This is a genomic window from Burkholderia sp. Ac-20365, from assembly GCF_017104715.1.
Taxonomy (GTDB): Bacteria; Pseudomonadota; Gammaproteobacteria; order Burkholderiales; family Burkholderiaceae; genus Paraburkholderia.
Genome location: NZ_JAAGPI010000051.1, coordinates 1 through 57591 on the forward strand (window position 1 = coordinate 1; position 57591 = coordinate 57591).

Sequence of the window (57591 nt, forward strand, 5' to 3'; positions counted from 1 at the left end):
TGTCGTGCGCGTCGGCCGTGGCGCGCGCGTTGTCGGCGTCGACCTGCATGAAGACGGTCGCGCCCTGGCCGGCGGGATCGGCGATGCGTTCGAGCGCGGCTTCGACGAGCGCGCGGCTGGTCGTGCGGCCGGCGGCCAGATCGGCGGCAAGCTGGGCGAGGGGCGGGAAGGGCGTGGCTTCGGGCGGCGTGGCAGTAGTCATGGCGAGAGAGATGGGCTGGTCGGCTGTCGAGAATCGTATTGTGACGCGTCGGACGGAATTGGCGCGATTGCCTGATGACTGCTTGAAACGGCGCAAGTTTCTTCGCGAGCGCCGCCGCCGCCGCGCATCCTCGAAAAAATTTGTGTGATTTCGGCGGGCTACGCTAAATCGTTTTTAACCGATCGTGCGTTACCATCGCGTTCTGGATTACTTTTTGTAAGGAACGACACTATGCATCATGGCATCGGCTTCATTCAGGATCTGGCAGTCGTGATGGCGCTCGCGGGCGTCGTCACCGTGCTGTTCCATCGCCTGAAACAGCCGGTGGTGCTCGGCTATATCGCGGCGGGCGTGATCATCGGGCCGTACACGCCGCCGTTCCAGCTGATCCACGACGAGCAGACCATTCAGACGCTCGGCGAACTCGGCGTCGTGTTCCTGATGTTTTCGCTCGGCCTGGAGTTTAGTCTGCGCAAGCTCTTCAAGGTCGGCGCGACCGCCATCGTCGCCGCGCTGTCGGAAATCGTGCTGATGCTGTGGATCGGCTACGAGATCGGCAGCGCATTCGGCTGGAGTTCGATGGATTCTCTGTTCCTCGGCGCCATTCTCGCCATCTCATCGACGACCATCATCGTCAAGGCGCTGTCCGAACTCGGTCTCAAGCGCGAGAGCTTCGCGCAACTGGTGTTCGGCATTTTGATTGTCGAGGACATCCTGGCCATTGCGATGCTCGTGCTGCTGTCGGGCATCGCGCAGACGGGCGAGCTGTCGGCGGGCGTGGCGTTCGTCACGCTCGGCAAGCTGCTGCTGTTCATGACGGTGTCGCTGGTGGTCGGCATTCTCGTGGTGCCGCGCGCGCTCAACTACGTGGCGAAGTCGCAGAGCGACGAAATGCTGCTGGTTTCCGTGCTCGGCTTCTGCTTCGCGTTCTGTCTGCTCGTCGTCAAGCTCGACTACAGCATCGCGCTCGGCGCGTTCCTGATCGGCGCGATCATGGCCGAGTCGCGCCATCTGCACCGCATCGAGCATCTGATTGCGCCGCTGCGCGACGCGTTTTCGGCGATCTTCTTCGTGACGATTGGCCTGATGCTGAACCCGACCGTGCTGATCGATTATGCGTGGCCGATCGCCGTCATCACGGTTGCCGTGATTCTCGGCAAGATCGTCTCGTGCGGACTCGGCACTTTCCTCGCGGGCAAGGACGGGCGCACGGCGATGCGCGTCGGCATGACGGTGTCGCAGATCGGCGAGTTCTCGTTCATCATCGCGTCGCTCGGTCTCACGCTGAAGGTGACGAGCGCGTTTCTCTATCCGATCGCCGTGGCCGTCTCCGCGCTGACGACGCTCTTCACGCCTTACCTGATCCGTGCCGCCGATCCGCTCACGCGGCGTCTGAGCCACGCGATGCCGCGCACGGTCGCCAATGTGTTCGGTATGTATGGGCAATGGCTAGGCAGTTTGCGGCCGGCGTCGGGCGAGCCGACGGTGTTCGGGCTCACACGTCGGATCATTCTGCAGATCGCCGTCAATCTCGCAATCGTCGCGGCGATCTTTCTTGGTGCGTCTTATGGCGCGCCGTACGGCAGCGCATTTATTGAGAAATGGCTGCCGTCCGAGCCGATGCAGCGCGTCGTGCTGTGGAGCGCGGCGCTGCTCGTGTCGATGCCGTTTCTCGTCGCCGTCTACCGGAAGACCAAGTCGCTCGCGCTGCTGCTGGCCGAAATCAGCGTCCAGCCGGCCAAGGCCGGGCGCTTCACGAGCGCGATCCGCTATGCGATTTCCGACCTCGTGCCTGTCGTTTCGATGCTAGGCGTGTTCCTGCTGGTCGCCGCGCTGTCCAGCACAATCCTGCCGCCGACGGGTCTGCTGGTCGCCGTGCTGCTGGTCGCCGCGCTGCTGCTGGCGGTGCTGTGGCGCTGGTGCGTGCGGATTCACGCGACCATGCAGATCGCACTGCGCGAGACCTTCGACGAGCAACCGGATCCATGATCCGATGCGCGCGCGTCGCATGAGACGCGTTCGCGCCAGATTGCATGTTGTGTCGTGATGTGACGAATTGTGTGCTGGTTTGCCCCGCCGCGGCGTGAGGCGGATAATGAGATATGTCTAATCGTTCACGCGCGAAGACGCGTCTGTCAAACAGTCATGAGCGAGAACAACTCCGATAACGCCGGTACACCCGGCAACCCATCTCCTTCCACGGGCCAGGCCGGAGCGCCGCCGGCTCCGGGACCGGGGCCCGCAACGGGACCGGCGCCGACGCCGACCCCCGCGAGAGAAGCCAGGGCAGCGGCTTCGACAGATTCCCCCGAAAGCGCATCTAACGTCACGCCCGAGAACGCCGCAGCAGCCCAGCGACGCGAAGCGGAGCAGGCGCGCGCGAGCGCCGCGCAATCCAGCGCGCAGCAGGAAGCGGCGGCGCGCGTGCAGTCGGTGGTGTCGAATGCGGAGCGCGCGGCGGCTGCCGCCGGTTCCGCGGCGAATTCAGCCGCGTCGGGCGCAACTTCCGGTGCCGCCGATGTTCATGTTCCTCACGCAGCGCCGACGGGCGGTGAGCCCGATGGCACGCTGGGAGCGTCGGCGAAACGCGACGGCTCACCGCCGCCTGGCTTCGGCTCGGCGCCGGATTTCGGCGCATCGAATCCGCCGCCCGCGAGCGCGTATCCGCCGGCGCCGCCCGCCTATCTGAAGCACAACGATTCGGCGTGGTCCGTGTTCGGACGGATCATCGCGGCGCGCGCGCGGCAGATCTTCGACCGCGCGGGCCGCAGGATCACACAGCGCACATTGCGAATTGGTGTGTCGGCGCGGATTTTCCACCCGGAACCGGGTGCGAAGGGGCTGCGGGGCAAGACACTGCAGTATCTGGAAGAGTCGATCGCGCACTGGGTGATGTCGCGCGATGTGCTCGTGTTCATGATCCCGACGGTCGGCCATCAGGGCATGCTGCACCCGAGCAACATCCGTCTGCGCGACTATGCGAAACATCTAGACGGCCTGCTGCTGCAAGGCGGCGCCGACGTCTCGCCGCAATCGTACGAACAGATCGCGACGCGCCCCGAATGGCCCGGCGACCGCGTGCGCGACATGTACGAACTCGAGCTGCTGCACGAGTTCATCGAGTCGGGCAAGCCGGTGCTCGGTGTGTGCCGTGGTTGCCAGCTGATCAACGTCGCGTTCGGCGGCACGCTGTATCAGGACATCGCGACGGATGTGCCGACCGCGGGCATCCACGTCAACGAACATTACGACCAGCACCGTCACTCGATTCACTTCCCCGAAGGCTCGACGCTCGTCAATATGTTCCCCGGGCGGCGCGAAGCGATCGTCAACTCGATCCACCACCAGGCCGTCAATCAACTGGGACGAGATCTGAACATCGAGGCGGTGTCGGCGGCGGACGGGATCATCGAAGCCGTGCGTTACCGGCGCGCGCCGTTCGTGATGGGCGTGCAGTGGCACCCGGAGTTCCATCGCGCGGGCGGAGCCGAAATGCTCGATTGCACGCCGCTGCTCGATACGTTCCTGAGAGTCGCGCGCGAAACCCGCTTCTGATCACGACGTCTTGCCTATCGACGCGAGCAGGCCTCTGATGGCTTGCTCGCGTTTTCATTTCTATCCGATGCGTGTCTGCGTCGCGTCGCTGGCGTAGCACATTCGATTGAGAAAACAACGCGTGTTTTTACGATCTTTTGCGTTTGTGCATCGGATTGCTTAGTTGTCCGTTCATCTCGATTTAAAGTCCTGTCACAGCGCGTCAGAAAGGCAGAAATCCGCGCGATAATCCGAGCCTGTTTCTGGATACGCATGGAGTATGGACGTATGAAGTACCCACTCTATCTGGGCCGCACAGTGTCGCTTGTGCTCGCTTGCGCGCTCATGCAAAGCGGCGTTGCGCTGGCGGCCGGCAAGACGGTGGCGCCGGGTGTCGTCAATGCGCCGGCCGTCGTATCGGACGCTCAAGGCGATGCTGACTTCGCAGACACGTCGGGCAGCGCATCCAGCATCGACGCCAGCGGCAGCGCACAGGGCGAGGTCGCCGATCTGATGCAACTGATCCATGACGGCGGGCTGGCGGAAATGCGCACGACCTATAACGGCGGTTATGGCGCGTCGCTGTTCTTCCACGCAAAGAGCATGACGTACTACGTCGCGCTGTTTCAGGACAAGCATTTCTGGCGCGTCATCCGGACGTCCGACCAGATGCGCGCCGAAACCGTCTACGCAGGCTTCGCGCGGCAAACGGCGCAACTCGCGGAAGTCGAAATCCGCAGGACGCAGTTGCAGGCGCAGAAGGCGTCGATCGAGCGGGTGATCGGCGAGTCGCAGGCGCGCGCGCAGCGCTTGCAGGCGGACATCGAGGTCGCGCGTGCGCAGGAAGCCAAGGTTGCCGACTATCAACGCCAGACGCAGGACGAGACGCTTGCATTGCGCGACGAGAAGGACAAGGCGCAGGCCCAGTTGCGGCAGTTGCAGCAGCAGGTGCTGCAGTTGCAGCGTCAGGCGGAAGTGGGGTTGCCGGTTAGCCGTTGACAGGACTTTTTGCGAGGCGCGCAGCCGGTTGCGCTGCGTAACGAGAAGGGAAGGGAAACGAAAGGGCTGAGTCCAGGAACGTATTGGACTCAGCCCTTTTTGTCTGGCGCGGGTTGAAGAGGCTCGCCGCTTGCGTCCCGGTGGACAGCGGATTACTTCGAAAAGCGATCGGGGACTTCAGTGACGCGCCGCTGCGACATGTGGTTCATCCATTCGGTGCTATCAGTAATCACGCCGTTCGAACGGGGCGCGGGTGGCGCGATGTCGTGCGCCTGTGTGCGCGCCGATATCGTCACGGAATCGTACTCGCTGTCATATCTCGCCGATGGCGCCGGCGGCGAATAAGCGCCCGCGGCGGAAGGCAGATGGGGCACCCGGTGTTCCGGCCAAAGCTGCGCTTCGGCTGGTGCGCCCGTATTGACGTGCAGCGCGACGCCCTGTGCGCGGGCCGTCGAATGCGACGCGCGATGCGTGCCTGCGGTTTGTTCGCGCACGGTTGGGCTGGCGTTGCGCGTATCGCGCGCGACATGAACGATGGCTGATGGTTTCGCGTTCTTCGGTGTGCTGCTGGCGACCGCATCGACCTCGCGTAAAGCGGTCAAAGACTCATTGCTGGCGACGGGCGCCTGTGCAGCCGTCGCGCTCGACGGAACGACCTTCGTCGTATCGGCCGGTTTGGCCGCCATCAGATCGCCGCGCGCCGGATTCCACGCGAGCGGTGCATCAGCCGGATGTTCTACGTTGCTACCCTGATTAACCGCGGACTTGAGCGTGACGTCGGGCGCGGCGGCAAGCGGTGGCGACGCAGGTCCGCGAGGGTGCGACGCCATCAGCCATGCGATCACCGCCGCGCCGCCGATTGCGCAAGCACCGCCAGCCATCGTATTCCACTGACGCCCCCCATGCACCGGCGGTGGCACCGGCGCGCGCATGTCGAGCGCAATCGCATCAGGCTTGAGCGCGGAAGGCGCCGTGGAAGACCTCTGACGCAGGCTGCCGGGATCCCAGCTGCACATCGAACGGATCGCCGCGGCGCTCAGGCAGCACGTGCGCAGCATCGCCGCGTACAGGGCTTTAAGTTCGATGCGGAAACTCACGTTGGGCGGCAGCAGCGACCATTCGTGGCCGAGCGAACGCGACACCAGTTCAAGAGGGCGGAGGCGCGGCATTCTGATTTCGCCGGCTACAAGTGTGAATGGGGGTGTCGACACGGCTTCGCCTCGTTCTTGTTCGCGTTGTTTCGCCTCGAAGCGGCAGATGTAACCGTGAACGTGGCGCCTGGCCACGATGCCGTCGAGGCGTTCGTCGCGGAATGGTGGCAGGCGAACGTAGCTCAGGCGATCAGATAAATCTGAATTAGTTAGGTATCTTGATAATCTGGCGATTCTCGATCGAGTCGATAGACATATCGCAATGCGGTGATATCGACGCCGCCCATCTGATCGGGCTCAGCGCCCGAGAACTGCCAGCCTTGCCGCTCGTAGAACGCGATCGCGGGCGCATTGCCTTCGAGCACGTACAGATAGAGTTGCGCTTCGCCATGCTCGCGCGCCCAGTCCTGCGCGGCGCGCATCAGGAGCTTGCCGGCGCCGATGCCCTGGTGCGCGGGCAGCGCGTGCAGATTGTCGAGCAGCACGCCCCACGGCGAATCCGGCTGGCGCTCGACGCACACGAACCCGATCGGCTCGCCCGCACGCTCCGCGATCAGCACGATGCGCCGGTCGGCACCCGGCGCCGACATCCGCGCGCGCCAGTACGACGCGCGCTCCTGCACGACTTCGCCGTTTAAAAAACCATCGGGCAGGAGCCCGCGATACGTCGCCTGCCAGCTCGCGCTATGGATGGCGGCGATCAGATCGGCGTCGGCCTCAGTGGCGGGGCGCAGTGCGAGGGACGAAAGGGCGGGCAACGAAGCGGAATCGGGCATTGCGACGGTAGAAACGAACGGATTGGCCGGCTCAAGCAACAAGAGAGCAACGAAGGACGACGAGAGAGCGGCAAGAGACCCACGATACGGCGCATGTCGTCCGGCGTCACCTGGCGCAGCTTGCCGGTTGAAAACGGCATTGGAAGAATTTTCTTGTTAGCGCGCTATTGTAAGCAAATTGTATTAAATGCAAGCCACTCTGAGTAACGTTATTATCACCAGAGGCGCATCTTGTAAGCGAAATTACACGTTTACCCTTATATCTCCACGGCATTCGCAGCATGAGAATACCGCGCCCACGCACGTGTTGCGCCCCAAGAGGCGAGAATGCGGCCCGGCCGCGCCGGACCGGGCATCCGTGGCCTTGCCGCGGATCGTTTGAACTGCCTGTGCCGCCTGTCCATGGCAGGTAGCGGGCCCATTTCGAGAATGTCATGGCAACTGCATCCCATGCTCACGTAACGACGGACGAATCCAAGGTCCGTACCGTATTCCGCGTCGTCAGCGGCAACTTCCTGGAAATGTACGATTTCATGGTCTACGGCTACTACGCCGCAGCCATCGCAAAGACGTATTTCCCGAGCGGCAACGAGTTTGCGTCGCTGATGCTGTCGCTGTCGGTGTTTGGCGCCGGCTTCCTGATGCGGCCGCTCGGCGCGATCGTGCTCGGCGCGTACATCGACCATCACGGCCGCCGCAAGGGCCTGATCCTGACGCTCGCGCTGATGGCGCTCGGCACGCTCACCGTCGCGGCGATTCCCGGCTACGCGACCATCGGCGTGCTCGCCCCTGTGCTCGTGCTGTGCGGGCGGTTGCTGCAGGGCTTCTCGGCGGGTGTGGAACTGGGCGGCGTGTCCGTCTATTTGTCGGAGATCGCGACCAAAGGCAACAAGGGCTTCTATTGCTCGTGGCAGTCGGGCAGCCAGCAGGTGGCGGTCGTGTTCGCCGCGCTGATCGGCGTGGTCCTGAACCGCATGCTGCCCGCCGACCAGATGACGGCATGGGGCTGGCGTGTGCCGTTCCTGATCGGCTGCCTGATCGTGCCGTTCCTGTTCCTGATCCGCCGCTCGCTGAAGGAAACGGACGAATTCCTCGCGAAGAAGCATCGCCCGACGATCGGCGAAATTTTCTCGTCGATGCTGCAGAACTGGGGCGTCGTGCTCGGCGGCATGGGCATGGTCATCATGACGACGGTGTCGTTCTACATGATCACTGCCTACACGCCGACCTTCGGCAAGGAAGTGCTGAAGCTCGACGCAATCGATACGCTGATCGTCACCGTTTGCATCGGCGTGTCGAATCTGGTCTGGCTGCCGGTTTCGGGCGCGATCTCGGATCGCATCGGCCGCCGTCCCGTGCTGCTGACGTTCACGATTCTCACCATTCTCACGTCGTATCCCGCTGTGCAGTGGCTCGTCGCCGATCCGTCGTTCGGCCGTCTGCTGATGGTCGAGTTGTGGCTGTCGTTCCTGTACGGCTGCTACAACGGCGGCATGGTCGTCGCGCTGACGGAAGTGATGCCGGCTGATGTTCGTACCGCGGGCTTCTCGCTCGCGTACAGCCTCGCGACGACGATCGGCGGTTTCACGCCGGCGATCGCCACCTATCTGATTCATTCGACGGGCAACAAGGCGGCGCCTGGCCTGTGGATGAGCGTCGCCGCCGTCTGCGGTCTGATCGCAACGCTCGTGCTGTATCGCACGCAGGAAGCGCGCAACCAGTTCCGCACGGCGTAAGCGTTCGCGTCAGGTTGGACAAATGAAAAACCCCGCGTTCGTGCGGGGTTTTTTGTTTTCGGCTTCGGCTTCGCGCGAAACAGAACTTCAATCGCGCAGCGCCGCCGCCACCTGTTCGACGACGTCTGCCCATGCGCCCGGCTGCGCCTGGCGCACGAGCCGCGCAGACGGATACCACGGGCTGCGCGTATCGCGCGTGAACCAGCGCCAGTCGGCGGCGAACGGCAGCATCAGCCAGAGCGGCTTGCCCAGCGCGCCCGCAAGATGCGCAATCGATGTATCGACCGACACCACGCCGTCGAGCCGCTCGATGATCGCGGCCGTGTCGGCAAAGTCGTGAATGCGCCCGTCGAAGCGATGGATGTTCTTCGCGCGCGGATGCGCATCGAGCGCAGCGCGTTCGTCGTCGCCGAGCGCGGGTTGCAGCACGATCCAGTCGATGCCATCGAGCGCGAACAGCGGCTCGAGCGCCGCGAGCGGCAGCGAGCGGTTCTCCTGACGCTGCGCGCGCCCCGACCACGCGAGACCGACCTTGCGTTTCGCATGGCCGCCGAGCGAGCCACGCCACGTACGGCGTGATGCGGCAGGCGCATTCAGATAGGGCGTGCGCGCGGGAATCGTGTCGGGCAGGGTGCCGAGCGCGAACGGCAGGCTCAGCAGCGGGCATTGCAGATCGGCGCGCGGCCGCGGCGCACCTTGCGCGATCAGCGTGACACGCCATTGCTGCGCGGTCGGTGCGAGCAGCGAGATGAGCTGCGGTTGCACTTCGAGCACGACATGCGCGGCGCGCTGCGCTGCGATTTCGACGAAACGCATGAATTGCAGCGTGTCGCCGAAGCCCTGTTCGGCGTGCACGAGCAGCGTGCGCCCGTCGATCGGCTCGCCGTTCCAGCGCGGCAGCGAGGTTGCCTGCAGCGGCTGCACGGCATTGTCCAGCCGCCATTCGTATTCGGGCAGCCCGCGCTTGAAGTCGCGGAGCGTGAGCAGCGTGACGCCGCGATTCATATGGGCGATGGGCAGATCGGGACGCAGGCGCAGCGCCTGGTCGAACGCGCGCACCGCGGCGTCGTGCGCGCCGAGCGCGTGATGCGCGGCGCCGAGGCTCAGCCACGCGTGCGCGAATTTCGGATCGAGACCGACGGCGCGCTCGAAGCGTGGCAGCGCTTCGTCGTGACGGCCGAGCGACGCCAGAGCGTTGCCGAGGCCGAACAACGCCGGCGGCAGGTTCGGCTGCAGCGCGAGCGCCGCTTTGAACTCGGCAACCGCTTCGTCATGCAGACCCGTCGCATCGAGCGTATTGGCCAGATTGAAGCGTGCGGCGACGAACCGCGGCTCGGCCTTGAGCGCGGCGCGGAAATGCGCGCTCGCATCGGTGGCCGAGCCGAGCGCGTTCAACGCCATGCCGATGTTGTTGTGCGCGCCCGCATGGCCGGGCCGCAGTTCGAGCGCGCGGCGGAACGAATCGACGGCTTCGCGATGGCGGCCGAGCGCGTGCAGCGCGTTGCCGAGATTGACATGCGACGACGCGTCCATCGGCTGCAGGCGCAGCGACTTCTCGAACGCATCGACGGCGTCTTCGTGGCGCCCGGCCAGCGCGTACGCGTTGCCGAGGTTGTAGTGCGCCATCGGAAACGTGGGCGCGAGCGTCAGCGCATTGCGGAAGCGTTCGATTGCCTGGTCGAGCCGGCCGAGCGCCTTCAGCGCATTGCCGAGGTTCAGTTGCAGCGCGGCGTCCTGCGGGCGCAGGTCGGCGGCGCGGCGCACGAGGTCGGCCGCTTCTTCGTGCTGGCCTTGCTGGTGGCGCAGCACGCCGAGCAGATGCAGCGCGTCGACATGAGCGGGATCGACTTCGAGCGTGGCGCGGTAGCCACGCTCGGCGTCGTCGAGCCGGCCGTCGCGATGCGCGCTGTAGGCGCGGTCGAAAACAGGGTGCATGACGCAGGCGAGGGTGTGATGCGGGAAAACGCGCATTTTCCCATACTCGGCGCATGCCTCCCGACTTGACGGGAAGACTGTTGCTCAATAACATATGAACACCTGTTCATATGTATGCTTTAGTGGGCCGCGCACCATGTCCGCCGTTGTCTCTCTCACTACCGACGACCGCGTCGTCCAGATCGCCGATCTGTTCCGCCTGCTGGGCGATCCGACGCGCCTGCGCATCGTGCTCGCCTGCGTCGACGAGCGGCGCGCGGTGGGCGCGATCGCCGAATCGCTGAATCTGTCGCCGTCGCTGGTGAGTCACCACTTGAGGCTGCTGCGCGCGGCGCGCATCGTGCGCGCGGAGCGGCAGGGCAAACAGGTTTTCTACGTCGCCGCCGATGGCCACATCAGCGGCATGCTGACCGACATGCTCGAGCACGTCGCCGAACCCGTCAGCGAAACCGTCACCGACTTCCCGCAGGATCACGCATGAAATACACCGCCCATCAGGCTGGCGATTCGAACACGCCGCATCCGCAGAAGCCAGACGCGCATGTGCACACGGACGCGTGCGGCCATGCCGCGCACGATCATGACCATGCGAATGAGAAAGACAAGGGTGCTCACGCGCATCAACATGGGCACGCACATGGCCACGGCCATCATCACCATCACGCGCCGGCAGCGGGCCATGGACGCGCGTTCGCGCTTGCCGTCGCGCTGAACGTGACGATCGTCGTCGTACAGGCTGTCTACGGCGTGCTTGCCAATTCGACCGCGTTGCTCGCCGATGCCGGCCACAATCTCTCCGACGTGCTCGGCCTGCTGCTCGCGTGGGGCGCAACGTGGCTCGCGACGCGCCGGCCTTCCGCGGGCTATACATTTGGACTGGGTGGTTCGTCGATTCTCGCGAGCCTGCTCAATGCGGGTCTGCTGCTGTTCGCATGCGGGGTGATCGTCGCGGAAGCGGTGGGGCGGCTGCTTCATCCGTCGCCGGTCGCGGGGCTCGATGTGTTCATCGTGGCGCTGATCGGCATGGTCGTGAACGGCTTCTCGGCGTGGCTTTTCATGCGCGGCTCGGAAGACGATCTGAACATTCGCGGCGCGTTTCTGCACATGGTCGCCGACGCAGCCGTGTCGGCCGCCGTCGCAGTCAGCGGTCTTGCGATCATCTTCACCGGCTGGACGTGGCTCGACCCTGTGATGAGCATCATCGTGGTGGCCGTGATCGTCTATGGCACGTGGGGTCTGCTGCGCGACTCGGTGAAACTCGCGCTCAACGGCGTGCCGCCCGGCGTTGACGTGCAGAAAATCCGCGACTATCTGGCCGCGCAGCCGGGCGTCACCGATGTACACGACCTGCACGTATGGGCGCTGTCGACGACGGGCAATGCGCTGTCCGCGCATCTCGTGATCCCGGCCGGCCATCCGGGCGACAAGGTGATCGATGGAATTGTCGGCACGTTGCGCGTGGAGTTCGACATGCATCACGCGACCTTGCAGGTCGACATGGGTACGACGCAGCATCGCTGTTCGCTCGATCACGCGCCGCATGCGCATTGACCGGCACGGTGCGCCGCGCCTGCCTGTTTGACGCGGCGCGTCGTGAGCGGGACGGCTGCGCGCGGGATGCTCGGCGTACACTAGCGAGCATGTCCGACTGCGGAGGTCTGCATGACGGGTGCTTCCAACGATGCACCGCCCGTGCTGATCGTCGGTGCGGGGCCGACGGGGCTGGCGGCAGCCATGAGTCTTGCGCGTGCGCACGTGCCCGTGCGGCTCATCGACCGCGCGCAGCAGCCGGATCCGCACTCGCGTGCGATCGGCATCCAGGCGCGTACGCTCGAATTGCTGGAGCAGCATCGTCTCGTCGACCGGTTTCTCGAACTGGGACATCGCGCGCACAGCGCGAATCTGTATTCGAACGGGCATCGTCTCGCGCGGCTCGATTTCGATCCGCTGCAAACGCGCTATCCGTATCTGCTGTTTCTCGATCAATCCACCACTGAGCGTCTCTTCACCGAGCATCTCGCGACGCTTGGCGTGCAGGTCGAACGCGGTGTCGAACTGACGATGTTCGCGCAGGGCTCGGCGGGCATCAACGCGACGCTGCAGCGCGCGGACGGCCACATCGAGACGCTGCATCCTTCATACATGATTGCCGCCGACGGCGCGCACAGTGCGATCCGTCATCGTCTCGGCATGAGCTTCGCGGGCAAGACCTTCGAGCAGACGTTTCTGCTCGCCGATATCGAAGCCGACACGGGCTGGTCGGACGATGAGTTTCATATCTTCGCGTCGGGCGCGGGGCTCGCGGCGCTGTTCCCGATGGGCAAGGGCCGGCACCGTCTGATCGCCGATCATCCCGCGATGCCCGCCGCATCGCCGCCGGACGACAATCCCGGCACGCTTGCATCGATCCCTGCGCCCACGCTTGACGAATGCCGGACGATCGCGAAGAGCCGCATTCATCATCCTGTCGAATTGAGCGGCCTGTCGTGGTCGAGCTATTTTCATCTGAACAGCCGGATGGTCGAGCAACTGCGTGCGCAGCGCGTGTTTCTTGCCGGCGACTCCGCGCATGTGCACAGTCCCGCGGGCGGGCAGGGGATGAATACGGGCATTCAGGAAGCGTTCAATCTCGGCTGGAAAATCGCACGCGTGGTTCGCGGCGATGCGCCGGACCGGCTGCTGGATACCTATCATCTCGAACGTCATCCGATCGAGCGCGATGTGCTGCGGCAGACGAGCTTCGTCACGCATCTGGCGGAGGCCGATCACGGGCCGCTCAAGCTGCTGCGTGAACGGGTGATGCCTGTGCTTGCCGCGCTCGGGCCGTTGCGCGATGCCGCGCGCCTGACCGTCAGTGAACTGGCGATTCAATATCGGCGTTCGCCGTTGACGCTCGAACGGGTGCTCGACGGCGGTCCGCGTGCCGGCGAGCGTGCGCCCGATGCGTTCGTGCATGTAGTCGATGGACCGTTGGGGCGCGTCCCCGGCGCCGGTTGCATTTTCGATCTGCATGATCCGGCGTTTTTCTCGCTGTTTCTGCTTGTTGATCCGGTTGAGGACGCTGTGCCGGGCGGCGGCAAACTGTTGGCGTTGGGGCGCAAGCCTGTGCGTCCTGCTGATCTTGATCGCTTCGTCGCGGCTGTTGAGGATTTGCTGCCGGGGGCGTTGCGGGTGTGGCGTGTGTCTGATGCAGATGGCGCTGGCAGCGGGCCTACGCTGAGTGAGTCGTTTGGTCGAACGCGGCCTTCGTTTTATCTGGTGCGGCCTGATGGGTATGTGTGCGCGCGTGGGCGCCCGGGGTCTGATTTGAATGGGTTGTTGCGGCATTGTGAAGCGTGGTTTGCCAAGGGCTCGATAAGTGATTCGCCGTCGGCGTGATGTGGTTTGGTTTTGGTTTTGGTTTTGGTTTTCGCTGGCATCCGCGATTTGTCTTGCCTGCTTCAAGCGTTGCCCCTGTGCGGGGCGGCACCTACTTTTCTTTGCCGCGGCAAAGAAAAGTAGGCAAAAGAAAGCCGCTGAACACCGCCAGTTCTTGTTTCTATCCACGGGCCCCCAACGGCCCCGTCCTGTTCGCGGCAACGTTCTTCTCAATGCCCGTTGCCAGCGCCTTGAAACGGCGCCTCACCCGCTGCACGCTCCCGCGTCGCCATACACGCGATCAAATCGCCCACGTTCTATAGCGGCAAACTGTGTGTCGGCTGTCGCGGCGTATGCGCTTCACTCCGGACTGAAAAACAAGGTGGGCGGCTCGAAACCACGATCGGTGTCGTAGGAACGCTGACGTGTGAGGCACTACGACCTACACACAGTTTGCCACCTGGGCGGCATCAACCATTCGCTGCCGCTGGCGGCGCTACGGGTGATTGAAGCGGGTGAGGCACCGATTCGAAGCGCTGGCAACGGGCATTGAACGGAGCGGTTGCCGTGTGAAGCGGAGGACCCGTTGGTGGCCCTCAGGCGGTGGTCGAGAACGGGCGGTGTTAGCCCGCTTTCTTTGCTTACTTTCTTTGCGGCGGCAAAGAAAGTAAGTGCCGCCCCGCACAGGGGCAACGCCTGAAGCACCGACAACAAACCGCGGATGCCAGCAAAAACAAACCGCGGATGCCAGCAAAAACACAAGCAAACCAAAGCCAGCGTCGCAAGACAAAAAAACCAAAAAAAAGCGTCCGCATCACCAAAGACACGAACGCAAAACTGCTGTTGCTACAACGTGAAGCCCCGCCGCATGGCGAAAGCGCACTACGCGTGCACCGCCTCCTTAGGCGTCAAATCCGCCCGATGCCTGACAAGCGCCTCACGAACCATTTCGTGCAACTCAAGCTCGACGCCCTCGGGATTGTCATGCAATGTCGCGAGAATCGAGCGCCGCATCCGCGGCTCCCAGAACCGGCGAATATGATCGGCAATATTGTCGATCGCCTCATCGCGATCCGGCATCGACTCGAAGAAATCGCCGATCCGGTTCGCCATGTCGACCAGATTATGTGCGTCCATTGCTTGGCCTCATTTGCCTGACGTGGTTGCCATCTCGCGCTTGTCCAGATGCTCGAGCTGCTCGTTGTTGAACCGCGAGTAGTCCTTCTGCCATTGCGACGGCTGCTCGACGGGCATCACCTGTACGGCAGTCACCTTGTACTCGGGGCAATTGGTCGCCCAGTCGGAACTGTCCGTCGTAATCACGTTCGCACCGGATTCCGGGAAGTGGAACGTCGTGTAGACAACGCCCGGCTGCATCCGGTCCGCCACCTTCGCGCGCAGCACGGTATAGCCCGCACGCGATTCGATGCCGACCCAGTCGTCGTTCTTGATGCCGCGATCCTCGGCGTCGTGCGGATGGATCTCCAGACGATCCTCGTCATGCCACTGCGAGTTCTCCGTGCGGCGTGTCTGCGCGCCGACGTTGTACTGCGACAGGATGCGGCCCGTGGTCAGGATCAGCGGGAACTTCTGGTTGACCTTCTCGGGCGTCGCGACGTACTTCGTGATCACGAATTTGCCCTTGCCGCGTACGAATTCATCGATGTGCATCGTCGGCGTGCCCTCCGGCGCGTTCTCGTTGCACGGCCACTGGATGCTGCCCAGCTTGTCGAGCTTCTCGTACGACACGCCATGGAAGGTCGGCGTGAGGCGCGCAATCTCGTCCATGATCTGCGACGGATGCGTGTAACCCATCTCGTAGCCCAGCGCGCGGGCCAGCAGGATCGTCACTTCCCAGTCCGAGTAGCCGGCGAGCGGCGGCATCACCTTGCGCACGCGCGAGATACGGCGCTCGGCGTTGGTGAACGTGCCGTCCTTTTCGAGGAAGGTCGAACCCGGCAGCAGCACGTGCGCGTACTTCGCCGTTTCGTTCAGGAAAATGTCCTGCACGACGATACATTCCATCGACGACAGCGCCGCGCCCACATGCTGCGTGTTCGGATCGGACTGGACGATGTCCTCGCCCTGGCAATACAGGCCCATGAAGCTGCCGTGCAGAGCGGCATCGAACATGTTCGGAATGCGCAGGCCCGGTTCCGGCTGCAGCGTCACACCCCATTCGCCTTCGAACAGCGTGCGCGTCACCGTGTCGCTGATATGGCGATAGCCGGGCAGTTCGTGGGGGAACGAGCCCATGTCGCACGAACCCTGCACGTTGTTCTGGCCGCGCAGCGGATTCACACCGACGCCTTCGCGGCCGATGTTGCCCGTCGCCATCGCGAGGTTCGCAATGCCCATCACCGTCGTCGAACCTTGTGCGTGTTCCGTCACGCCGAGGCCGTAGTAGATCGCTGCGTTGCCACCCGTCGCGTAGAGGCGCGCGGCTTCGCGCACCGATTGCGCGGGGACGCCCGTCACGCTTTCCATCATTTCCGGCGAGTTCTCCGGCAGTGCGACGAAATCGCGCCAGTGCTGGAATGCGCGCGTCTCGCAACGCTCGGCGATGAACGGCTCGTTGAGCAAACCTTCCGACACCAGCACGTGCGCAAGCGACGTCACCATCGCGACGTTCGTGCCCGGACGCAGTTGCAGGTGATGCGAAGCCTTCACGTGCGCGGTATCGACGATATCGATGCGGCGCGGATCGATCACGATCAGCTTCGCACCCTCACGCACGCGACGCTTCAGACGCGAGCCGAACACCGGGTGACCGTCGGTCGGATTCGCGCCGATCACGATGATCACGTCGGATTTATCGACGGACGCGAAAGTCTGCGTGCCCGCCGATTCGCCCAGTGTCGTCTTCAGGCCGTAGCCCGTCGGCGAGTGACACACGCGTGCGCAGGTGTCGACGTTGTTGTTGCCGAACGCGGCGCGAACGAGCTTCTGCACCAGATACGTTTCTTCGTTCGTGCAGCGCGACGACGTGATACCGCCGATCGAATCGCGGCCGTACTTCTCCTGAATGCGGCGGAATTCCGATGCCGCATAGCTCAGCGCTTCTTCCCAGCTAACTTCGCGCCACGGATCGGTGATCTTCGCGCGGATCATCGGCTTCTTGATGCGGTCCTTGTGGGTGGCGTAACCCCATGCAAAGCGGCCCTTCACGCAGGCATGGCCTTCGTTTGCCTGACCGTTCTTGTGCGGCACCATCCGCACGACGGTGTTTCCCTTCATCTCGGCCTTGAACGAGCAGCCGACGCCGCAATACGCGCAGGTCGTCACCACCGAGTGTTCGGCCTGACCGAGCATCACGATGCTCTTCTCGGACAGCGTCGCCGTCGGGCAGGCCGCGACGCACGCGCCGCACGATACGCATTCCGAGTCCATGAATGGCTGGCTTTCGCTCGCCGCCACGCGCGATTCAAAGCCGCGACCGGCGATGGTCAGCGCGAACGTGCCTTGCGTTTCTTCACACGCGCGCACGCAGCGATTGCAGACGATGCACTTCGACGGGTCGTACGTGAAGTACGGATTCGACTCGTCCTTCTTGTCCTTCAGGTGATTCTCACCGTCGTAGCCGTAGCGCACTTCGCGCAGACCCGTCACGCCCGCCATGTCCTGCAGTTCGCAGTTGCCGTTGGCGGGGCAGGTGAGGCAGTCGAGCGGATGATCGGAGATGTACAACTCCATCACGTTGCGGCGCAGGCCTTGCAGACGGTCCGTCTGCGTGCGCACTTTCATGCCCGCTTCGACGGGTGTCGTGCACGACGCCGGATAGCCGCGCCGTCCTTCGATTTCGACCAGACACAGACGGCACGAGCCGAACGGTTCGAGCGAATCGGTCGCGCACAGCTTCGGAATGTTGACGCCGGCCTCGGCGGCGGCGCGCATCACCGACGTGCCGGCGGGCACCGTGATCGACTCGCCGTCGATTTCGAGCGTCACGTCGACATCGGAATGACGCAGCGGCGTACCGTAGTCGGTATCGTCCATCGGGCCGCGCTCGTTGCGCAGCGCACCCGCCTTGCAGGCGCAGTTGCCGGAGCCGCAGCCGCCGGATTTGAATGTGATCGGATCGGACATGTTGGGCTCCCTATCAGGCCGCTTGCTTGGGTGTGGCAGTGGCGAGACCGAAGTCTTCGGGGAAATGATCGAGGGCTGAGATGACCGGGAACGGCGTCATGCCACCCATCGCGCACAGCGAACCGGACACCATCGTGTCGCACAGGTCGCGCAGCAGTTGCACCTGCTTCGTCGACGTGTCGCCGTTGCGGATGCGCTGGATCACTTCGACGCCGCGCGTCGAGCCGATCCGGCACGGCGTGCACTTGCCGCACGATTCGAGCGTGCAGAAGTGCATCGCGTATTGGGCGAGGTCAGCGAGATTCGACGTGTCGTCGTGAATCACGAGGCCGCCGTGACCGACCACGGCGCCAACCTTCGCGTATTCCTCATAGTCGAGCGGGATGTCCCACTGGCTTTCGGGCAGATACGTGCCAAGCGGGCCGCCGACCTGCACCGCGCGCGCCGGACGGCCGCTTGCCGTGCCGCCGCCGTAGTCGAACATCAGTTCGCGCAGCGTGCAGCCGAACGCGAGTTCGACGAGACCGCCTTGCTTCACATTGCCCGCGATCTGGAAGGGCAGCGTGCCGCGCGAGCGGCCCATGCCGAAGTCCTTGTAGAACGCTGCGCCCTTCGCGAAGATGATCGGCACGGTGGCGAGCGTGATCACGTTGTTGATCACCGTCGGCTTGCCGAACAGGCCTTCGAGTGCCGGCAGCGGCGGCTTCGCGCGCACGATGCCGCGCTTGCCTTCGAGCGATTCGAGCAGCGCCGTTTCCTCGCCGCACACATACGCGCCCGCGCCCTTGGCGACGAACAGTTCGAAGCGGTGTTCCGAGCCGAGCACGCTGTCGCCGAGCCAGCCGGCCGCGCGGGCCTTGACAATGGCGGCTTCGAGCGTCGCGATGGAATGCGGATACTCGCTGCGCACATAGATATGACCGACCGTCGCGCCCGTCACGATGCCCGCGATGATCATCCCTTCGATCAGCACGAACGGATCGCTTTCCATCACGAGGCGATCGGAGAACGTGCCCGAATCGCCTTCGTCCGCATTGCAGACGATGTACTTCTGATCCGCCATCGCGGCGCGCACCGTGCGCCACTTGATGCCGGCCGGGAACGCCGCGCCGCCGCGGCCGCGCAGGCCCGATTCCGTCAGCGCGGCGACGGCTGCGTCGCCGTTCATCGCGAGCGCGTTGTACAGGCCGACGATGCCGCCGTTGGCGATGTAGTCGTCGGTCGAAAGCGGATCGGTGATGCCGATGCGTGCGAACGTCAGGCGCTGCTGCTTCTTCAGATACGGAATCTCGTCGACCACGCCAACGTGTTTCGCGTGCGTCGCGCGGCCTTCGATGAAGCCCGCGTCGAACAGCGACTTCACGTCGTCGGCGTCGACATTTGCATAGCCGATGCGGCCTGCGGGCGTCACGACTTCAACCAGCGGTTCGAGATACAGCAAGCCGCGCGAGCCATTGCGCACGAGTTCGATCTCGATGCCGCGTGCTTTCGCTTCATCGACGATGGCTGTCGCGAGCGCGTCCGCGCCGAGCGCGAGCGCCGACGAATCGCGGGGAACATAGATGCGCGTCATACCGTTTCCTCCACGCGTTTCATCGCGGCTGCGAGCAGCGCATCGAACTTTTGCGGCGTGACTTTCGCGTGCAGTTCGCCGTTGATCATCAGCGCCGGCGACAGCGCGCACTGACCGAGGCAATACACCGATTCAAGACCGACCGCGCCATCGCAGGCGTGGTCATGACCACCGCCTTGCGCGTCGTGCTTGTGAGCATCGAAGCGGCAACCCGTGCGCGCTTCGATATGTTGCGCGAGCGCTTCCGTGCCCATGCTGCGGCACGCTTCCGCGCGGCACAGCTGTACCGTGACGGGCGCGGCGGGCGACTGACGGAAATGGTGGTAATAAGTGATGACGCCATGGACTTCGGCACGTGACAGATTCATCGTCCGCGCGAGCGGGGCGACGGTATCGGGCGGCACGAAGCCGACGTCGTCCTGAATGGCGTGCAGCAGCGCAACGAGCGACATGCCGGGTCGTGCGTGGCGTTGCACGAGTTCGTCTGGCGCAATGGCGTTCGGTCGATCCACAGTGGGGCTCCTCCAAAGTCGATATATGCACTTGTTATTCATAAGCCGTGCATCTATGCTTTGCTTGTTTGATATATCAATGCGAACGATAGGCGGGTGCACCGGCTTTCGCAATAGGAACTACCAGAACATATATGATTCGGATCGAATGCCAGGCACAGCTCATGGTGCGGGACAGCAACGGCCAAACGTCCAGCCTGACTGACGCTGTGCCGCTGTTGGCCCTCGTGGACCAGACAGGCAGCATCGCGCAGGCCGCGACGCTTAAGGGTTTGTCCTACCGTCACGCGTGGGGTTTGTTGCGCGCTATCGAAACCCAGCTGGGCGGCGCGCTGATCGAAAAAGAGCGCGGCCGTGGCTCGGCGCTTTCGGAGCTCGGGCGGGCGGTGTTGCGCGCGCAACGACTTTGCGGCGAGCGTCTGGATGGCAACATGCAGGCGCTGGCGAGCGAAGTTGCTGCCGATCTGAACCGCTGGCTCGCGCCGCCCGCCGACGACGTGCGCATTCATGCATCGCATGGCTACGCGGTGGCGGCGCTCGTCACGGCGCTGGTCGCCGATGAAGTCCCGCTCGACATCAAGTATCGCGACAGCGCCGAAGCGATCACGGCGCTGGCGCGCGGCGAGTGCGATCTGGCCGGCTTCCATTTACCGCGCGGCGAGTTTCGCGCGGCGTGCGCGGACAAGTACCGGCAGTGGCTCGATCCGCAGCGTCATGTGCTCGTGCATCTGACGCGGCGCAAGCAGGGGCTGTTTCTGGCGAAGGGCAATCCGAAGGGCATCGGCGGTTTGAGCGATCTCGCGCGCGACGACATCCGCTTTGTCAACCGCCAGCATGGTTCCGGCACGCGCATGCTGATCGATCTCGCGCTGCGGCGCGTCGGCGTCGATCCCGATCGCGTGAACGGTTATGCGTCGACGGAGCTGACACATTCGGCGATCGCTGCGTTCGTTGCGAGCGGGATGGCCGACGTCGGTTTCGGCGTGGAGCCGGCGGCGCATCACTTCGGGCTGGACTTCATTCCTATCGTCGACGAGGACTATTACTTCGCGTGCGATCGCGCGCGGCTCGAACGCGAGCCGCTGACAACCGTCATGTCGGTGCTGCGCGGCAATCCGTTCCGCCAGAGCGTCGCGCATCTGGAAGGCTACGATCCCGGCGACTGCGGCAAACTGCTTGAACTGGAAGAGGGTCTGGAGGAGAGCGGGGCGTGAGGCAGATGGCAAGGGGTAAGCGCCCGTAACAACGAAGCTGGCTGCGGACGCTGCGCCGCAGCGCGCTTTGCGCTAATCTTTACGCTTTCGTCATTCCGCCTCAACTGCGCGGCGCTGCCTGCCGCATCGATTCGATATGAAATATTTCGTCCCTGCTTGTGCTGCCGCGCTTACGGCCGGCGCGTTGTTTGCCACGATGTCAGTTGCTTTTGCGCAGAATACGCCGGGCGTGCCGGGCGGCATCCTGTCCGAGGAATTCAAGCTCAACGAGCATCCGCAGATGCCGTTCGGCGCTTCGGCGCCGTCGAAGAAGTATCAGAGCGACAAGCCGGGTAAGCTGCGCAAGCGCGGCGACAACGGCGATCCGAACGGTTGTAACCTCAAGTGCCCTGACGATCAGTAAACGAAACGACGCACGCAGCGCCCGTAGGCTTTGCGTGCGTCTGCATACGGGCCAGGTGAATTACGGCTTGGCCGTGTGCCACACATCCTTGAAGCCGTCGCCTTTCATGTCGCCCGGCTTCTCGTCCTTTGCGAAGCGGTAGAGCGGCTTTCCTTTGTACGCCCACTGCTTCCCGCCATCCGCGCCGTCGATCACGGTCCAGTCACCCGAAGGCTTGTCGCTCGCATCCGCGGCGGCGGCGGGCCATGCGGCCGCGCAGCCACCCGAGCAGGCGCTCTTGCCGGGCGTCGTGTCTTTATCGAAGGTATAGAGCGTGTGTCCCTGAGCGTCGACGAAACGGCCGTCCATGGTTTTGGGCGGCGCGGCGAGAGCGGCCTGTGTGGCGGCGAGCGCGGCGATGAGAAGGAGGGTCTTGCGCATGATGCGGCTCCTGTTCTGACGTTGTGTATGGAGTTTATGCAATCGATCGGGTGATGCGCGCGTTAAATGCGTTGAATGTGCGCGCATCGATTAAACGGCTGGCGCGCTTTCTTATTCCATCCATCGTTCACTTGAACGACTCGTTCGCGGCGGGCGCATGCCTGATTGCTTGCCGTTGCGCAAAAATTACGCAAACGCGCACGGCAGAATTCCCCTGATGTTTCCAGAATCAATGCGCGACGCATTGCGCCGGCCCACTGCGGCGGGCTTCGTTCCGATGATGTGCGGGAGATCCGGGCCGGGTCACGCGCGCACTAGCGTGGCGCCGCATGTCGTGATGTCGCCGATATACGCGATGCGCTTGCCGTTGTGCCGGCGCCTGCCGCTGGCGATGATCGGATACCGGCCGCCGCAGCGCGGGCATGCAACCAGATGGCCGTCGAGCGCGATGCCGATGCCTTCATCCGTCAGATCCGGCGTTGCCTCGACGATCTTCCCGCCGTGGCTGGTGGTGTCGCCGAGGCGGGCCATGATGGGATCCTCTGTGTAGTTCATATTGCGGCTCATATTGGTTAGTTGTACTGGGCGGACAGGCGCCCATTTGACGCGATGTCGGCCCGCGTGAAAATCAGAAAAGGTTGAAAACGGGGCGCGACCGTATGCTGGATGCGCGGAAGCGGCGGATACGGAAGGCTCCCAGGGAACGATTGGCGATTAGCGGTCTGTTGGTGCGTTATCGCGCAGAACAGGCGCCTCTTCCGATTTACGCTGCAACCTGTCTTCGATTATTCGGGACCAGTGCGTTGCCTTGTCAGTTCTAGTTTGTCGACGCCACCGGCCGTAATGGCGAAGCGATCCTTCGGGAAAACCCGCCGTTGCGTCAATCAGCATCGAAGCGGTGATCGAAGGTATTTTTTCTCTGATTTGCTTTCTCGTCGCTCTCGCTGCTGGTGAATTAAATATAAATCTGGATATTTGATCTGGGGGGAGATTCATTCGTTAAAGATTGTTAACGAGTTAGGGGGCGTAATGAGGGCATATCTGAGTCGACTATCTGGCAGCGCGATGAGTTTTAGTCGAGCTGCCGCAGCGACAATGATAAAGACGCCAGTAAACGTGGTGTTTGGTCTTGCGATATTAACGATTTGTGCTGAAATCATCATCGTTGTGATTTTTGCCAAAGAAAATGTCATGCTCTATGCGGATGGGGGCTGGTTCGTTTTCGCCTTATCCACTGGAAATCCCTGGGTTTTGAAGTGGCATTATATTGCTGCCCGTTTTACCACTTACGCATTGACAGTCTGGCCAGTTCTGAAATTCAGCCAGGCGTTTAGTCTTACACCTGCGGAAATCGCAGTGGTCAATTGCGTGCAGTTTTATGGTATTCAGGTTGCGCTAACGATTTGGGCATACTGGCTTGCGAGGAAAGTGAACCCTCGATACCTGGTTTTCCCAGTTACCCAAACGGTGCTCTTTTCCCTTCAGGCATGGGGATTCCCTTCAGAGCTGCTTCTGGGGCCCGGAATATTATGGGTGATCCTGCTTCTGGCCGTAAGAGACCAAGGAGTGAGTGCGCTATTTCTGACGGGTTTCGCGGCACTGGTTTTCACGCATGAACTGGCTTTGCCCACGGCCTTAATCGCTGGAGTGTTTGCACTTTATCTTCAGTGGCGGCGCGATAATTACAGTGCACGCTTCTGGCTGGCGATTATTTTGATGACGGCCACCATTTTGGCGTTTTTTGTGGTTCGCATGATTGGCGGCGGTGCCGGTAGTGACGCGAATGCAATTTACGTTTTCGACCCGCGGCGCGTATTGCTCAGCCCGTTACTGGTGCCGCTTGTTGCCGGCGCGTTTCTATTGCGCTTTACATCGAAAGTCAAATGGCCAGTCTTGCTGGCATTAAGTGTGGTCGGCTTTGCCATTGTTATGGCAATCGGTTTGAGTACGCCATTGAATTTCGACGCGCCTCGTTATAGCGCGAGGACATTGATCGCCATAGGCATGCTGGTCCTGACGATCCTGTTTGTGCTCGTTGTGCTGGAGAAGGAGTTCGATCGCGCCGGCAGCGGCGAGCAGCGGCAGATCGCCGCAAATGGAAGTTTTGGTTTTGCCAAATGGCTGTTTCTTTGTCTCGGTTTGCAAGCGGGCGCAATAGGCGTTTTTACGAACGACTGGATGCTGTCGAGCGCAGCTGAAGCGCGTTTGCAACGTGAGGCATCGGCAGCGCCGAAGGTGACGGCGATCAGTGACGCTCGGGATGGTTGGACGCCTGCTGAGCGCGACGCGAGCATTCGATTGCAGATGGAATGGTCGGTGCCCTATCGGCAACTTGTCCTGACCAACGGACAGATGCCGCCGGTGATTCTTTACGACAAGACCTCCTGGTATAGGCCGAGCGTATGCCTGGAAAAGGATCTGATTTTCGGGGATGACTCCCGTTTTCATCCCGACGATTTTGCGGTCTGGACGAGCTTCACGTGCGATCAAGCCCAGCCGCCGAAAGTAGACACGATGAAAGACCGCTTCGCGCGGAAGATCAAACATCTCCTGGGCTAGCCATGAATTCTCGGAACCTGACTGATTTGAGCTCGGTGATTGAGACACAGAGCCTAAGACTTGCGATTGTTCTGCCTACGCTCAACGAACGCAAGAATCTGCGGCCGCTGGTCAAGCGGCTGGATGCAGCGCTTGTCGGAATTGCCTGGGAAGCCATCTTCGTCGACGATAACAGCCACGACGGCACGGCCGACGAGGCACGCGCTATTTCGCTGGAAGACCCGCGCATCCGTTGCATTCAGCGCATCGGCCGCCGGGGCCTGGCCAGCGCTGCCATCGAGGGCATGTGCGCGACGGCTGCGCCGATTGTGGCGGTGATGGATGCCGATCATCAGCACGACCCCAAGCTGCTGCCGCAGATGCTGGCGGAGATTGAATCAGGCCAGTATGACCTGGCCTATGCCAGCCGCTTTGCAGAAGGCGCTAGCACGGAGGAGTGGGGCAGGCCTGACCGCGTGAAGGCATCGACCTTTGCCAACTCGCTGGCGCGGCGCGTGACTGGCGTCGACCTTACCGACCCGATGAGTGGCTATTTCATGCTTCACGCCAACACCTTGCGCGCCTATGCTCACCGATTGTCCGGTGTCGGCTTCAAGATTCTTCTGGACATTCTGGCAACCATCGACGTGCCGATGAGGGTCAAGGAACTCCCTCTGAATTTCGCGCCTCGTGCCGAGGGTGAGAGCAAGCTCGACAGAACGGTCGTCTTCGAATTTCTCGTCGGACTTTACGACAAGTGGCTGGGCCGCTTCATTCCCACCCGCTTTGCCCTGTTCGGGACGGTAGGCGCGATGGGTGCCGTGGTGCATATGAGCGTGTTGGCGTTGATGCTGTACGTGTTGGGGGCGGAATTTGCCGTTGGTTATCCTTCGCAGGAGGCCGCGTTTGTCGTCGGCCAGACTGCCGCGGCACTGACGGCCATGACCTTTAACTTCGCGCTGAACAACGAGTTGACTTACGCTGACAAGCGGTTGCGTGGGCTTTCTCCGCTGTGTCGCGGCTGGTTCAAGTTTGCGGCTACCTGCGCACTCGGCATGCTGGCCAATATCGGGGTGTCGACCGTGCTCGTGCGGATGGGTGTCTATCCCTATCTGGCGGCGATTGTCGGCATCGTCCTCGCGTCCGTGTGGAATTTCGCGTTGTCGAGCAAGTTTGTGTGGGGCAAATACGGCAATTGACCTGCGCGGCAGCATCTGGAGGTCGCGGGCTGTTGTGGCGGCAGGCCTCGTCGTCACTGTCAGTGGCTGCTGCAAAGGCGGGAGAAGTGAAACGCAGAAAGGGAAAATCCGCGAAGCGTTGTGCTGTCGCGGATTTCAGGATGCTGCAAGATCGCAGGACATCAAAAATTGGTGGAGGCGGCGGGAATCGAACCCGCGTCCAGAAGTCCTCTACGACTAGTTCTACATGTTTAGTTCTGTCTTTTGATTTAACCGGAGCGACGCGGACGAACACGCTGCGCTCAAGCGATTCACTAAATTTTCGACCCGGACGTCGTGACACCGCCAAGGCTTAACTGACGTATATGACCTCTGTCGGTATTGCTACCGGTCTTGCGACACTAGCCCGTCAGTGAACTAGGCAGAGGACGGCGGCCCTTAGGCTGCCAGTGCGAACGTATCGTCGTTTGCAGTTACGTTTTTCCCATTGATTAACGAGGTGACGGGTCCTCGACATGCCCTAGCCGCTTCGCAACCCCTGTCGAAACCAGGTCGCCCCCGCAGAAGGAATGAGCCACATAGGTGGCTCGGAAAATCATTTTACAGTAGTGGCACTCGCGAGTCACGGCGAAACGATCGTGCCAGCGTGCGTCAGCTGATCTCGCGCAGCAGGTTGCGCAGTTCAGCCGTCGTGCCGACGACGTGCTTCGCGTGCCATTGCGTGGGCGGAATGTCGTTGCCGCAGTAGCCGTACGCTGCCGCAACGGTGACCATGCCGGCGGCAAAGCCCGCTTGCACGTCGCGCAGGTCGTCGCCGACGTAGACGATGCGCTCCGGCGGCAGATCCAGTTCCTTTGCCGCATGCAGCAGCGGCGCGGGATGTGGCTTCGAATGCGCCGTCGTGTCGCCGCTGACGATGCAGCCCGCGCGCGTGTCGAGGCCGAGCTGGGCAACCAGTGGCTCCGTCAGCCGCGCCACCTTGTTGGTCACGATGCCCCAGCGCACGCCGCGTTCGTCGAGATCGTCGAGAATCTCTCCGATGCCCGGGAACAGGAGCGTTTCGATACACAGGTCGGCTTCGTAATTCGCGAGGAATTCGTCGCGCATCGACGCGTAGTCGTGATGATCGGGCCCGATGCCAAACGCACCGCCCAGCAGACCGCGCGCACCCGCCGACGCGAGCGGGCGCAACTGTTCCAGCGGCACCATCTCGAGTCCGCGCTCGTGGCGCATCTTGTTGACGGCTGCGGCGAGGTCGGGCGCGGTATCGGCAAGCGTGCCGTCGAGGTCGAACAGAATGCCCTGGCAAAGACCGATCGATGCTTCTTCGTCTTCGCGCTGAGGCAGGGGCGTGGGATCGCTCATTGAAGTAGGCGCAGGATCAGATCAGGCTTCGCGACGGCACGCGAGCATGTAGTTGACGTCGGTGTCGCTCGACAGGCCGAAATGGCGCGTGAGCGGGTTGTAGGTGATGCCTTTGATTTCTGTCGTATGCAGGCCCGCGGCGCGCGCGAAGCCAGCCAGTTCCGACGGACGGATGAAGCGGGCGTAGTCGTGCGTGCCCTTCGGCAACATCCGCGCGAGATATTCGGCACCGATCACCGCGAACAGATACGACTTCACGTTACGGTTAAGCGTCGAGAAGAACACCCAGCCGCCCGGCTTGACGAGCGTCTTGCACGCCTCGACGACCTTCGACGGATCGGGCACGTGTTCGAGCATTTCCATGCAGGTGACGACATCGAACGATGCCGGTTCACGGGCCGCCAGCGCTTCCGCTGCGATCTCCTCGTAATTAACCGTTACACCGCTTTCAAGGCTGTGAAGATCCGCGACACCCAACGCCTCGTTGGAAAGGTCGATTCCCTTCACGTCGGCGCCCAACGTCGCCATGGATTCCGACAGAATGCCGCCGCCGCAACCGATATCGAGTACGCGCTTGCCCGCGAGGTGCGCGTGCGAGTCGATCCAGTTCAGCCGCACCGGATTCAGTTCGTGCAGCGGTTTGAACTCGGCGTTCGGGTCCCACCAGCGATGGGCGAGATCGCTGAATTTCTGCAGTTCGTGGGGATCGGCATTGGTCATGTCGGATGCGGCCTCGGAGGCGGAAGAGCAGGGTGATCGGAGAAACCCTGAGTATATAGGGCTGTGCTGGGGGCGGCAAAAACGGTCGGGGTGCGACACGGTTCGCTTGCGGCCAGGAATAAAAAAAGCCCCGCCGAAGCGGGGCTTGGATACTGCGGTATTTTGTAGCTTACTGCTTCGAAGTACCGACAACTTCGACTTCCACGCGACGATCCGGTGCGAGGCAGGCGATGAGTTGCTTGCGGTTCTTCTGGTTGCAGCCCGTCGTAACCGGGTTGCGCTTGCCCTTGCCTTCCGTGTAGATACGGTTGGCTTCGATGCCCTTGCTGACCAGGTATGCCTTGACAGCTTGTGCACGACGCAGCGACAGACGGTCGTTGTACTTGTCCGAACCGATGCGGTCGGTGTAGCCCGTGGCCACGACGACTTCCAGGTTCAGGCCTTGAATCTTCGATGCCAGATCGTCCAGCTTCTCCTTACCAGCCGGCTTCAGGACGGCCTTGTCGAAGTCGAACAGCGTGTCGGCTTGATACGTGATCTTCTGGCTGGTGATAGCCGGTGCGACCGGTGCCGGTGCCGGCGGGGTCGGTGCTTGTGCGACCAGTGCGCCGTCGCACTTTGCGTTAGCCGTTGCCGGCGTCCAGAACGCATCGCGCCAGCACAGTTCATTCGTGCCGTTCATCCACACGTATTCGCCGGTGCCGTTCACCCAGTTGTCGTTCGTAGCTTGTCGCGACGCCGGCACCGACTGTGCCATTGCGGATGCAGCCATAACTGCGGTAGCTGCAATGAACGCGAGCTTTGAAAGTTTATTCATATTTCTCCTCTCGAAATTGAGATTACCGCAGGTTTACTGCGAGCCTGTTGACAAAGACCAGTCATACATTGCTCGAAGTATAACATCGGTGCCGAACAAAAGACGCTGTGCGTAGACTTCGAGCAGTGTCTAACTTTGTGCGTTGGCATTTTGCCATATCGTTCCCTTCCGACGATAAAAAAATCCGCCCCCTATTCATACGCCCGGTCGAATGTGGTGCATGCGCAACAAAAGGTGTCAAGTTCGTCAAGAGCCCGTCGGAAGCCGTTTCGGGCGGCTTGCGGGGGAGCATTTTTCGGGCCTGGCTGCCTCGCTCGTGAGACGCTTCCAGGTGCCGTTTTCGTGTGTCCCACTAATAGGTATACGCACGTCGTCGGGAGCGGATGCGGCGCATGGTAGAATCGCGTGATGCGCTGCGCTCGCAGACGCTCAAGAAGTACACCCAGGGGTAGGCCCAAGCGGTGAGGTGAAGAACGCGGTTCCCTCATCGTCTTCGCGCGTAAACGATACGGACAATGGATCAATTCGCCAAAGAGACTCTACCAATCTCCCTAGAGGAGGAAATGCGCCGCTCGTATATCGAGTACGCAATGAGCGTGATTGTAGGGCGCGCGCTTCCCGATGTCCGCGATGGTCTCAAGCCAGTGCACCGGCGCGTGCTGTACGCCATGCACGAGCTGAACAACGACTGGAACCGGGCGTACAAGAAATCGGCGCGTATCGTCGGCGACGTGATCGGTAAATACCATCCGCACGGCGACTCGGCTGTCTATGACACCATCGTCCGCATGGCGCAGGACTTCTCGCTGCGCTACATGCTCGTCGACGGTCAAGGCAATTTCGGGTCAGTCGACGGCGACAACGCCGCGGCAATGCGTTACACCGAAATCCGCATGGCGAAGATCGGCCATGAGCTGCTCGCCGACATCGACAAGGAAACGGTCGACTTCCAGCCGAACTACGACGGCAGCGAGAATGAGCCGACCATCCTGCCCGCGCGTATTCCGAATCTGCTGATCAACGGCTCGTCGGGTATCGCCGTCGGCATGGCGACCAACATTCCGCCGCACAATCTGACTGAGATCGTCGACGCTTGCCATCATCTGCTGAAGAATCCGGAAGCGACGATCGACGAACTGATCGAGATCGTCCCTGCGCCGGACTTCCCGACGGCGGGGATCATCTACGGCGTGGCCGGCGTGCGCGACGGTTATCGCACCGGGCGCGGACGCGTTGTGATGCGCGCGACCACGCACTTCGAAGAGATCGATCGCGGCCAGCGCATGGCCATCATCGTCGATGAACTGCCGTATCAGGTGAACAAACGTTCGCTGCTCGAGCGGATCGCCGAGCTGGTGAATGAGAAAAAGCTCGAAGGCATCTCAGACATTCGCGACGAATCTGACAAGAGCGGCATGCGCGTTGTGATCGAGCTGAAGCGCGGCGAAGTGCCTGAGGTCATTCTCAACAATCTTTATAAGGCAACGCAGCTACAGGACACGTTCGGCATGAACATGGTCGCGCTGGTCGACGGCCAGCCGAAGCTGCTGAACCTGAAGGAAATGCTTTCGCATTTCCTGTCGCACCGTCGCGAAGTTTTGACGCGGCGCACTGTATACGAACTGCGCAAGGCGCGCGAACGCGGCCACGTGCTCGAAGGCCTCGCCGTCGCGCTCGCCAACATCGACGATTTCATCGCGATTATCAAGGCCGCGCCGACGCCGCCAATCGCCAAGCAGGAGTTGATGGACCGCTCGTGGGATTCGTCGATCGTGCGCGAGATGCTGCAGCGCGCGGAGACGGACAACGCTACGGCGGGCGGCCGCACGGCGTACCGTCCGGAAGGGCTGAACCCGGCGTACGGCATGCAGGCCGACGGCCTTTATCGCCTTTCGGACACCCAGGCGCAGGAAATTCTGCAGATGCGCCTGCAACGCCTGACGGGTCTCGAGCAGGACAAGATCCTCGGCGAGTACCGCGACGTGATGGCGCAGATCGCCGATCTGCTGGACATCCTCGCGCGCCCCGAGCGTATAACTGCGATCATCTTCGACGAACTCACCACGATCAAGGGCGAATTCGGCGACGAACGCCGCTCGAAGATCGAGATGAATGCGACCGAGCTGAACACGGAAGACCTCATCACGCCGCAGGACATGGTCGTGACGATGTCGCACTCCGGTTATGTGAAATCGCAGCCGTTGTCTGAATATCGTGCCCAGAAGCGCGGAGGTCGCGGCAAGCAGGCGACGCAGATGAAGGAAGACGACTGGATCGACACGCTCTTCATCGCGAACACGCACGATCACATTCTGTGCTTCTCGAATCGCGGCCGGGTTTACTGGCTGAAGGTCTACGAAGTGCCGCAAGGCTCGCGCAATTCGCGCGGCCGTCCGATCGTCAATATGTTCCCGCTGCAGGACGGCGAAAAGATCACGGTCGTGCTGCCCGTCAAGGAATTCTCCGCCGACAAATTCGTTTTCATGGCGACGGCGCTCGGCACGGTCAAGAAGACGCCGCTCGAAGCCTTTAGCCGTCCGCTGAAGAAGGGCATTATCGCGGTCGGTCTGGATGACGGCGATTATCTGATCGGCGCGGCTATCACCGATGGCGAGCACGACGTCATGCTGTTCTCGGATTCGGGCAAGGCCGTTCGCTTCGACGAAAACGACGTGCGTCCGATGGGCCGTGAAGCGCGCGGCGTGCGCGGCATGCAGCTCGAAGACGGTCAGCAGGTGATCGCGCTGCTCGTCGCCGGTGACGAACAGCAGTCGGTGCTGACGGCAACGGAAAATGGTTACGGCAAGCGCACCCCGATCACGGAATACACGCGCCACGGCCGGGGCACAAAGGGCATGATCGCGATCCAGACGTCCGAGCGTAACGGCAAGGTGGTCGCCGCGACGCTGGTCGACCCGGAAGCGCAGATCATGCTGATCACCAACACGGGCGTGCTGATTCGTACACGCGTGTCGGAAATTCGAGAAATGGGCCGCGCAACGCAAGGTGTTACACTCATCAGCCTTGATGAAGGTACCAAGCTTTCCGGTTTGCAGCAGGTTGCCGAAGCGGAAGCTGACGTGGACGGCGATGCTGACCCGTCCGTGGATGAAGCGGGCGGTGACGAAAGCGAAGCGTCGTAATCCGCAGCGAAGCTTCTCAAGTGATGCTGAAAGCCGCGTGAAGAGTGCGGGCGCATCGGGCCGATGCGCCGCCTGCGCGGTGAAGCAGTCAGGTTAATTTCTCTTAGGGAGTAGTGATGCAAAAACGTTTCAAGCAGTTGATGGTTGTGGCCGCTTTCCTGCCGACCCTCGCAATGGCGCAAGCGCTGCAAACCCAGCAGCCCGCTCCGGCTGCTCCGGCTGCCGCTGCTGCCCCGGTCGACCCGGCGAAGCAGGCTGCCATCAAGAATCTGCTCGACGCGATCGACGCACAGAAGCTGGTCGGCGCAATCGGCAACAGCGCGCAGATGCAAGCGAAGCAGCTGGTCCCGGCTATCCTGTCGGACGCCCTGTCGGAAAACAAGACGATGACGGACAAGCAAAAGCAGGCTTCCGTCCCGGCGCTGCAGAAGAACGCTGTGCCTAAGCTGGTTGACTCGGCCGGCCAGGTCTTCGCAACGGACGCATTCAAGCAGGACGCGATGCAAGCTCAGTACGATGCTTACGCCAAGTACTACAGCACGCAGGAAATCAACGATCTGACCGCGTTCTACAAGAGCCCGACGGGCCGCAAGTTCATCCAGGTTCAAGACCAGGTTGGCCGCGACGTCGTGAACGGTCTGATGCAGAAGTACATGCCGCAATCGATCAAGGCAACGCGCGACCAGGCTGACAAGGAAGTCGCTTCCGTCAAGCCGGCGAAGTAAGCAGGTCGAACAAGGCTGAACGGCGCTAAAAGCGCCCGTCACCGGCGACGTCAGAGGGAAATGCGTTAAACCCCTTGGAACGTCGAGGTTTGGCGGGTTTTGAGCGTCAATGCGATAATGGCCGTTTGCGCTTGCGCGCAGACGGCCATTTTCTTTCAGGCGCGGTTTCCGGCTCTTTCACATGCCGCGTGCCTGCTTCCACGGGTTCTCACGATGCGCGTCTTCAATTTCTCCGCCGGTCCGGCGGCCATGCCCGAAGAAGTGCTGCGCCAGGCAGCCGACGAAATGCTCGATTGGCGCGGCAGCGGCATGAGCGTGATGGAAATGAGCCATCGCGGCAAAGAGTTCATGACGATTCATGAAGAGGCGCTGACCGACCTGCGCGACCTGCTGCAAGTGCCGTCGAGCCATCAGATTCTCTTCCTGCAAGGCGGCGGTCTCGGCGAAAACGCGATCGTGCCGATGAACCTGATGGGCCGCAAGCAGAGCGCCGATTTCGTCGTGACGGGCTCGTGGTCGCAGAAGTCGTTCAAGGAAGCGCAGAAATACGGTAAGGCACACATCGCGGCAAGCGGCGAAACGGCCCAAGGCTTCACGCACGCGCCCACGCGCGCCGAGTGGAAGCTGTCGGACGATCCCGCCTACGTGCATTTGTGCACGAACGAAACCATCCACGGCGTTGAAACCTTCGAAATCCCCGATCTCGGCGACATTCCACTGGTGGCCGACGCGTCGTCGCACATCCTGTCGCGCCCGATGGACATCGCCAAGTACGGCGTGCTGTTCGGCGGTGCGCAGAAGAACATCGGCATGGCGGGTGTGACGGTCGTGATCGTGCGCGAAGATCTGCTCGAACGGTCGATGGCGATCTGCCCGTCGGCGTTCGAATGGAAAACAGTCGCGCTGAACAATTCGATGTACAACACCCCGCCCACGTACGCGATCTACATCGCCGGGCTGGTGTTCAAGTGGTTGAAGAAGCAGGGCGGTTTGACGGCGATCGAGGCACGCAACGTCGAGAAGGCGAAGCTGCTGTACGACACCATCGATTCGTCGAGCTTCTATCTGAACAAGGTGGAGCGCAACGCGCGGTCGCGGATGAACGTACCGTTCTTCCTCGCCGACGAGTCGCGTAACGAAGATTTCCTGGCCGGCGCGAAGGCGCGCGGGCTGGTGCAGCTGAAGGGCCACAAGTCCGTCGGCGGCATGCGGGCGTCGATTTACAACGCGGTGCCGCTCGAAGGCGTCAAAGCGCTTGTCGAGTACATGAGGGAATTCGAACAGCGCGGCGCGTGATCCGCCGGGTCACTGCGCGCGCAACCTCTTTCGAACTGGCCCCGAACTGGCCGTTACAAGCATGGACGACGAACTCAATTCTCAACTGAAACCGCTGCGCGAACGCATCGACGCGATCGACGCGCAGCTCATCGCGCTCCTGAATCAGCGCGCCGCTGTCGCGCTCGAAGTCGGTGAGGTGAAGAAGCACTTCAACGCGCCCGTGTTTCGCCCGGAGCGCGAGCAGCAGGTGATCGCGCGTTTGCAGGACATGAGCGCTGGCCCGCTCGCCGGCGAGCACATCAGTGCGATCTGGCGCGAAATCATGGCCGCGAGCCGCGCGCTGGAAAAGAACATCACGGCCGCCTATCTCGGACCGGCCGGCACCTATAGCGAACAGGCGATGCACGAGTACTTCGGTCAGTCGATCGAAGGGCTGCCGTGTTCGTCGATTGACGAAGTGTTCCGCTCGGTCGAAGCGGGCGGCGCCGAGTTCGGCGTCGTGCCGATCGAAAATTCGACGGAAGGCGCGGTCTCGCGCACGCTCGATCTGCTGCTGCAAACGCAATTGCTGATCGGCGGCGAACTGGCTTTGCCGATTCACCACAATCTGCTGACGCTCAATGGCGGTCTTGCCGGCGTGACGCGCGTTTGCGCGCACGCGCAGGCGCTCGCGCAGTGTCAGCGCTGGCTCGCCACGCACGCGCCGCATCTCGAGCGCCAGGCGGTGTCGAGCAATGCCGAAGCGGCGCGCATGGCGGCGGAAGATCCGACTATCGCGGCTATCGCTGGCGACCGTGCGGCGACGCAATACGGTCTGCAAGTCGCGTACGCGCTGATTCAGGACGACCCGCACAACCGCACGCGCTTCGTGATGATCAGCAAGCAGCCGACGGGCGCGAGCGGCTACGACAAGACGTCGCTGATCGTGTCGGTGGCGAACGAGCCGGGCGCGATGTTCAAGCTGCTGGAACCGCTCGCGCGGCACGGCGTGTCGATGACGCGCTTCGAGTCGCGTCCGGCACGCGTCGGCACGTGGGAGTACTACTTCTACATCGACGTCGAAGGTCATCGCGACGACGCGTCGGTTTCCGCCGCGCTCGCCGATCTTGGCCAGAAAGCCGACTTCTTGAAGATTCTCGGTTCGTATCCGCGCGCTCGCTGATACGTCCGCCATCTTTTCGCAACCAGTAAGCAAGCCCAAGAATTATCCGGAGATATCCATGACAACGTCTTTCGGTCCGTCTTACGTTCGCGCGATTGCGCCTTATGTGGCTGGCAAACCGATCTCGGAAGTTGCGCGCGAATTTGGACTGGACGAAGCGCGTATCGTGAAACTGGCGTCGAACGAGAATCCGCTCGGCATGCCGGATTCGGCGAAAACGGCGATGGCGCAGGCGGCGAGCGAACTCGGCCGCTATCCGGACGCGAACGCGTTCGAACTGAAGGCCGCGCTGTCCGCGCACTACGACGTGCCCGCTGAATGGATCACGCTCGGCAACGGCAGCAACGACATTCTGGAGCTGGCGGCGCACGCATTCGTCGAGAAGAGCCAGTCGGTTGTTTATGCGCAATACTCGTTCGCCGTGTACGCGCTGGCGACGCAAGGCCTCGGCGCGCGCGCGATCGTCGTGCCCGCCGTCGAATACGGCCACGATCTCGACGCGATGCTCGCCGCGATCAGCGGCGACACGCGCCTCGTGTTCGTCGCGAACCCGAACAATCCGACGGGCACGTTCATCGACGGTGCGGCGATAGAAGCGTTTCTCGCCAAGGTGCCGCGCAGCGTCGTGGTTGTGCTCGACGAGGCATATACGGAATACCTGAACGCCGACAAGCGCTACGACTCGATTGCGTGGGTGAAGCGTTATCCGAACCTGCTGGTGTCGCGCACGTTCTCGAAGGCGTTTGGTCTTGCCGGTCTGCGCGTCGGTTTCGCGATCGCGCAACCTGAACTGACCGATCTGATGAACCGGCTGCGTCAGCCATTCAATGTGAACACGCTCGCGCAAGCGGCCGCGATTGCCGCGCTGAACGACAAGCCGTTCCTGCAAAAGAGCGCAGAACTGAACGCACAAGGCTATCGCCGTCTGACAGAAGCGTTCGACAAGCTCGGTCTCGAATACGTGCCGTCGCACGGCAACTTCGTGCTGGTGCGCGTCGGCAACGACGACGGCGCGGGCAATCGCGTGAATCTCGAACTGCTGAAACAGGGCGTGATCGTGCGTCCGGTGGGCAGCTACGGCTTGCCGCAATGGCTGCGCGTGACGATCGGCCTGCCGGAAGAAAACGACGCGTTTATCGCGGCGCTCGAAAAGACGCTGGCCACGGCCTGAGCGTTTCAATGCAATCCACGCGCCTCGTTCTTGTGGTTTCCGGGGCACGTTTTTTCTGTGACTGACGTGGCAGCGTTTTCTTTCGACAAACTGGTGATTTTCGGCGTCGGGCTGATCGGCGGATCGCTTGCGCGCGCGCTGCGAGAGCGCGGCGACGTGGGCGGCGCGCAGCGCGTGACCGGCGTGGGGCGGTCGGCGGCGTCGACGCAACGCGCGCTGGAACTCGGTGTGATCGACGCGAGCGCGTCGCTTTCCGACGATTCCGCATTGCGTGACGCGCTCAAAGGCGCCGACGTCGTGTTGCTCGCAGCGCCTGTCGCGCAGACGCAGCCGTTGCTCGAGCGCATTGCGCCGTTTCTCGATTCGTCGACCATCGTCACCGATGCCGGCAGTACCAAGTCCGACGTCGTCGCTGCGGCGCGCGCAGCGTTGGGCGAGCGGATCGGCCAGTTCGTTCCCGGTCATCCGATCGCGGGCCGCGAATCGAGCGGCGTCGATGCCGCGTTGCCTGACCTGTACGTGAACCGCAACGTCGTGCTGTGCGCGTTGCCCGAGAACCCGCCAGCCTCCGTCGACCGTGTTGCCGCGATGTGGCGCGCAACGGGCGCGAGTGTGCACGCGATGTCGGCCGAGCAGCACGACCGCGTGTTCGCGTCGGTCAGCCATCTGCCGCACGTGTTGTCGTTCGCATTGGTTGAGCAGATTCTCAATTCTCCCGATGCCGCTCTGAAATTCTCGTTCGCAGCAGGCGGTTTCCGCGACTTCACGCGGATTGCCGCGTCGAGTCCGGAAATGTGGCGCGACGTCTGCGTGGCGAACCGTGCCGCGCTGCTGGACGAAATCGACGGCTATACAGCTGTGCTGGCGCGTCTGCGCAGTGCGATCGAAGCTGGCGACGGCAAGACGCTCGAAGCCGTTTTCGCGCGCTCGCGCGCCGCGCGCAGCGAATGGCAGGAACGTCGCGCCGCGCCCACGCAGCAGCCGACTCCCGAGCGCTCCGCAACCGACGACGCGTCGAAATAAAGGACACTGGAATTCACATGGAACATCTCGATCTCGGACCATTTTCCCGTGCGTCCGGCACCGTCCGTCTGCCTGGCTCGAAGAGCATTTCGAATCGCGTGTTGCTGCTCGCGGCATTGTCCGAAGGCGAGACGACGATCACGAATCTGCTCGATTCCGACGACACGCGCGTCATGCTCGACGCGCTCGAAAAGCTCGGCGTGAAGTTGAAGCGTGACGGAGATACCTGCGTTGTCACGGGCACGCGCGGCGCGCTGCCGGCGGCGCGCGCCGATCTGTTCCTCGGCAACGCGGGGACAGCCGTGCGTCCGCTGACTGCTGCGCTGGCCGTGAACGGCGGTGATTACCGGATCCACGGCGTGCCGCGTATGCACGAGCGGCCGATCGGTGATCTCGTCGACGGCCTGCGCCAGATCGGCGCAAAGATCGACTACGAAGAAAATGAAGGCTTTCCGCCGCTGCGCATCCGTCCGGCGCAGATCAATGTGGAAGCGCCGATCCGCGTGCGTGGCGACGTGTCGAGCCAGTTTTTGACTGCGCTGCTGATGACACTGCCGCTCGTCAAGACCGAGAGCGGCGAAACGATCGTCGAGGTCGCAGGCGAGCTGATTTCGAAGCCGTATATCGAGATCACGATCGCGCTGATGGCGCGCTTCGGCATCAAGGTCGAACGCCTCGGCTGGGAGCGCTTCACGATTCCGAACGGCGTGCGCTATCAGTCGCCGGGCAAGATCATGGTGGAAGGCGACGCGTCGTCGGCCTCGTATTTCCTCGCGGCGGGCGCGCTGGGCGGCGGACCGCTGCGCGTCGAAGGCGTGGGGCGCGCGAGCATTCAGGGCGACGTCGGTTTCGCGACGGCGCTGATGAAGATGGGCGCCAACGTCACGATGGGCGACGACTGGATCGAAGTGCGCGGCGTCGGCAACGACCACGGCAAGCTCGATCCGATCGACATGGACTTCAACCTGATCCCCGACGCGGCCATGACGATCGCCGTCGCCGCACTGTTCGCGGATGGCACGACCACATTGCGCAACATCGCCAGCTGGCGCGTGAAGGAAACCGACCGGATCGCCGCGATGGCGACGGAGCTGCGCAAGGTCGGCGCGAAGGTGCAGGAGGGCGAAGACTTCCTCGTCGTCACGCCGCCCGAGAAGCTGACGCCGAACGCTGCCATCGACACCTACGACGACCACCGCATGGCGATGTGCTTCTCGCTGGTAAGCCTTGGCGGCGTGCCCGTGCGGATCAACGATCCGAAATGCGTCGGCAAGACGTTCCCCGACTATTTCGAGCGCTTCCTTGCGCTCGCCCAACCCTGACCGCTCCGACCTTTTTTGCCGCCCGTTCCGACGGGCGACTCCCTCGATGAAACCGATTCGTCCCTTTCACCAGACGCCCGTCATTACGATCGACGGCCCGACCGCTTCCGGCAAAGGCACGGTGGCCGCATTGGTCGCCGCCGAGCTCGGCTTCCACCTGCTCGACAGCGGTGCGCTGTACCGGCTCGCCGCGCTCGCCAGCGTGCGTTACGACGTTGCCGTCGATGACGCCGACGCTCTTGCAAAACTGGTAGGCGAGCTCCACATCACGTTCCGCGAGGGCATTGCGCAACTGGACGGCGCCGATGTGTCGACGGATATCCGGGCCGAGGAAGTCGGCAATCGCGCATCGGCGATTGCCGTACATGCGCCCGTCAGAGCCGCGCTGGTGGCCCGTCAGCGGGCTTTCCGCAAGCAGCCGGGGCTCGTCGCCGACGGCCGCGACATGGGCACGGTGATCTTCCCGGACGCCAATCTGAAGGTGTTTCTGACGGCCAGCGTCGAGGCGCGCGCGACCCGCCGGCATAAGCAATTGATCCAAAAAGGATTTTCTGCTAATATGGATGACTTGCTCCGGGATTTGCGTGAACGCGACGAGCGCGACAGCAAGCGCACAGCCGCGCCGCTCAAGCCCGCAGCGGATGCACAGCTCCTCGATACCTCGGCATTGTCGGTCGACCAGGCGGTCGAACAGGTGGTGCAGTGGTACAAGGCGCTGGTTCCCCAAAGCTGAATCCGGCTGAAAGCGGAACCTCGCATCGAAGTGTTTTTTTAGTTGTTGTGTTGGTGCCTCGTGGTGAAACACGAAGCGATTGTTTAACCCTTAACCCCGTATGGCTTTCGCTCCTTTGCCGTAGTGATGAACCGTCCCGGTTCACCTGACGCTGCGAGAACCATGCAAATTCAGATTTTTATGTCCGACCTGCAAACCTCTACCCCGAATACCGAATCTTTTGCGGCTCTGTTCGAAGAGTCGCTGACCAAGCAAGACATGCGCGCTGGCGAAGTGATCTCCGCCGAAGTCGTGCGTGTCGACCACAACTTCGTGGTCGTCAACGCTGGTCTCAAGTCCGAAGCCTACATCCCGCTCGAAGAGTTCCTGAATGACGCGGGCGAGGTAGAAGTGCAGGCGGGCGACTTCGTTTCCGTCGCGATCGACGCGCTGGAAAACGGCTACGGCGACACCATCCTGTCGCGCGACAAGGCGAAGCGTCTGGCTTCGTGGCTGTCGCTGGAAAAGGCTCTCGACAACAACGAACTCGTGACCGGCACGATCACGGGCAAGGTCAAGGGCGGCATGACCGTCATGGTCAACGGCATTCGCGCATTCCTGCCGGGCTCGCTGGTCGACACGCGCCCTGTCAAGGACACGACGCCGTACGAAGGCAAGACGCTGGAATTCCGCGTCATCAAGCTGGACCGCAAGCGTAACAACGTCGTGCTGTCGCGCCGCGCTGTGATCGAAGCGACCCAAGGCGAAGAGCGCGCAAAGCTGCTCGAAACGCTGAAGGAAGGCGCGATCGTCGAAGGCGTGGTCAAGAACATCACCGACTACGGCGCGTTCGTGGACCTCGGCGGCATCGACGGCCTGCTGCACATCACCGACATCGCATGGCGTCGTGTGCGTCACCCGTCGGAAGTGCTGTCGGTTGGCCAGGAAGTCACGGCAAAGATCCTCAAGTTCGACCAGGAAAAGAACCGCGTTTCGCTCGGTATCAAGCAACTGGGCGACGATCCGTGGGAAGGCATCTCGCGCCGTTACCCGTCGGGCACGCGTCTGTTCGGCAAGGTCACGAACATCACCGACTACGGCGCGTTCGTTGAAGTCGAGTCGGGCATCGAAGGCCTCGTCCACGTGTCGGAAATGGACTGGACGAACAAGAACGTTGCACCGTCGAAGGTTGTGCAGCTGGGCGACGAAGTCGAAGTCATGGTTCTCGAAATCGACGAAGACCGCCGCCGTATCAGCCTCGGCATGAAGCAGTGCAAGCCGAATCCGTGGGACGACTTCAGCCGCAACTTCAAGAAGGGCGACAAGCTGCAAGGCGCAATCAAGTCGATCACCGACTTCGGCGTCTTCATCGGTCTGCCTGGCGGCATCGACGGTCTGGTTCACCTGTCGGACCTGTCGTGGTCGGAAACGGGCGAAGAAGCTGTTCGCAAGTACAAGAAGGGCGACGAAGTGGAAGCGATCGTTCTCGGCATCGACGTCGAGAAGGAACGCATCTCGCTGGGTATCAAGCAGCTCGAAGGCGACCCGTTCAGCAACTTCGTTGCAATGAACGACAAGGGTTCGATCGTTGACGGCGTGGTCAAGACGGTTGACGCAAAGGGTGCAGTGGTTCAGCTGACGGCAGACGTCGAAGGCTACCTGCGCGCTTCGGAAATCGCACAAGACCGCGTGGAAGACGCTCGCAACGTGCTGAAGGAAGGCGACAAGGTCAATGCGATGATCATCAACATCGACCGCAAGTCGCGTGGCATCAACCTGTCGATCAAGGCTAAGGATTCGGCTGAGCAACAGGAAGCGATCCGCGGCCTGGCAGCTGACACCAGCTCGGCAGCAAGCGGCACGACGAACCTGGGCGCGCTGCTGAAGGCCAAGCTCGACGGCCAGAACCAGTAAGCCTTAAGGGGTCTGCTGCAGTATGACCAAATCAGAATTGGTCGCCCAGCTGGCTACGCGATTTCCGCAACTTGTCCTCAAGGATGCGGATTTCGCGGTGAAGACGATGCTCGATGCGATGTCGGACGCCTTGGCGAACGGCCATCGCATCGAAATTCGCGGCTTCGGCAGCTTCGGCCTGAACCGCCGTCCATCCCGCGTCGGGCGCAACCCGAAATCGGGCGAAAAGGTGTTGGTGCCGGAGAAATTCGTGCCGCACTTCAAGCCTGGCAAGGAGTTGCGTGAGCGCGTCGATCGTCGTGCGGGCGAGCCGTTAAAAGCCGATACCGCGGACGACGATCTTTAAGCCGGCACTGTGTAGTAGTCGCAGTAAAGGTTGAAGCTCGCCGTGGCTACGTCAGTCAGACGGCATTGACCAGAAAAAGCGCCTTAGGGCGCTTTTTTTTCGTCCGCGCTCAGGTGGTCGGCGGGCGTGCGGGGAGCTGGGTGACACTTCGTCGACTCCTGCGACGCAGTCTCTTGCGCTGAATCAATGCGAACGGCTCCGTCAGCCGTCGATTGCGTACTATTTTCTCTCTCATAAACGACAGTAAGGCATCGCGATCCGCACGGCGGTGCCAGTCGTCCTGGGGTTCATTTACAATACGGGTCACTTCGGCGCGGGCGAACACCGTGGCGCGACGCGTCATCAAGCCGGCGTCATCCCGCAACCGCCGTCAAGAGATCAATACATGAAATTTATCGTCTGGCTGATTCGCGTGCTGGTGTTCGTGCTGCTGCTGGTGCTTGCACTGTCCAATACGCAGACCGCTACGTTGAATTTCCTCGCCGGGTATTCGTGGCAGGCGCCGTTGATTCTGATCGGTCTCGCGTTCTTTGTCGTGGGCCTGCTGGCCGGTCTCGTATCGTCGTTGCCGGCGCTGTTCCGGCTGCGGATGGAAAACGGGCGTCTCAAGCGCGAGCTGCGCGTGGCGCGCGAAACGCCCGCTGTGGTCGAAGAACCGCCGATGCCGCCGCTCATCTAGCCTTTTTACGCCGCGCGACGCCCGCGCGGCCTCTTTCGCACTCCGCACATTCGCATGGATCTAGACCTCTGGTGGCTGCTCGTCATACCCGTCGCATTCGCGTTCGGCTGGGTGGCTGCGCGTTATGACCTGAAAGCGCTGCTGTCCGAAAGCGCTAACTTGCCGCGTTCTTATTTTCGCGGACTAAACTTTCTGTTGAATGAGCAGCCGGACCAGGCCATCGATGCCTTCATCGAAGTGGTCAAGCTCGATCCGGAAACGATTGAACTGCACTTCGCGCTCGGCAACCTGTTCCGCCGCCGCGGCGAGACGGATCGTGCGATTCGCGTCCATCAGAACCTGTTGAGCCGCGCGGATCTGCCTGTCAACGAGCGCGATCATGCGCTGTACGAGCTGGGTCAGGACTTTCTGAAGGCAGGTCTGCTGGACCGCGCAGAAGAGACGTTCAAGGCGCTGGAATCGGGCGACTACGCGCTCGGCGCACAGCGCGCGCTGCTGACGATCTATCAGATCGAAAAGGACTGGAACAAGTCGATCGACACCGCGCGCCGGCTCGAAACCATGGGCGCCGAGTCGCTGGACAAGGAAATCGGCCATTTCCATTGCGAGCTTGCGCAGGAAGCGCTGCAGCAAAAGAATCCGGACGAGGCGCGCCGTCAGCTTGAGCTCGCGTTGAAGGCGCATCCGCTGAACGTGCGGGCGACGATTCTTTTCGGCGACGTCGACGCAGCGGCTGGCGAGCATGAGAAAGCGATTGCACAGTGGATGCGGGTCGAAGAGCAGAACGCGTCGTATCTTCCCCTCGTCGCCGAGAAGCTGATGAAGGCATACGAGGCGCTCGGGCGTCCGGAAGAGGGCGCCGACCTGCTGACGTCGTGGGTCGACCGCTATCCGACGAACGATCTGCTCGACGTTGCGTATCAGTATGTATCGGCGCTGCGCGGCCCTGAAGCGGCGCACACGCTCGCACGCACGCAGATGCAGAAGTCGCCGAATCTTGCGGGCATGACGCGGCTGCTCGAAGCACAACAGGCCGTGGCCGAAGAGCCGCGCCGCAGCGAGCTGGAACTGATGCGCACGCTGATCCGTCAGCGCACCAAAAATCTGCCGCGGTACACGTGCCAGAATTGCGGCTTCCGGGCGCGGCTGTTCTATTGGCAGTGTCCGGGTTGCAGCGGCTGGGAAACCTATGCGCCGCGCCGCGTCGAGCCGATCACCGCGTCGAGCTGACGTCGGGCGCCCATAAAGGCAGGCAGCAAAGCCGCCGAACAGCATCGAAGCATCGAATATTGAACCGGCATCACCTACCGGGAAGCATATGAAAATCACCATTATCGGCACGGGTTACGTAGGCCTCGTCACGGGCGCATGTCTTGCCGAAGTCGGCAACGATGTCTTCTGTCTGGACGTCGATCCGCGCAAGATCGAGATCCTCAATAACGGCGGCATGCCAATTCACGAGCCGGGTCTGCAGGAAATCATCAAGCGTTCGCGCGCGGCCGGGCGCATCACGTTTTCGACCGATGTCGAAGCAAGCGTCGCGCACGGCGACGTGCAGTTCATCGCCGTGGGCACGCCGCCCGACGAAGACGGTTCGGCCGACCTGCAATACGTGCTCGAAGCGGCGCGCAACATCGGCCGCACGATGAACGGTTTCAAGGTGATCGTCGACAAGTCGACGGTGCCCGTCGGCACGGCGCAACGCGTGCGCGCGGTGATCGCGGAAGAACTGGAAAAGCGCGGTCTTGCCGATAGCGCGCAGCATCGCTTCTCGATCGTGTCGAATCCCGAGTTCCTCAAGGAAGGCGCGGCCGTCGACGACTTCATGCGGCCGGACCGTATCGTCGTCGGCGTCGACAACGACGAGGACGGCGACAGGGCGCGCGAAATGATTCGCCGCCTCTATGCGCCGTTCAACCGCAATCACGAGCGCACGCTGTACATGGACGTGCGCTCGGCCGAATTCACGAAGTACGCGGCCAACGCGATGCTCGCCACGCGCATTTCGTTCATGAACGAGATGGCGAACCTCGCTGACACGGTCGGCGCGGACATCGAAGCGGTGCGCCGCGGTATCGGCTCGGATCCACGCATCGGTTACCACTTTCTGTATGCGGGCGTCGGTTACGGCGGCTCGTGCTTCCCGAAGGATGTGCAGGCGCTGATCCGCACTGGCAGCGAGATGGGGCATAACCTGCGCATTCTGGAAGCGGTCGAAGAGGTGAATCACGAGCAGAAGGAAGTGCTCGTGCGCAAGGTCACGGGCGCGCTTGGCGAAGATCTGAGCGGCCGCACGTTTGCGATGTGGGGGCTGTCGTTCAAGCCGAACACCGACGATATGCGCGAGGCGCCGAGCCGTCGCGTGATCGCGCAACTGCTCGCGCGCGGCGCGACGGTGCGCGCATATGATCCTGTGGCGACGACAGAAGCGAAGCGCGTGCTGGCGATGGATCTCGCCAATGTGCCCGAGCAGCAGGCGCGCCTGCACTTCGCGGGCACGCAGGACGAGACGCTCACGGGCGCCGATGCGCTGATCATCGTGACCGAATGGAAGGAATTCAAGAGCCCGGACTTCACGCGTCTGAAGGCGGAGCTCAAGACGCCGTTGATCTTCGACGGCCGCAATCTGTATGAACCCGAGGCGATGACCGAACTGGGCATCGACTATCACTCGATTGGACGTCCCTATGCAAGACCCGCTGAAGCTACATCCGACTCCAGCCGTGCCTGACGGCGCGACGCTCGCGCCCGAAGTAGGCGTCATCGCGCGCGAGCGACTGGCGGCGGCGCGTGTACTGGTGGTGGGCGACGTGATGCTGGACCGTTACTGGTTCGGCGACGTCAATCGTATTTCGCCCGAAGCGCCCGTGCCCGTCGTGCTCGTGCAGAAGCAGGAAGACCGGTTGGGCGGCGCGGCGAACGTCGCGCGCAACGCGGCCGCGCTCGGCGCACAAGCGGGGCTGCTCTGCGTGGTCGGACACGACGAACCGGGTGAGCGCATCGTGCAACTGCTCGGCGATAGCGGTGTGGCTCCGCACCTGGAGCGCGACCCGGAACTGCCGACGACGATCAAGCTGCGCGTGCTGTCGCGCCAGCAGCAACTGCTGCGCGTCGACTTCGAAAAGGCGCCCGCGCACGAAGCATTGCTCGCCGGCCTCGCGCGCTACGACGCGTTGCTGCCCACTCACGACGTGATCCTGATGTCGGACTATGCAAAGGGCGGCCTGACGCACGTTACGCAGATGATCGCGAAGGCGCGTGCAGCGGGCAAGGCGGTGCTGGTCGATCCGAAGGGCGACGACTGGGAGCGTTATCGCGGCGCGACGCTGATCACGCCGAACCGCGCGGAGCTGCGCGAAGTGGTCGGGCAATGGAAATCCGAAGCCGATCTGCTCGCGCGCGTGACGAAGCTGCGTGCCGAACTCGACCTGGACGCGCTCTTGCTCACGCGCTCGGAAGAGGGCATGACGCTCTTCTCCGGCGACGGGATCCTGCACGCCGCGGCTGTAGCTCGTGAAGTGTATGATGTGTCCGGCGCGGGCGATACCGTGATCGCGACGCTCGCTGTCATGCTCGGTGCGGGCCTGCCGCTCGACGAAGCCGTGTCGCTCGCGAATCGCGCGGCGGGCATCGTGGTCGCCAAACTCGGTACGGCCACCGTCGACTACGACGAACTCTTTCATTGATGCACGCGCGCGCCCGCTGACTTGCGCGGCGCGCGGTTCATCTTCGCATCTGTTGACTCTCAATACTGCAGAACGATCATGACTCTCATCGTCACCGGCGCGGCTGGTTTTATCGGCAGCAATATCGTCAAGGCGCTCAACGAGCGCGGCGAAGACAAGATCATCGCCGTCGACAATCTGACGCGCGCCGACAAGTTCAAGAATCTCGTCGATTGCGAGATCGACGACTACCTCGACAAGACCGAATTCGTCGAGCGTTTCGCGCGCGGCGACTTCGGCAAGGTCCGCGCGATTTTCCATGAAGGCGCCTGTTCGGACACGATGGAAACCGACGGCCGCTACATGATGGACAACAATTTCCGCTACAGCCGCGCAGTGCTCGACGCGTGTCTCGCGCAGGGCGTGCAGTTTCTGTATGCGTCGTCGGCGGCGACCTACGGCGGTTCGACGCGTTTTGTCGAAGAGCGCGAGGTCGAGGCGCCGCTCAACGTGTACGGCTATTCGAAGTTCCTGTTCGACCAGGTGATCCGTCGCGTGCTGCCCACCGCGAAGAGCCAGATCGCGGGCTTTCGCTACTTCAACGTCTACGGGCAGCGCGAGTCGCACAAGGCGCGCATGGCGTCCGTCGCGTTCCACAACTTCAACCAGTTCCGCGCCGAAGGCAAGGTGAAGCTGTTCGGTGAATACAATGGCTACGCCGCTGGCGAGCAGACACGCGATTTCGTGTCTGTCGAAGACGTGACGAAGGTCAATCTGTACTTCTTCGATCATCCGGAGAAGTCGGGCATCTTCAATCTGGGCAGTGGACGCGCGCAGCCGTTCAACGACATCGCGTCGACGGTCGTCAACACGCTGCGCGTACTGAACGGCGAAGCGGCGCTGTCGCTGGCGGAGCTGGTGCAGCGCGGCCTGATCGAATACGTGCCGTTCCCGGATGCGCTGCGCGGCAAGTATCAGTGCTTCACGCAAGCCGATCAGACGAAGCTGCGCGCGGCCGGCTACGACGCACCCTTCCTCACGGTGCAGGAAGGCGTCGACCGCTACGTGCGTTGGCTATCCGGCCAGGTGTAAATCGTTCGTACACCTCTCTACACTGGGGTCTCCCGGTCGGTGATCGTCACCGGCCGGTGTTTCAGGGAGATTCCAGATGTTCAAAAAAATCATCGTTACGGCGGCCATGCTGGCCGCTTTCGGCCAGGCGTTCGCTTCGGTCGACATCAATACCGCTAACGAGTCCGCGCTGCGCGGCATCAAGGGCATCGGCCCGGCGAAGGCGAAAGCCATTCTCGACGAACGCGCGGCGCACGGTCCGTTCAAGGACGCGACCGATCTCAGCAAGCGCGTCAAGGGTTTCGGCGGTCACACCGTCGAGCGCCTGCAGGCCGAAGGTCTCGCTGTCGGCACATCGGGCGCTGGTGCGACGGCTGTCGCTGCTGCTGGCGCACAGGCTACGGCGCCGCACGCGAAAGCCACGCCCGCTGCAAAGACCGACACAACGGCAGTGGTGGTCAAAAAATAGTCTTTTAGTCTGACGGTATGAAACCGGGCGCCCCGGTGCGTGTTGACTCGCGCGCGGCGGGCGCTCGCTTTCCGTTTCGACATCTTCTTGGCAGGGTGTCACAGCACCCGTTCAGCCGTCATCCAGATGACCGGCTCCCGCGGCAGATCCAGCCTGCCGCGGCTTTTTGCGTTGCTGCGGTCGATTTGCGAGCTGCGAAAACCGGCCTTGGGCATCCATGCGGACGAAAGGGGCGGCCGGCAGCGCTACGCCCGGTAGTTTAGAATCGATGGATTCAAGACTTCGCGCACCGTCATAGCACGCAACCGATATGGCTTACAAAACGATTGAAGACACGATCGGCAATACGCCGCTCATCCAGCTCGTCCGCCTCGTGGACGACGACATCCGCAGCCGCAACAACGTCGTGCTCGGCAAGCTGGAAGGCAACAATCCGGCCGGTTCGGTAAAAGACCGCCCAGCGCTGTCGATGATCAAGAAAGCGGAACAGCGCGGACGCATCAAGCCGGGCGATACGCTGATCGAAGCGACGAGCGGCAATACCGGCATCGCCCTCGCGATGGCGGCGGCGATCAAGGGTTACAAGATGATCCTGATCATGCCGGAAGATCTGTCGCTCGAACGCCGTCAGAGCATGGCCGCGTACGGCGCGCAGATCCTGCTGACGCCCGTCACAGGCGGCATGGAGTACGCACGCGATCTCGCCGAGCAGATGCAGCGCGAAGGCAAGGGCATCATCCTCGATCAGTTCGCGAATCCGGACAATCCGCTCGCGCACTACGAAGCCACCGGCCCCGAAATCTGGCGCGACACGGAAGGGCGCATCACGCATTTCGTGTCGGCGATGGGCACAACGGGCACGATCATGGGCGTGTCGCAGTATCTGAAGGAACAGAATCCCGGCATCGAGATTATTGGTGCGCAGCCGGAAGAGGGCTCGCGTATTCCTGGCATTCGCAAATGGCCCGAAGCGTATCTGCCGAAAATTTTCGACCGTAGCCGCGTCGACCGTATCGAGCCTGTGAGCCAGGCGGCGTCGGAAGCGATGGCGCGCCGGATGGCGGCTGTCGAAGGCGTGTTCTGCGGCATTTCGTCGGCGGGTGCATGCGAAGTGGCGCTGCGTATCGCGCGTCAGGTCGAGAACGCGACGATCGTGTTTATTGTCTGCGATCGCGGTGACCGTTATCTGTCGACGGGTGTGTTTCCTGCGTGATGTAAAAAGCCCAGCGCGACCGCAAATGAAAACGCCGGCAGAAGCCGGCGTTTTTTCTTGGCGCAGAGCGAACGCGCTTACTGCGATGCTGCCGGCGTCGATGCGTTGTCGGCATCGGTCGCGGCCATTTGCGCTTTCACACGCTCGCCGAGCTGGTACACGGCCAGTGCATAGAAGAAGCTGCGGTTGTAGCGCGTAAGCACGTAGAAATTTTTCAGGCCCAGCGTGTATTCCGTTGCACGGCCCGGCGAAGGCAGATCGACCACGGTCACGGGCGTGCCCGCTTCGGCCGTCGTATCGAGGCCAGGCTGGTTCGTCAGCATGCCCGCCTTCAGCAATTGCTGCAGCGACCAGCGCGGTTCCGGCGCGCCCGTCGCGGCCGCTTGCGCGATGCCGAGACTGCCCGTGTCGGTGGCGATATTCCACACGACAGGGCGGCCCGTTTCCCAACCGTTCTTGTTCAGATAGTTCGCGACGCTGCCGATCGCATCGGCCTGGCTCGTGCGCAGATCGATGCGCTTGTTGCCGTCGTAATCGACTGCATACTGGACGATGCTGCTCGGCAGAAACTGCGGGATACCGATCGCGCCCGTGTACGAGCCGAGCACGGTAGTCGGGTCGATCTGCGAATCGCGCGTCCACACCAGATAGTCTTCGAGATTCTTGCGGAACGTGATCATCCGGTCCGCGCGATTCGGCGTGTTCGGATAATCGAACGAGAGCGTGGTGAGCGCGTCCAGCACACGGAAGTTGCCCATGTAGCGCCCATAGATCGTTTCGACACCAATGATGCCGACGATCACCTCGGGCGGCACGCCATACTGCTCATACGCGCGCTGCAGCGTCGCCTGATTCGCGCGCCAGAACTTCACGCCCGCGTTGATGCGCACCGGATCGAGAAAGCGCGCCTGATAGACGCGCCAGTTCTTGACGGACGGCGTCGGCGAAGGCGTCACGAGCTTGACGGCCGTCGCCGAATAGCTGACGCGCGCGAAGAGTGCATGCAGCGCGGCGGGATCGAAATCGTAGCGCGCAGCCATGTCGTTGATGAAAGAGTCGACATCGGCGTTGTTCGCGTAGCGCTGCGGAACGATCTCTTCTTCGAACGTCTGTCCTTGCGTCGGCTGCTCGGGCTGACCCTGCGCGAGTTGCACGCGCGGCTTGCCGTTGACGGTCTGCGCCGAAGCCGGGCCGACTCCCGCGAACGCGCACCATGCGATGGACAGTGCGGCGGCTACAGTCGTTGCGCGTAGCCGAAATGATGCGGACGGAGCAAGCTTGACGGTCATGGTGAACTGGATGTGTGCGGGCCAAAAAAGTTACGGGGCAGTATACCCGACGGGGTTCGCGAAACTGTGCAGAAGCGTTGCGGCATCACGGTTCCGGGGCATCGTGTGGTAACTTCGTAGTATTCGCGCAACCCGCTTGCGTCAATGGACGGAGACATGCAGTGCGCTCGCACACCTCGCGAGGCGCGCTGCCCGAAATCAACTCATGGCAACCGGTTTCTTTTCACATGCAGACTGTCTGCAGCATGAGATGGGTCAATGGCATCCTGAATGCCCGGCCCGTCTGCAGGCAATCGAAGACCAACTGATCGCGAGCCGCATCGGCGAGCTGATCGAGCGCGAGTCCGCGCCGCTTGCCGACGAAGCCGCGCTGTTGCGCGTGCATACGAAGGCCCACGTTGACTACATCCGCGAGCGCGCGCCGAGCACGGGCTACGCGGAGATCGACCCCGACACGTCGATGAACCCGCACACGTGGAACGCCGCCTTGCGCGCAGCGGGCGCGGCGGTCGCCGCGACGGATGCCGTTATTGAAGGGCGTTACGACAATGCGTTCTGCAGCGTGCGTCCGCCTGGCCATCACGCGGAGCCGGCGCGCGCGATGGGTTTCTGTTTCTTCAACAATGTCGCGATTGCTGCGCGACATGCACTCGAAGTGCATGGGCTCGAGCGCGTCGCGGTGATCGATTTCGACGTGCATCACGGCAATGGCACCGAAGCTGCGTTTTCGAACGATCCACGCGTGCTGATGTGCAGCATCTTCCAGCATCCGTTCTATCCGTTCACGGGCGCCGACAACCAGGCGCCGAACATGTGCAACGTGCCGATCGCAGCGCGCTCGAAGGGCATGGTGGTGCGCGAGGCTGTCGACATGATCTGGCTGCCGCGGCTCGAAGCATTCAAGCCGCAGATGCTGTTCGTGTCGGCGGGTTTCGATGCGCATCGTGAGGACGACCTCGGCAACATGGCACTGGTCGAAGACGACTACGCGTGGATCACGGACCAGATTCGCCAGGTCGCGAAGAAGTACGCGAAAGGGCGCATCGTCAGCTGTCTGGAAGGCGGCTACAACCTGTCGGCGCTCGGACGCAGCGTCGTCGCGCACGTGCGGGCGCTCGCGGACATCTGAACGCGGGCGGCGCGCATCGAAGGAAGGAGCATCATGAACGTAGCGCCGCAACTGATCGAAATCGCGCAGGACGCTTACGACGTGCGCGGTGTCGTGCGTCTCACGCTTAACCGGCCGGATGCGTTCAACGCGCTGTCTGAAGCGCTGCTCGATCAGTTTCAGACGCATCTCGCCGAGATTGCGAAGAGCGATGCGCGCGTTGTCGTTATCGCTGGTGCGGGCCGCGCGTTTTGTGCTGGCCACGATCTGAAGGAAATGCGCGCGGAGCCATCGCTCGCGTATTACCAGTCGCTCTTCGCGCGCTGCACGAAGATGATGCTGGCGATCCAGCGCATGCCGCAACCGGTGATCGCCCGCGTGCATGGCGTTGCAACGGCGGCGGGCTGCCAGCTGGTGGCATCGTGCGATCTTGCCGTTGCCGCCGATACCGCGCGATTTGCCGTGTCGGGTGTCAATCTAGGTTTGTTCTGCGCGACGCCGTCGGTGCCGTTGTCGCGCAACGTGTCGCGCAAGGCCGCGCTCGAAATGCTGCTCACCGGCGACTTCATCGACGCGATGGCGGCAAAGCAGCAGGGTCTCGTGAATCGCGTGGTGCCGCTCGACATGCTCGATGCCGAAGTCGCCGCGCTCGCGAAGAGCATCTGCGCGAAGCCGCGCGCGGCTGTCGAAGCAGGCAAGGGCCTGTTCTACCGGCAACTCGAAATGGGCATCGAAGCGGCCTTTCAACTGGCCGGACAGACGATGGCCTGCAACATGATGGACGAGTCGGCGCTCGAAGGCGTGCAGGCGTTCATCGACAAGCGGCCGCCCGACTGGCCGCATACATCGGGCCGCTAGGCCACCTTATTCCGAACGCTTCAAGATCCACGCGACGAGCGCATCGATCACGCGCTCGCGGTCAAGGTCGTTCATCGTTTCGTGATAGCTGCCTTCGTAGAGCGTCAGCGTCTTGTCGGGCGAGCCCGCGTGCGCGCCGAAGTCGCGGCTGCCGTCGGGTTCGGTGAGCTTGTCGGCCGTGCCGTGCCAGATCAGAAGCGGCGTGCGCAAACCTGCGCGGCCCTGCTCGATGCGCTGCATCGCCAGCAATATTTCGGCGCCCGTGCGCGCGGGAATCGCGCCGTGATGCACGAGCGGATCGTTGCGGTTCGCATCGACGACACTCTGGTCACGCGACAGCAGTGCCGCATCGATTTTCATTGCGGGGAAGCCCGGCCACAGGCGGCTGATCTTCTGGCTCAGTGCGAGCATCCAGCGCGGCACGTCGCGGCCCGGCGCGAGCGCGGGGCTCGACAGGATCAGGCCGCTGAGCGGGCGGCCGTGCGTCGCGTGCTTTTCGACGGCGTGGAGCGCCGCAATTGCACCGCCCATGCTGTGACCCATGAGGAAGAGCGGGCCGTCGTTGCGCGCGGCCTTGGTGATGAGCGCATCGGCATCGAGCAGATAGTCGTCGAAGCGGTCGATCCACACGCGCCGGCCCGGCGCGTCGCCGTGCCCGCGCAGATCGATCGCGATCAGTTCGATGCCGTTCGCGTTGAGCACGCGCGCGAGCGGCGCATAACGTCCTGCATGCTCGGCGAGCCCGTGCACGAACGCAACCGTCGCGCAGCGCAAACCCGCCGCACGCCAGCGATACAGCGGCAGCTCGAGCCCGTCGCGCGTCACGACACGCGAGCGCTCGGGATGCGGTGCGACGGAAACAGTGGCTTGTGAGGTCTCCATGAGCATTCGTCCGATGTTTTTATGCGTTCGCTCGATCATAGCGGCACGCGCATGACCGTTCGCATCGATTGAAACGGGACAACCCTCTAATTCCGCAGCGTTATGAAAGATCGCGAATTGATTATTAAAGGATATGACGAGGCTGCGGTAAAATCGGGGGTTCAAATCCCAATAAAAGCAACGGCGGCCAGTGCCCGGAGCGTACGACGCTCGCTGGCAACTCCGCCGTTTCGTTTTTCATGATCGAACTACGCAATCTATCGCAGCGGTTTCCAGGGCCTCGGGGCTGGGTCGAAGCGCTGCACAACGTGAATCTGACCGTCCCTCAAGGCGAGGTGTTCGGCATCATCGGGCGCAGCGGTGCTGGCAAGAGCACGCTGGTACGGACCATCAATCTGCTGACGCGCCCGACGGAAGGCAATGTCGTCGTCGACGGCCGCGATCTCACGACGATGCCCGCCTCGCAACTGCGCGAAGCGCGTCGCGAGATCGGCATGATCTTCCAGCACTTCAATTTGCTGTCCTCGCGCACGGTGTTCGACAACGTCGCGCTGCCGCTCGAACTGGCCGGCATGAAGCGCGCGGAGATCGAGGCGAATGTGCTGCCGCTGCTGGAACTGGTCGGCCTGTCGGCGCAGAAGGATCGTTATCCGTCGCAGATCAGCGGCGGGCAGAAGCAGCGTGTGGGCATTGCGCGCGCGCTCGCGAGCAAGCCGAAAGTGCTGCTCTCCGATGAAGCGACCTCCGCGCTGGATCCCGAAACGACCCGCGCGATTCTCGATCTGCTCAAGCGCATCAATCGCGAACTGAAGCTGACCATCGTGCTGATTACGCACCAGATGGAAGTCATCAAGCAGGTGTGCGACCGCGTCGCCGTGCTCGACAACGGCCGTGTGGTCGAAGAAGGCAAGGTCATCGACGTGTTCCTGCAGCCGCATCACGAAGTCACGCGCGCGCTGATCGGCGATGTGATCGCGCAGGAACTGCCGCCCGCGCTGAAGGTGCGCGTGGCCGAGCGTCTGAAGACGGGCAGCGGCCATCTGCTGCGCCTCGCATTCACGGGCTCGGGCGTCGATCAGCCGATTCTCTCGGAGACGATCCGCCGCTATGAGCTGGACTTCAACATCCTGCACGGCCAGATCGACGAGATTCAGGGGCAGGCGTTTGGCTCGCTCGCGGTGCTCGCGGGCGGCGAGCCGACGAAGGTAGCGCAGGCGATGACGTATCTGCGCGAACAGGGCGTGGTGGTCGAGGAGTTGTCGTATGTTGAGTGAAATGTTCGATATGTTCGTGCAGTCGTTCTGGGAGACGCTGATCATGGTCGGCATCTCGGGACTGATCGGCGCGGCCGTCGGTCTGCCGCTCGGCGTGCTGCTCTATCTGACCGACCGTCAGGGCGTGCTGCAGAACATCGCCGCCAATCGCGTGATGGGCGTGATCGTGAATGCCGTGCGCTCGACGCCGTTCATTATTCTGCTCGTCGCGGTGATTCCCTTTACGCGTCTGGTCGTTGGTTCGTCGATTGGTACGGCGGCCGCCGTCGTGCCGTTGACGATCGCGGCCGCGCCGTTCATCGCGCGGCTCGTCGAGACGGCGCTGCGTGAAGTCGATCGCGGACTGATCGAAGCGGCTCAGGCAATGGGCGCGACCACTTCGCAGATCGTCTTCAAGGTGCTGCTGCCGGAATCGCTGCCGGGCATCGTGGCGGGGCTGACGATCACATTCGTCTCGCTGGTCGGCTATTCGGCGATGGCGGGCGCGATCGGCGGCGGCGGTCTGGGCGATCTCGGCATCCGCTATGGTTATCAGCGTTTTCTGCCGGAAGTGATGGTGACGGTCGTGGTGATTCTGATCGTCTTCGTGCAACTGGTGCAGTCGTTCGGGGATTGGCTCGTGCGTCGTTTGAGCCACAAATAAATACTTTCAAAAGACAAAGGTTTGGTCATGCAACGTCGTTTCATTCTGAAGGTGGCAGCCGTGCTGGGCGCGGCATCGCTGATCGGTACATCGTCGCTCGCATTCGCCGACGACTCGATCAAGGTCGGCGTGACGGGTGGCCCGCACGCGCAAATCATGGACGTCGTGAAGACGGTCGCGGCGAAGAGCGGCCTGACAATCAAGGTCATCGAGTTCTCGGACTATGTGCAGCCGAACGCCGCGCTCGCGGGCGGCGACCTCGACGCGAACAGCTACCAGCACGACCCGTATCTGCAGGCGCAGGTGAAGGACCGCGGCTACAAGCTGATCAAGATCGCGGACACCGTGACCTACCCGATGGGCATCTATTCGAAGAAGATCAAGTCGCTGGCCGAACTGCAACCCGGCGCGAAGATCGCCGTGCCGAACGATCCGACCAACGGCGGTCGCGCGCTGCTCTTGCTGCAGAAACAGGGCTTGATCAAGCTGCGCGCCGACGCGGGCCTGAAGGCGACGCCGCTCGATATCACCGACAACCCGAAGAAGCTGAAGATCGTCGAACTCGACGCAGCGCAGATTCCGCGCTCGCTCGGCGACGTCGACGCCGCCGCGATCAACACGAACTTCGCGATGGAAGCGGGCCTGAAGCCCAAACAGGACGCGATCGCGATCGAAGATCCGAAGGGTCCATACGTGAACATCATTGCGATCCGCGAGGCGGACCGCAACAAGCCGTGGGTGGCGAAGCTGATCGCGGCTTACCACTCGCCGGAAGTGAAGCAGTTCATCGAAAACAAGTTTGGCGGCGCGGTGATCACGTCCTGGTAATGCCCGGCTGAGCCTCGTGGACGCGGGCTTCGCAGCCTGCGTTTACGCGATCGATCGGTATCGGTAGGAACCCGGACTTGGCTTCCGGGTTTTTTCAGGTTTAGAATAGCACGACCGTTCGCTATTTCCGTCACGCCGTCGGGGAGCGATATCCTCAACACCAAGCAATCCCGGAGCGGCTGCCGCAGAGGCTATCGCTATAATGTCCGTCGGGTTGACGTATTCGTAACTTTGGAGCGTGTGCATGAAAATCCTGGTGCCAGTCAAGAGAGTGGTTGACTACAACGTGAAGGTCCGCGTGAAGTCGGACAACACGGGCGTCGACATTGCCAATGTGAAGATGTCGATGAATCCGTTCGACGAAATCGCCGTCGAAGAGGCCGTGCGCCTGAAGGAAGCGGGCGTGGCGACGGAAGTGATCGCCGTGTCGGCGGGCGTGACGCAATGTCAGGAAACGCTGCGCACGGCGCTGGCTATCGGCGCGGATCGCGCGATCCTGATCGAATCGAATGAAGATCTGCAGCCGCTGGCTGTCGCGAAGCTGCTGAAGGCGCTGGTCGACAAGGAACAACCTTCGCTTGTGATTCTTGGCAAGCAGGCGATTGACGACGACTCGAACCAGACCGGCCAGATGCTGGCTGCGCTGGCGAATCTGCCGCAAGCGACGTTTGCATCGAAGGTCGTGGTTGCTGATGGCAAGGCGACTGTGTCGCGCGAAGTGGACGGCGGCGCTGAAACGCTGTCGCTGACGCTCCCCGCAGTGGTCACGACCGATCTGCGCCTGAACGAACCGCGCTACGTGACGCTGCCGAACATCATGAAGGCGAAGAAGAAGCCGCTGGAAACCGTGAAGCCGGAAGATCTGGGCGTCGATGTCACGCCGCGTCTGAAGACGCTGAAGGTCAGCGAGCCGCCGAAGCGCTCGGCTGGCGTGAAGGTGGCCGACGTGAAGACGCTGGTCGAAAAGCTCAAGACCGAAGCCAAGGTGCTTTGATTTTTTCGGGCACTCGGAGACGAATGAAATGACGATTCTGGTAATTGCTGAACACGACAACGCGGCGCTCAAGGCAGCGACGCTGAATACGGTTGCTGCTGCGCAGAAGATCGGTGGCGACGTGCATGTGCTGGTCGCTGGCCACAACGCGCAAGGCGCGGCGGACGCGGCTGCGAAGGTGGCGGGTGTGTCGAAGGTGCTGCTGGCTGACGCGCCGCAACTGGCTGCGGGTCTCGCGGAAAACGTCGAGGCGACGGTGCTGAATATCGCGAAAGATTACTCGCACATCCTCGCGCCGGCGTCGGCGTACGGCAAGAACATCGCGCCGCGTATCGCGGCGAAGCTCGACGTCGCGCAGATCAGCGACATCACCGCAGTTGACTCGGCCGACACGTTCGAGCGTCCTATCTACGCTGGCAACGCGATTGCGATCGTGCAATCGGCGGATCCCATCAAGGTGATCACGGTGCGCTCGACGGGCTTCGATCCGGTGGCAGCGGAAGGCGGCAGCGCATCGGTCGAGAAGATCGAAGCTGCGGCTGACGCAGGCATTTCGCAATTCGTGAGCCGCGAAGTGACGAAGCTGGACCGTCCGGAACTGACGTCGGCGAACATCATCGTGTCAGGTGGCCGTGGTCTGGGTAGCGGCGAGAACTACACGCAAGTGCTCGAGCCGCTGGCTGACAAGCTCGGTGCAGCAATGGGCGCGTCGCGCGCAGCCGTCGACGCTGGCTATGTGCCGAACGATTATCAGGTCGGCCAAACTGGCAAGATCGTCGCGCCGCAGCTGTACATCGCCGTCGGCATTTCGGGCGCGATCCAGCATCTGGCCGGTATGAAGGACTCGAAGGTGATCGTCGCGATCAACAAGGACGAAGAAGCGCCGATTTTCAGCGTCGCCGACTACGGCCTCGTTGGCGATCTGTTCACTGTCGTGCCGGAGCTGGTGAAGGAACTCGGCTGATAGAACGACGCGCCGCGCTGACGGCGCACGACAGCACAGCGAAGAGGCGCGAGGATGTTGAATCCAGCGCCTCTTTTTTCATGCGGATCTGGGAGGAGACAAAGATGAGCTACACGGCACCCGTCAAGGACATGATGTTCGTGATGCAGGAACTGGCCGGACTCGAAGACATCGCAGCGTTGCCCGGCCTCGAAGACGCGAACTCCGACACGGCGCAGGCCGTGCTCGAAGAATCCGCGAAGCTGTGCGGCGAGGTGCTGGCGCCGCTGAACGTCGAAGGCGACAGGAATCCAAGCAGCTGGAAAGACGGTCATGTCACGGCGACGCCCGGTTTCGCCGATG

At 62.4% G+C, this 57591-nt stretch carries 50 protein-coding genes, 1 other RNA gene and 1 pseudogene; 36 read left to right on the forward strand and 16 right to left on the reverse strand.

Features of this window, described 5'->3' with window-relative positions; translation table 11 throughout:
- A pseudogene (locus tag G3O01_RS40750) lies at window positions 1-202 on the reverse strand (amidase); the annotation flags it as partial.
- A gap of 231 nt (window positions 203-433) precedes the next feature.
- On the opposite strand from G3O01_RS40750, the gene G3O01_RS40755 reads away from it, so the two are divergent.
- The 3 genes from G3O01_RS40755 to G3O01_RS40765 all read left to right on the forward strand — a co-directional run bounded on the left by G3O01_RS40755 (window position 434) and on the right by G3O01_RS40765 (window position 4735).
- Window positions 434-2191, forward strand: a complete 1758-nt coding sequence (locus G3O01_RS40755) for a cation:proton antiporter (protein WP_205813144.1) — start codon at window positions 434-436, stop codon at window positions 2189-2191.
- Window positions 2192-2347: 156 nt separating this feature from the next.
- Window positions 2348-3757 (forward strand): type 1 glutamine amidotransferase, encoded by a 1410-nt coding sequence (locus G3O01_RS40760; RefSeq protein ID WP_205813145.1) that lies wholly within the window; start codon window positions 2348-2350, stop codon window positions 3755-3757.
- Between the two features lie 267 nt (window positions 3758-4024).
- A complete protein-coding gene (locus G3O01_RS40765) occupies window positions 4025-4735 on the forward strand; it encodes a DUF2968 domain-containing protein (RefSeq protein ID WP_205813146.1) in 711 nt (236 codons plus the stop codon).
- A gap of 152 nt (window positions 4736-4887) precedes the next feature.
- Here the strand turns inward: G3O01_RS40765 and G3O01_RS40770 are convergent, their stop codons facing one another.
- Both G3O01_RS40770 and G3O01_RS40775 read right to left on the reverse strand, forming a co-directional pair.
- The gene (locus G3O01_RS40770) at window positions 4888-5904 is read right to left on the reverse strand and encodes a hypothetical protein (protein WP_205813147.1); all 1017 of its coding nucleotides are present in this window, start codon (window positions 5902-5904) and stop codon (window positions 4888-4890) included.
- 191 nt (window positions 5905-6095) lie between these two features.
- Window positions 6096-6662, reverse strand: coding sequence for a GNAT family N-acetyltransferase (locus tag G3O01_RS40775; RefSeq protein ID WP_205813148.1), 567 nt, complete (start codon window positions 6660-6662; stop codon window positions 6096-6098).
- Between the two features lie 434 nt (window positions 6663-7096).
- Here G3O01_RS40775 and G3O01_RS40780 point away from each other — a divergent pair, with 434 nt between their 5' ends.
- Entirely contained in the window at window positions 7097-8398 is a 1302-nt protein-coding gene (locus G3O01_RS40780) for an MFS transporter (RefSeq protein WP_205813149.1), read from the forward strand.
- An 87-nt stretch (window positions 8399-8485) separates the two neighbouring features.
- Here the strand turns inward: G3O01_RS40780 and G3O01_RS40785 are convergent, their stop codons facing one another.
- The gene (locus G3O01_RS40785) at window positions 8486-10333 is read right to left on the reverse strand and encodes a tetratricopeptide repeat protein (RefSeq protein ID WP_205813150.1); all 1848 of its coding nucleotides are present in this window, start codon (window positions 10331-10333) and stop codon (window positions 8486-8488) included.
- A 136-nt stretch (window positions 10334-10469) separates the two neighbouring features.
- Between G3O01_RS40785 and G3O01_RS40790 the strand changes: the two genes are divergently transcribed.
- From G3O01_RS40790 to G3O01_RS40800, 3 genes are all read left to right on the forward strand, one after another.
- The gene (locus G3O01_RS40790; protein WP_205813151.1) at window positions 10470-10814 is read left to right on the forward strand and encodes a metalloregulator ArsR/SmtB family transcription factor; all 345 of its coding nucleotides are present in this window, start codon (window positions 10470-10472) and stop codon (window positions 10812-10814) included.
- Complete coding sequence (locus tag G3O01_RS40795; protein WP_205813152.1) at window positions 10811-11884, forward strand: cation diffusion facilitator family transporter; 1074 nt, start codon at window positions 10811-10813, stop codon at window positions 11882-11884. Before G3O01_RS40790 ends, G3O01_RS40795 begins: the two co-directional genes overlap by 4 nt.
- A 111-nt stretch (window positions 11885-11995) precedes the next feature.
- Window positions 11996-13711 (forward strand): FAD-dependent monooxygenase, encoded by a 1716-nt coding sequence (locus G3O01_RS40800; protein WP_205813153.1) that lies wholly within the window; start codon window positions 11996-11998, stop codon window positions 13709-13711.
- A gap of 861 nt (window positions 13712-14572) precedes the next feature.
- On the opposite strand, the gene G3O01_RS40805 is transcribed toward G3O01_RS40800, so the two are convergent.
- From G3O01_RS40805 to G3O01_RS40820, 4 genes are read right to left on the reverse strand one after another with little or no spacing between them, the layout of a single operon-like run.
- A complete protein-coding gene (locus G3O01_RS40805; protein WP_205813154.1) occupies window positions 14573-14827 on the reverse strand; it encodes a formate dehydrogenase subunit delta in 255 nt (84 codons plus the stop codon).
- 9 nt (window positions 14828-14836) lie between these two features.
- Window positions 14837-17776 (reverse strand): formate dehydrogenase subunit alpha, encoded by a 2940-nt coding sequence (fdhF, locus tag G3O01_RS40810; protein WP_205813155.1) that lies wholly within the window; start codon window positions 17774-17776, stop codon window positions 14837-14839.
- Between the two features lie 13 nt (window positions 17777-17789).
- Complete coding sequence (locus G3O01_RS40815) at window positions 17790-19349, reverse strand: formate dehydrogenase beta subunit (RefSeq protein WP_205813156.1); 1560 nt, start codon at window positions 19347-19349, stop codon at window positions 17790-17792.
- Window positions 19346-19861 (reverse strand): NAD(P)H-dependent oxidoreductase subunit E, encoded by a 516-nt coding sequence (locus G3O01_RS40820; RefSeq protein ID WP_205813157.1) that lies wholly within the window; start codon window positions 19859-19861, stop codon window positions 19346-19348. Before G3O01_RS40820 ends, G3O01_RS40815 begins: the two co-directional genes overlap by 4 nt.
- 134 nt (window positions 19862-19995) lie before the next feature.
- Between G3O01_RS40820 and G3O01_RS40825 the strand changes: the two genes are divergently transcribed.
- Window positions 19996-21075, forward strand: coding sequence for a substrate-binding domain-containing protein (locus G3O01_RS40825; RefSeq protein WP_205813158.1), 1080 nt, complete (start codon window positions 19996-19998; stop codon window positions 21073-21075).
- A 136-nt stretch (window positions 21076-21211) separates the two neighbouring features.
- Entirely contained in the window at window positions 21212-21478 is a 267-nt protein-coding gene (locus G3O01_RS40830) for a hypothetical protein (protein WP_205813159.1), read from the forward strand.
- Window positions 21479-21538: 60 nt separating this feature from the next.
- Here the strand turns inward: G3O01_RS40830 and G3O01_RS40835 are convergent, their stop codons facing one another.
- A complete protein-coding gene (locus G3O01_RS40835; RefSeq protein WP_205813160.1) occupies window positions 21539-21898 on the reverse strand; it encodes a hypothetical protein in 360 nt (119 codons plus the stop codon).
- Window positions 21899-22201: 303 nt separating this feature from the next.
- A complete protein-coding gene (locus G3O01_RS40840) occupies window positions 22202-22453 on the reverse strand; it encodes a PAAR domain-containing protein (RefSeq protein WP_205813161.1) in 252 nt (83 codons plus the stop codon).
- Between the two features lie 540 nt (window positions 22454-22993).
- Here G3O01_RS40840 and G3O01_RS40845 point away from each other — a divergent pair.
- Window positions 22994-24457: a hypothetical protein gene (locus tag G3O01_RS40845; protein ID WP_205813162.1), complete on the forward strand. Its 1464-nt coding sequence runs from the start codon at window positions 22994-22996 to the stop codon at window positions 24455-24457.
- A gap of 35 nt (window positions 24458-24492) precedes the next feature.
- Window positions 24493-25635 (forward strand): glycosyltransferase family 2 protein, encoded by a 1143-nt coding sequence (locus G3O01_RS40850; RefSeq protein ID WP_346779263.1) that lies wholly within the window; start codon window positions 24493-24495, stop codon window positions 25633-25635.
- Window positions 25636-25804: 169 nt separating this feature from the next.
- Here G3O01_RS40850 and ssrA read toward each other — a convergent pair.
- From ssrA to ompA, 4 genes are all read right to left on the reverse strand, one after another.
- Window positions 25805-26174: a transfer-messenger RNA gene (gene ssrA, locus G3O01_RS40855) on the reverse strand.
- A 91-nt stretch (window positions 26175-26265) separates the two neighbouring features.
- Window positions 26266-26979, reverse strand: coding sequence for an HAD-IA family hydrolase (locus tag G3O01_RS40860; protein ID WP_205813164.1), 714 nt, complete (start codon window positions 26977-26979; stop codon window positions 26266-26268).
- Between the two features lie 21 nt (window positions 26980-27000).
- A complete protein-coding gene (gene ubiG, locus G3O01_RS40865; protein WP_205813165.1) occupies window positions 27001-27699 on the reverse strand; it encodes a bifunctional 2-polyprenyl-6-hydroxyphenol methylase/3-demethylubiquinol 3-O-methyltransferase UbiG in 699 nt (232 codons plus the stop codon).
- Between the two features lie 169 nt (window positions 27700-27868).
- On the reverse strand, window positions 27869-28516 hold the full coding sequence (gene ompA, locus G3O01_RS40870) for an outer membrane protein OmpA (protein ID WP_205813166.1): 648 nt from the start codon (window positions 28514-28516) through the stop codon (window positions 27869-27871).
- A 515-nt stretch (window positions 28517-29031) separates the two neighbouring features.
- Between ompA and gyrA the strand changes: the two genes are divergently transcribed.
- The 17 genes from gyrA (at window position 29032) to cysM (ending at window position 48409) form a co-directional block, all read left to right on the forward strand.
- The gene (gene gyrA / locus G3O01_RS40875; RefSeq protein WP_205813167.1) at window positions 29032-31659 is read left to right on the forward strand and encodes a DNA gyrase subunit A; all 2628 of its coding nucleotides are present in this window, start codon (window positions 29032-29034) and stop codon (window positions 31657-31659) included.
- Between the two features lie 116 nt (window positions 31660-31775).
- Window positions 31776-32384 (forward strand): DUF2059 domain-containing protein, encoded by a 609-nt coding sequence (locus G3O01_RS40880; RefSeq protein WP_205813168.1) that lies wholly within the window; start codon window positions 31776-31778, stop codon window positions 32382-32384.
- A gap of 213 nt (window positions 32385-32597) precedes the next feature.
- Window positions 32598-33680 (forward strand): 3-phosphoserine/phosphohydroxythreonine transaminase, encoded by a 1083-nt coding sequence (gene serC, locus G3O01_RS40885; protein ID WP_205813169.1) that lies wholly within the window; start codon window positions 32598-32600, stop codon window positions 33678-33680.
- Window positions 33681-33741: 61 nt separating this feature from the next.
- Window positions 33742-34824 carry a prephenate dehydratase gene (gene pheA / locus G3O01_RS40890; protein WP_205813170.1) on the forward strand — a complete coding sequence of 361 codons (1083 nt, stop codon included), beginning with the start codon at window positions 33742-33744 and terminating at the stop codon, window positions 34822-34824.
- Between the two features lie 58 nt (window positions 34825-34882).
- Window positions 34883-35995 (forward strand): histidinol-phosphate transaminase, encoded by a 1113-nt coding sequence (hisC, locus tag G3O01_RS40895; RefSeq protein ID WP_205813171.1) that lies wholly within the window; start codon window positions 34883-34885, stop codon window positions 35993-35995.
- A 57-nt stretch (window positions 35996-36052) separates the two neighbouring features.
- Complete coding sequence (locus tag G3O01_RS40900) at window positions 36053-37018, forward strand: prephenate dehydrogenase/arogenate dehydrogenase family protein (protein ID WP_205813172.1); 966 nt, start codon at window positions 36053-36055, stop codon at window positions 37016-37018.
- Between the two features lie 17 nt (window positions 37019-37035).
- Window positions 37036-38340 carry a 3-phosphoshikimate 1-carboxyvinyltransferase gene (aroA, locus tag G3O01_RS40905; RefSeq protein WP_205813173.1) on the forward strand — a complete coding sequence of 435 codons (1305 nt, stop codon included), beginning with the start codon at window positions 37036-37038 and terminating at the stop codon, window positions 38338-38340.
- Between the two features lie 46 nt (window positions 38341-38386).
- Window positions 38387-39073, forward strand: a complete 687-nt coding sequence (cmk, locus tag G3O01_RS40910; RefSeq protein ID WP_205813174.1) for a (d)CMP kinase — start codon at window positions 38387-38389, stop codon at window positions 39071-39073.
- Between the two features lie 162 nt (window positions 39074-39235).
- Complete coding sequence (rpsA, locus tag G3O01_RS40915) at window positions 39236-40966, forward strand: 30S ribosomal protein S1 (protein ID WP_035990054.1); 1731 nt, start codon at window positions 39236-39238, stop codon at window positions 40964-40966.
- A 22-nt stretch (window positions 40967-40988) separates the two neighbouring features.
- A complete protein-coding gene (locus G3O01_RS40920) occupies window positions 40989-41312 on the forward strand; it encodes an integration host factor subunit beta (protein WP_205813175.1) in 324 nt (107 codons plus the stop codon).
- 385 nt (window positions 41313-41697) lie between these two features.
- Window positions 41698-41991 carry a LapA family protein gene (locus G3O01_RS40925; RefSeq protein ID WP_205813176.1) on the forward strand — a complete coding sequence of 98 codons (294 nt, stop codon included), beginning with the start codon at window positions 41698-41700 and terminating at the stop codon, window positions 41989-41991.
- A gap of 54 nt (window positions 41992-42045) precedes the next feature.
- Window positions 42046-43221 (forward strand): lipopolysaccharide assembly protein LapB, encoded by a 1176-nt coding sequence (gene lapB, locus G3O01_RS40930; protein ID WP_205813177.1) that lies wholly within the window; start codon window positions 42046-42048, stop codon window positions 43219-43221.
- An 88-nt stretch (window positions 43222-43309) separates the two neighbouring features.
- Window positions 43310-44722, forward strand: coding sequence for a UDP-glucose/GDP-mannose dehydrogenase family protein (locus G3O01_RS40935; protein ID WP_205813178.1), 1413 nt, complete (start codon window positions 43310-43312; stop codon window positions 44720-44722).
- Window positions 44679-45677 (forward strand): D-glycero-beta-D-manno-heptose-7-phosphate kinase, encoded by a 999-nt coding sequence (rfaE1, locus tag G3O01_RS40940; protein WP_241024684.1) that lies wholly within the window; start codon window positions 44679-44681, stop codon window positions 45675-45677. The genes G3O01_RS40935 and rfaE1 overlap by 44 nt, the downstream gene beginning before the upstream one ends.
- A 78-nt stretch (window positions 45678-45755) precedes the next feature.
- Complete coding sequence (rfaD, locus tag G3O01_RS40945) at window positions 45756-46748, forward strand: ADP-glyceromanno-heptose 6-epimerase (RefSeq protein ID WP_205813179.1); 993 nt, start codon at window positions 45756-45758, stop codon at window positions 46746-46748.
- Between the two features lie 76 nt (window positions 46749-46824).
- A complete protein-coding gene (locus G3O01_RS40950) occupies window positions 46825-47196 on the forward strand; it encodes a helix-hairpin-helix domain-containing protein (RefSeq protein ID WP_205813180.1) in 372 nt (123 codons plus the stop codon).
- 310 nt (window positions 47197-47506) lie between these two features.
- A complete protein-coding gene (gene cysM / locus G3O01_RS40955; protein WP_205813181.1) occupies window positions 47507-48409 on the forward strand; it encodes a cysteine synthase CysM in 903 nt (300 codons plus the stop codon).
- Between the two features lie 77 nt (window positions 48410-48486).
- On the opposite strand, the gene mltB is transcribed toward cysM, so the two are convergent.
- Window positions 48487-49698, reverse strand: coding sequence for a lytic murein transglycosylase B (mltB, locus tag G3O01_RS40960; protein ID WP_205813182.1), 1212 nt, complete (start codon window positions 49696-49698; stop codon window positions 48487-48489).
- A gap of 205 nt (window positions 49699-49903) precedes the next feature.
- Here mltB and G3O01_RS40965 point away from each other — a divergent pair, with 205 nt between their 5' ends.
- Both G3O01_RS40965 and G3O01_RS40970 read left to right on the forward strand, forming a co-directional pair.
- Window positions 49904-50827, forward strand: a complete 924-nt coding sequence (locus tag G3O01_RS40965) for a histone deacetylase family protein (RefSeq protein ID WP_205813183.1) — start codon at window positions 49904-49906, stop codon at window positions 50825-50827.
- A 33-nt stretch (window positions 50828-50860) separates the two neighbouring features.
- Entirely contained in the window at window positions 50861-51664 is an 804-nt protein-coding gene (locus tag G3O01_RS40970) for an enoyl-CoA hydratase (RefSeq protein ID WP_205813184.1), read from the forward strand.
- A gap of 6 nt (window positions 51665-51670) precedes the next feature.
- Here the strand turns inward: G3O01_RS40970 and G3O01_RS40975 are convergent, their stop codons facing one another.
- Window positions 51671-52546 (reverse strand): alpha/beta hydrolase, encoded by an 876-nt coding sequence (locus G3O01_RS40975; protein WP_205813185.1) that lies wholly within the window; start codon window positions 52544-52546, stop codon window positions 51671-51673.
- Window positions 52547-52785: 239 nt separating this feature from the next.
- On the opposite strand from G3O01_RS40975, the gene G3O01_RS40980 reads away from it, so the two are divergent.
- The 6 genes from G3O01_RS40980 to G3O01_RS41005 form a co-directional block, all read left to right on the forward strand.
- A complete protein-coding gene (locus G3O01_RS40980; protein WP_205813186.1) occupies window positions 52786-53820 on the forward strand; it encodes a methionine ABC transporter ATP-binding protein in 1035 nt (344 codons plus the stop codon).
- On the forward strand, window positions 53810-54463 hold the full coding sequence (locus tag G3O01_RS40985; RefSeq protein ID WP_205813187.1) for a methionine ABC transporter permease: 654 nt from the start codon (window positions 53810-53812) through the stop codon (window positions 54461-54463). Before G3O01_RS40980 ends, G3O01_RS40985 begins: the two co-directional genes overlap by 11 nt.
- A gap of 27 nt (window positions 54464-54490) precedes the next feature.
- The gene (locus G3O01_RS40990; RefSeq protein WP_205813188.1) at window positions 54491-55291 is read left to right on the forward strand and encodes a MetQ/NlpA family ABC transporter substrate-binding protein; all 801 of its coding nucleotides are present in this window, start codon (window positions 54491-54493) and stop codon (window positions 55289-55291) included.
- Between the two features lie 244 nt (window positions 55292-55535).
- The gene (locus tag G3O01_RS40995) at window positions 55536-56285 is read left to right on the forward strand and encodes an electron transfer flavoprotein subunit beta/FixA family protein (RefSeq protein WP_205813189.1); all 750 of its coding nucleotides are present in this window, start codon (window positions 55536-55538) and stop codon (window positions 56283-56285) included.
- Window positions 56286-56313: 28 nt separating this feature from the next.
- Complete coding sequence (locus tag G3O01_RS41000; protein WP_205813190.1) at window positions 56314-57249, forward strand: electron transfer flavoprotein subunit alpha/FixB family protein; 936 nt, start codon at window positions 56314-56316, stop codon at window positions 57247-57249.
- A 104-nt stretch (window positions 57250-57353) separates the two neighbouring features.
- On the forward strand, window positions 57354-57591 hold a 238-nt coding region (locus G3O01_RS41005; RefSeq protein WP_205813191.1), incomplete at its 3' end, for an acyl-CoA dehydrogenase N-terminal domain-containing protein.

Coding starts and splice junctions, on each gene's coding strand:
- G3O01_RS40755 (WP_205813144.1), top strand. CDS start 434: ATGCATCATGGCATCGGCTTCATTCAGGATCTGGCAGTCGTGATGGCG.
- G3O01_RS40760 (WP_205813145.1), top strand. CDS start 2,348: ATGAGCGAGAACAACTCCGATAACGCCGGTACACCCGGCAACCCATCT.
- G3O01_RS40765 (WP_205813146.1), top strand. CDS start 4,025: ATGAAGTACCCACTCTATCTGGGCCGCACAGTGTCGCTTGTGCTCGCT.
- G3O01_RS40770 (WP_205813147.1), bottom strand. CDS start 5,904: ATGCCGCGCCTCCGCCCTCTTGAACTGGTGTCGCGTTCGCTCGGCCAC.
- G3O01_RS40775 (WP_205813148.1), bottom strand. CDS start 6,662: ATGCCCGATTCCGCTTCGTTGCCCGCCCTTTCGTCCCTCGCACTGCGC.
- G3O01_RS40780 (WP_205813149.1), top strand. CDS start 7,097: ATGGCAACTGCATCCCATGCTCACGTAACGACGGACGAATCCAAGGTC.
- G3O01_RS40785 (WP_205813150.1), bottom strand. CDS start 10,333: ATGCACCCTGTTTTCGACCGCGCCTACAGCGCGCATCGCGACGGCCGG.
- G3O01_RS40790 (WP_205813151.1), top strand. CDS start 10,470: ATGTCCGCCGTTGTCTCTCTCACTACCGACGACCGCGTCGTCCAGATC.
- G3O01_RS40795 (WP_205813152.1), top strand. CDS start 10,811: ATGAAATACACCGCCCATCAGGCTGGCGATTCGAACACGCCGCATCCG.
- G3O01_RS40800 (WP_205813153.1), top strand. CDS start 11,996: ATGACGGGTGCTTCCAACGATGCACCGCCCGTGCTGATCGTCGGTGCG.
- G3O01_RS40805 (WP_205813154.1), bottom strand. CDS start 14,827: ATGGACGCACATAATCTGGTCGACATGGCGAACCGGATCGGCGATTTC.
- fdhF (WP_205813155.1), bottom strand. CDS start 17,776: ATGTCCGATCCGATCACATTCAAATCCGGCGGCTGCGGCTCCGGCAAC.
- G3O01_RS40815 (WP_205813156.1), bottom strand. CDS start 19,349: ATGACGCGCATCTATGTTCCCCGCGATTCGTCGGCGCTCGCGCTCGGC.
- G3O01_RS40825 (WP_205813158.1), top strand. CDS start 19,996: ATGATTCGGATCGAATGCCAGGCACAGCTCATGGTGCGGGACAGCAAC.
- G3O01_RS40830 (WP_205813159.1), top strand. CDS start 21,212: ATGAAATATTTCGTCCCTGCTTGTGCTGCCGCGCTTACGGCCGGCGCG.
- G3O01_RS40835 (WP_205813160.1), bottom strand. CDS start 21,898: ATGCGCAAGACCCTCCTTCTCATCGCCGCGCTCGCCGCCACACAGGCC.
- G3O01_RS40840 (WP_205813161.1), bottom strand. CDS start 22,453: ATGAACTACACAGAGGATCCCATCATGGCCCGCCTCGGCGACACCACC.
- G3O01_RS40845 (WP_205813162.1), top strand. CDS start 22,994: ATGATAAAGACGCCAGTAAACGTGGTGTTTGGTCTTGCGATATTAACG.
- G3O01_RS40860 (WP_205813164.1), bottom strand. CDS start 26,979: ATGAGCGATCCCACGCCCCTGCCTCAGCGCGAAGACGAAGAAGCATCG.
- ubiG (WP_205813165.1), bottom strand. CDS start 27,699: ATGACCAATGCCGATCCCCACGAACTGCAGAAATTCAGCGATCTCGCC.
- ompA (WP_205813166.1), bottom strand. CDS start 28,516: ATGAATAAACTTTCAAAGCTCGCGTTCATTGCAGCTACCGCAGTTATG.
- gyrA (WP_205813167.1), top strand. CDS start 29,032: ATGGATCAATTCGCCAAAGAGACTCTACCAATCTCCCTAGAGGAGGAA.
- G3O01_RS40880 (WP_205813168.1), top strand. CDS start 31,776: ATGCAAAAACGTTTCAAGCAGTTGATGGTTGTGGCCGCTTTCCTGCCG.
- serC (WP_205813169.1), top strand. CDS start 32,598: ATGCGCGTCTTCAATTTCTCCGCCGGTCCGGCGGCCATGCCCGAAGAA.
- pheA (WP_205813170.1), top strand. CDS start 33,742: ATGGACGACGAACTCAATTCTCAACTGAAACCGCTGCGCGAACGCATC.
- hisC (WP_205813171.1), top strand. CDS start 34,883: ATGACAACGTCTTTCGGTCCGTCTTACGTTCGCGCGATTGCGCCTTAT.
- aroA (WP_205813173.1), top strand. CDS start 37,036: ATGGAACATCTCGATCTCGGACCATTTTCCCGTGCGTCCGGCACCGTC.
- cmk (WP_205813174.1), top strand. CDS start 38,387: ATGAAACCGATTCGTCCCTTTCACCAGACGCCCGTCATTACGATCGAC.
- rpsA (WP_035990054.1), top strand. CDS start 39,236: ATGCAAATTCAGATTTTTATGTCCGACCTGCAAACCTCTACCCCGAAT.
- G3O01_RS40920 (WP_205813175.1), top strand. CDS start 40,989: ATGACCAAATCAGAATTGGTCGCCCAGCTGGCTACGCGATTTCCGCAA.
- G3O01_RS40925 (WP_205813176.1), top strand. CDS start 41,698: ATGAAATTTATCGTCTGGCTGATTCGCGTGCTGGTGTTCGTGCTGCTG.
- lapB (WP_205813177.1), top strand. CDS start 42,046: ATGGATCTAGACCTCTGGTGGCTGCTCGTCATACCCGTCGCATTCGCG.
- G3O01_RS40935 (WP_205813178.1), top strand. CDS start 43,310: ATGAAAATCACCATTATCGGCACGGGTTACGTAGGCCTCGTCACGGGC.
- rfaE1 (WP_241024684.1), top strand. CDS start 44,679: ATGCAAGACCCGCTGAAGCTACATCCGACTCCAGCCGTGCCTGACGGC.
- rfaD (WP_205813179.1), top strand. CDS start 45,756: ATGACTCTCATCGTCACCGGCGCGGCTGGTTTTATCGGCAGCAATATC.
- G3O01_RS40950 (WP_205813180.1), top strand. CDS start 46,825: ATGTTCAAAAAAATCATCGTTACGGCGGCCATGCTGGCCGCTTTCGGC.
- cysM (WP_205813181.1), top strand. CDS start 47,507: ATGGCTTACAAAACGATTGAAGACACGATCGGCAATACGCCGCTCATC.
- mltB (WP_205813182.1), bottom strand. CDS start 49,698: ATGACCGTCAAGCTTGCTCCGTCCGCATCATTTCGGCTACGCGCAACG.
- G3O01_RS40965 (WP_205813183.1), top strand. CDS start 49,904: ATGGCAACCGGTTTCTTTTCACATGCAGACTGTCTGCAGCATGAGATG.
- G3O01_RS40970 (WP_205813184.1), top strand. CDS start 50,861: ATGAACGTAGCGCCGCAACTGATCGAAATCGCGCAGGACGCTTACGAC.
- G3O01_RS40975 (WP_205813185.1), bottom strand. CDS start 52,546: ATGGAGACCTCACAAGCCACTGTTTCCGTCGCACCGCATCCCGAGCGC.
- G3O01_RS40980 (WP_205813186.1), top strand. CDS start 52,786: ATGATCGAACTACGCAATCTATCGCAGCGGTTTCCAGGGCCTCGGGGC.
- G3O01_RS40985 (WP_205813187.1), top strand. CDS start 53,810: ATGTTGAGTGAAATGTTCGATATGTTCGTGCAGTCGTTCTGGGAGACG.
- G3O01_RS40990 (WP_205813188.1), top strand. CDS start 54,491: ATGCAACGTCGTTTCATTCTGAAGGTGGCAGCCGTGCTGGGCGCGGCA.
- G3O01_RS40995 (WP_205813189.1), top strand. CDS start 55,536: ATGAAAATCCTGGTGCCAGTCAAGAGAGTGGTTGACTACAACGTGAAG.
- G3O01_RS41000 (WP_205813190.1), top strand. CDS start 56,314: ATGACGATTCTGGTAATTGCTGAACACGACAACGCGGCGCTCAAGGCA.